This is a genomic window from Jeotgalibacillus sp. JSM ZJ347 (assembly GCF_044383825.1).
Lineage (GTDB): Bacteria > Bacillota > Bacilli > Bacillales > Jeotgalibacillaceae > Jeotgalibacillus.
Map to the genome: position 1 here is coordinate 978,741 of NZ_JBISEN010000001.1, position 57,671 is coordinate 1,036,411.

The 57,671-nt window shown below is 41.0% G+C and carries 58 protein-coding genes, 1 tRNA gene, 1 riboswitch and 1 other annotated feature (2 of these 61 cut by a window edge); of the genes, 20 read left to right on the forward strand and 39 right to left on the reverse strand.

The features are described 5' to 3' along the window. The 6 genes from ACH6CZ_RS05005 to ACH6CZ_RS05030 form a co-directional block, all read right to left on the reverse strand. On the reverse strand, positions 1-18 hold the beginning of the coding sequence (locus ACH6CZ_RS05005) for a TerC family protein (RefSeq protein WP_374096308.1). Its footprint begins 762 nt before the window's first position; the window shows 18 of its 780 coding nt (coding positions 1-18); its start codon is at positions 16-18; its stop codon lies off the left edge, out of view. Positions 19-77: 59 nt separating this feature from the next. Beyond that, positions 78-246: riboswitch (yybP-ykoY riboswitch) on the reverse strand. A gap of 54 nt (positions 247-300) precedes the next feature. Further along, complete coding sequence (locus ACH6CZ_RS05010) at positions 301-1,392, reverse strand: SDR family oxidoreductase (protein ID WP_374096309.1); 1,092 nt, start codon at positions 1,390-1,392, stop codon at positions 301-303. A gap of 81 nt (positions 1,393-1,473) precedes the next feature. Beyond that, on the reverse strand, positions 1,474-4,551 hold the full coding sequence (locus ACH6CZ_RS05015) for an efflux RND transporter permease subunit (protein ID WP_374096310.1): 3,078 nt from the start codon (positions 4,549-4,551) through the stop codon (positions 1,474-1,476). 113 nt (positions 4,552-4,664) lie between these two features. Next, positions 4,665-6,032 (reverse strand): Na+/H+ antiporter NhaC, encoded by a 1,368-nt coding sequence (gene nhaC, locus ACH6CZ_RS05020; RefSeq protein WP_374096311.1) that lies wholly within the window; start codon positions 6,030-6,032, stop codon positions 4,665-4,667. A 307-nt stretch (positions 6,033-6,339) separates the two neighbouring features. Next, positions 6,340-7,332: an EAL domain-containing protein gene (locus tag ACH6CZ_RS05025; protein WP_374096312.1), complete on the reverse strand. Its 993-nt coding sequence runs from the start codon at positions 7,330-7,332 to the stop codon at positions 6,340-6,342. Between the two features lie 232 nt (positions 7,333-7,564). Next, positions 7,565-9,130 (reverse strand): peptide chain release factor 3, encoded by a 1,566-nt coding sequence (locus ACH6CZ_RS05030; RefSeq protein ID WP_374096313.1) that lies wholly within the window; start codon positions 9,128-9,130, stop codon positions 7,565-7,567. Between the two features lie 274 nt (positions 9,131-9,404). Here ACH6CZ_RS05030 and ACH6CZ_RS05035 point away from each other — a divergent pair, with 274 nt between their 5' ends. Together ACH6CZ_RS05035 and ACH6CZ_RS05040 are read left to right on the forward strand one after the other, a co-directional pair. Then, positions 9,405-10,205 carry a DUF4397 domain-containing protein gene (locus ACH6CZ_RS05035; protein ID WP_374096314.1) on the forward strand — a complete coding sequence of 267 codons (801 nt, stop codon included), beginning with the start codon at positions 9,405-9,407 and terminating at the stop codon, positions 10,203-10,205. Between the two features lie 7 nt (positions 10,206-10,212). Continuing rightward, entirely contained in the window at positions 10,213-10,881 is a 669-nt protein-coding gene (locus ACH6CZ_RS05040) for a class F sortase (RefSeq protein WP_374096315.1), read from the forward strand. Positions 10,882-10,898: 17 nt separating this feature from the next. On the opposite strand, the gene ACH6CZ_RS05045 is transcribed toward ACH6CZ_RS05040, so the two are convergent. After that, a complete protein-coding gene (locus tag ACH6CZ_RS05045) occupies positions 10,899-11,138 on the reverse strand; it encodes a YueH family protein (protein WP_374096316.1) in 240 nt (79 codons plus the stop codon). 141 nt (positions 11,139-11,279) lie between these two features. Here ACH6CZ_RS05045 and ACH6CZ_RS05050 point away from each other — a divergent pair, with 141 nt between their 5' ends. After that, positions 11,280-12,494 (forward strand): NupC/NupG family nucleoside CNT transporter, encoded by a 1,215-nt coding sequence (locus ACH6CZ_RS05050; RefSeq protein ID WP_374096317.1) that lies wholly within the window; start codon positions 11,280-11,282, stop codon positions 12,492-12,494. A 51-nt stretch (positions 12,495-12,545) separates the two neighbouring features. Here ACH6CZ_RS05050 and ACH6CZ_RS05055 read toward each other — a convergent pair whose 3' ends face one another. Both ACH6CZ_RS05055 and ACH6CZ_RS05060 read right to left on the reverse strand, forming a co-directional pair. Beyond that, positions 12,546-14,009, reverse strand: coding sequence for a UDP-N-acetylmuramoyl-L-alanyl-D-glutamate--2,6-diaminopimelate ligase (locus tag ACH6CZ_RS05055; RefSeq protein ID WP_374096318.1), 1,464 nt, complete (start codon positions 14,007-14,009; stop codon positions 12,546-12,548). 64 nt (positions 14,010-14,073) lie between these two features. After that, entirely contained in the window at positions 14,074-15,123 is a 1,050-nt protein-coding gene (locus ACH6CZ_RS05060; RefSeq protein ID WP_374096319.1) for a M42 family metallopeptidase, read from the reverse strand. A gap of 153 nt (positions 15,124-15,276) precedes the next feature. On the opposite strand from ACH6CZ_RS05060, the gene ACH6CZ_RS05065 reads away from it, so the two are divergent. The 3 genes from ACH6CZ_RS05065 (at position 15,277) to ACH6CZ_RS05075 (ending at position 18,825) form a co-directional block, all read left to right on the forward strand. After that, complete coding sequence (locus ACH6CZ_RS05065) at positions 15,277-15,714, forward strand: SACOL1771 family peroxiredoxin (protein ID WP_374096320.1); 438 nt, start codon at positions 15,277-15,279, stop codon at positions 15,712-15,714. A gap of 69 nt (positions 15,715-15,783) precedes the next feature. Next, entirely contained in the window at positions 15,784-17,229 is a 1,446-nt protein-coding gene (gene aldA, locus ACH6CZ_RS05070) for an aldehyde dehydrogenase (RefSeq protein WP_374096321.1), read from the forward strand. Positions 17,230-17,550: 321 nt separating this feature from the next. Continuing rightward, positions 17,551-18,825 carry a lysine N(6)-hydroxylase/L-ornithine N(5)-oxygenase family protein gene (locus ACH6CZ_RS05075; RefSeq protein ID WP_374096323.1) on the forward strand — a complete coding sequence of 425 codons (1,275 nt, stop codon included), beginning with the start codon at positions 17,551-17,553 and terminating at the stop codon, positions 18,823-18,825. A 52-nt stretch (positions 18,826-18,877) separates the two neighbouring features. Here the strand turns inward: ACH6CZ_RS05075 and ACH6CZ_RS05080 are convergent, their stop codons facing one another. After that, entirely contained in the window at positions 18,878-20,677 is a 1,800-nt protein-coding gene (locus ACH6CZ_RS05080) for a sensor domain-containing phosphodiesterase (protein WP_374096516.1), read from the reverse strand. A gap of 198 nt (positions 20,678-20,875) precedes the next feature. On the opposite strand from ACH6CZ_RS05080, the gene kynA reads away from it, so the two are divergent. Beyond that, positions 20,876-21,694, forward strand: coding sequence for a tryptophan 2,3-dioxygenase (gene kynA, locus ACH6CZ_RS05085; RefSeq protein ID WP_374096324.1), 819 nt, complete (start codon positions 20,876-20,878; stop codon positions 21,692-21,694). Between the two features lie 325 nt (positions 21,695-22,019). Further along, on the forward strand, positions 22,020-23,294 hold the full coding sequence (locus tag ACH6CZ_RS05095; RefSeq protein WP_374096325.1) for an ATP-binding protein: 1,275 nt from the start codon (positions 22,020-22,022) through the stop codon (positions 23,292-23,294). Positions 23,295-23,345: 51 nt separating this feature from the next. Here ACH6CZ_RS05095 and ACH6CZ_RS05100 read toward each other — a convergent pair whose 3' ends face one another. Next, a complete protein-coding gene (locus tag ACH6CZ_RS05100) occupies positions 23,346-24,464 on the reverse strand; it encodes an NAD(P)/FAD-dependent oxidoreductase (protein WP_374096326.1) in 1,119 nt (372 codons plus the stop codon). Positions 24,465-24,559: 95 nt separating this feature from the next. Between ACH6CZ_RS05100 and ACH6CZ_RS05105 the strand changes: the two genes are divergently transcribed. Continuing rightward, positions 24,560-24,632 (forward strand) — tRNA-Val (locus tag ACH6CZ_RS05105). 361 nt (positions 24,633-24,993) lie between these two features. Here the strand turns inward: ACH6CZ_RS05105 and ACH6CZ_RS05110 are convergent. The 4 genes from ACH6CZ_RS05110 to ACH6CZ_RS05125 all read right to left on the reverse strand — a co-directional run bounded on the left by ACH6CZ_RS05110 (position 24,994) and on the right by ACH6CZ_RS05125 (position 29,314). Then, the gene (locus ACH6CZ_RS05110) at positions 24,994-26,982 is read right to left on the reverse strand and encodes a TRAP transporter permease (RefSeq protein ID WP_374096327.1); all 1,989 of its coding nucleotides are present in this window, start codon (positions 26,980-26,982) and stop codon (positions 24,994-24,996) included. Continuing rightward, complete coding sequence (locus tag ACH6CZ_RS05115) at positions 26,975-27,496, reverse strand: DUF1850 domain-containing protein (RefSeq protein WP_374096328.1); 522 nt, start codon at positions 27,494-27,496, stop codon at positions 26,975-26,977. Before ACH6CZ_RS05115 ends, ACH6CZ_RS05110 begins: the two co-directional genes overlap by 8 nt. Positions 27,497-27,577: 81 nt before the next feature. Then, on the reverse strand, positions 27,578-28,549 hold the full coding sequence (locus ACH6CZ_RS05120; RefSeq protein ID WP_374096329.1) for a TAXI family TRAP transporter solute-binding subunit: 972 nt from the start codon (positions 28,547-28,549) through the stop codon (positions 27,578-27,580). Positions 28,550-28,768: 219 nt separating this feature from the next. Then, positions 28,769-29,314: a phosphatidylglycerophosphatase A family protein gene (locus ACH6CZ_RS05125; RefSeq protein WP_374096330.1), complete on the reverse strand. Its 546-nt coding sequence runs from the start codon at positions 29,312-29,314 to the stop codon at positions 28,769-28,771. Positions 29,315-29,490: 176 nt separating this feature from the next. On the opposite strand from ACH6CZ_RS05125, the gene ACH6CZ_RS05130 reads away from it, so the two are divergent. The 3 genes from ACH6CZ_RS05130 to ACH6CZ_RS05140 all read left to right on the forward strand — a co-directional run bounded on the left by ACH6CZ_RS05130 (position 29,491) and on the right by ACH6CZ_RS05140 (position 31,247). Continuing rightward, positions 29,491-30,225: an alpha/beta hydrolase gene (locus tag ACH6CZ_RS05130; RefSeq protein WP_374096331.1), complete on the forward strand. Its 735-nt coding sequence runs from the start codon at positions 29,491-29,493 to the stop codon at positions 30,223-30,225. A gap of 84 nt (positions 30,226-30,309) precedes the next feature. Beyond that, positions 30,310-30,825: a YjcG family protein gene (locus ACH6CZ_RS05135; RefSeq protein WP_374096332.1), complete on the forward strand. Its 516-nt coding sequence runs from the start codon at positions 30,310-30,312 to the stop codon at positions 30,823-30,825. Further along, positions 30,825-31,247: a GNAT family N-acetyltransferase gene (locus tag ACH6CZ_RS05140; protein WP_374096333.1), complete on the forward strand. Its 423-nt coding sequence runs from the start codon at positions 30,825-30,827 to the stop codon at positions 31,245-31,247. The genes ACH6CZ_RS05135 and ACH6CZ_RS05140 overlap by 1 nt, the downstream gene beginning before the upstream one ends. A gap of 54 nt (positions 31,248-31,301) precedes the next feature. Here the strand turns inward: ACH6CZ_RS05140 and ACH6CZ_RS05145 are convergent, their stop codons facing one another. The 7 genes from ACH6CZ_RS05145 to ACH6CZ_RS05175 form a co-directional block, all read right to left on the reverse strand. Next, entirely contained in the window at positions 31,302-31,592 is a 291-nt protein-coding gene (locus tag ACH6CZ_RS05145; protein ID WP_374096334.1) for a hypothetical protein, read from the reverse strand. A 95-nt stretch (positions 31,593-31,687) separates the two neighbouring features. Then, a complete protein-coding gene (locus ACH6CZ_RS05150; RefSeq protein WP_374096335.1) occupies positions 31,688-31,942 on the reverse strand; it encodes a stage VI sporulation protein F in 255 nt (84 codons plus the stop codon). A gap of 56 nt (positions 31,943-31,998) precedes the next feature. Then, the gene (locus tag ACH6CZ_RS05155) at positions 31,999-32,115 is read right to left on the reverse strand and encodes a YjcZ family sporulation protein (protein ID WP_039808466.1); all 117 of its coding nucleotides are present in this window, start codon (positions 32,113-32,115) and stop codon (positions 31,999-32,001) included. A gap of 62 nt (positions 32,116-32,177) precedes the next feature. Then, positions 32,178-32,534, reverse strand: a complete 357-nt coding sequence (gene spoVAE / locus ACH6CZ_RS05160; RefSeq protein ID WP_374096336.1) for a stage V sporulation protein AE — start codon at positions 32,532-32,534, stop codon at positions 32,178-32,180. A 1-nt stretch (position 32,535) separates the two neighbouring features. Further along, positions 32,536-33,549 carry a stage V sporulation protein AD gene (spoVAD, locus tag ACH6CZ_RS05165; RefSeq protein WP_374096337.1) on the reverse strand — a complete coding sequence of 338 codons (1,014 nt, stop codon included), beginning with the start codon at positions 33,547-33,549 and terminating at the stop codon, positions 32,536-32,538. After that, entirely contained in the window at positions 33,550-34,008 is a 459-nt protein-coding gene (gene spoVAC, locus ACH6CZ_RS05170) for a stage V sporulation protein AC (RefSeq protein ID WP_374096338.1), read from the reverse strand. Positions 34,009-34,020: 12 nt separating this feature from the next. Further along, on the reverse strand, positions 34,021-34,446 hold the full coding sequence (locus tag ACH6CZ_RS05175) for a sporulation protein (protein WP_374096339.1): 426 nt from the start codon (positions 34,444-34,446) through the stop codon (positions 34,021-34,023). A 148-nt stretch (positions 34,447-34,594) separates the two neighbouring features. On the opposite strand from ACH6CZ_RS05175, the gene ACH6CZ_RS05180 reads away from it, so the two are divergent. After that, positions 34,595-35,119, forward strand: coding sequence for a CotY/CotZ family spore coat protein (locus tag ACH6CZ_RS05180; protein WP_374096340.1), 525 nt, complete (start codon positions 34,595-34,597; stop codon positions 35,117-35,119). A 74-nt stretch (positions 35,120-35,193) separates the two neighbouring features. Here ACH6CZ_RS05180 and ACH6CZ_RS05185 read toward each other — a convergent pair whose 3' ends face one another. From ACH6CZ_RS05185 to mgtE, 3 genes are all read right to left on the reverse strand, one after another. Beyond that, positions 35,194-35,655 carry a CotO family spore coat protein gene (locus ACH6CZ_RS05185; protein WP_374096341.1) on the reverse strand — a complete coding sequence of 154 codons (462 nt, stop codon included), beginning with the start codon at positions 35,653-35,655 and terminating at the stop codon, positions 35,194-35,196. Positions 35,656-35,947: 292 nt separating this feature from the next. Beyond that, positions 35,948-36,721: an enoyl-ACP reductase FabI gene (fabI, locus tag ACH6CZ_RS05190; RefSeq protein WP_374096342.1), complete on the reverse strand. Its 774-nt coding sequence runs from the start codon at positions 36,719-36,721 to the stop codon at positions 35,948-35,950. 173 nt (positions 36,722-36,894) lie between these two features. Then, positions 36,895-38,265 carry a magnesium transporter gene (gene mgtE / locus ACH6CZ_RS05195; protein WP_374096343.1) on the reverse strand — a complete coding sequence of 457 codons (1,371 nt, stop codon included), beginning with the start codon at positions 38,263-38,265 and terminating at the stop codon, positions 36,895-36,897. 166 nt (positions 38,266-38,431) lie between these two features. Here mgtE and prpE point away from each other — a divergent pair, with 166 nt between their 5' ends. Then, positions 38,432-39,175 carry a bis(5'-nucleosyl)-tetraphosphatase PrpE gene (gene prpE, locus ACH6CZ_RS05200; protein ID WP_374096344.1) on the forward strand — a complete coding sequence of 248 codons (744 nt, stop codon included), beginning with the start codon at positions 38,432-38,434 and terminating at the stop codon, positions 39,173-39,175. A gap of 3 nt (positions 39,176-39,178) precedes the next feature. Here the strand turns inward: prpE and ACH6CZ_RS05205 are convergent, their stop codons facing one another. From ACH6CZ_RS05205 to yjbM, 3 genes are read right to left on the reverse strand one after another with little or no spacing between them, the layout of a single operon-like run. Beyond that, positions 39,179-40,102, reverse strand: a complete 924-nt coding sequence (locus tag ACH6CZ_RS05205; protein ID WP_374096345.1) for an RluA family pseudouridine synthase — start codon at positions 40,100-40,102, stop codon at positions 39,179-39,181. Then, complete coding sequence (locus ACH6CZ_RS05210; RefSeq protein ID WP_039808459.1) at positions 40,080-40,874, reverse strand: NAD kinase; 795 nt, start codon at positions 40,872-40,874, stop codon at positions 40,080-40,082. Before ACH6CZ_RS05210 ends, ACH6CZ_RS05205 begins: the two co-directional genes overlap by 23 nt. A 12-nt stretch (positions 40,875-40,886) precedes the next feature. Further along, the gene (gene yjbM / locus ACH6CZ_RS05215) at positions 40,887-41,546 is read right to left on the reverse strand and encodes a GTP diphosphokinase (RefSeq protein WP_374096346.1); all 660 of its coding nucleotides are present in this window, start codon (positions 41,544-41,546) and stop codon (positions 40,887-40,889) included. Between the two features lie 153 nt (positions 41,547-41,699). Here yjbM and ACH6CZ_RS05220 point away from each other — a divergent pair, with 153 nt between their 5' ends. The 5 genes from ACH6CZ_RS05220 (at position 41,700) to ACH6CZ_RS05240 (ending at position 44,666) form a co-directional block, all read left to right on the forward strand. Continuing rightward, the gene (locus ACH6CZ_RS05220; protein ID WP_374096347.1) at positions 41,700-42,287 is read left to right on the forward strand and encodes a CYTH domain-containing protein; all 588 of its coding nucleotides are present in this window, start codon (positions 41,700-41,702) and stop codon (positions 42,285-42,287) included. Then, on the forward strand, positions 42,287-42,919 hold the full coding sequence (locus ACH6CZ_RS05225) for a lytic transglycosylase domain-containing protein (RefSeq protein WP_374096349.1): 633 nt from the start codon (positions 42,287-42,289) through the stop codon (positions 42,917-42,919). Before ACH6CZ_RS05220 ends, ACH6CZ_RS05225 begins: the two co-directional genes overlap by 1 nt. A gap of 110 nt (positions 42,920-43,029) precedes the next feature. After that, on the forward strand, positions 43,030-43,428 hold the full coding sequence (locus ACH6CZ_RS05230; protein WP_374096350.1) for a globin domain-containing protein: 399 nt from the start codon (positions 43,030-43,032) through the stop codon (positions 43,426-43,428). Then, positions 43,425-44,285, forward strand: coding sequence for a ClpXP adapter SpxH family protein (locus tag ACH6CZ_RS05235; RefSeq protein WP_374096351.1), 861 nt, complete (start codon positions 43,425-43,427; stop codon positions 44,283-44,285). The genes ACH6CZ_RS05230 and ACH6CZ_RS05235 overlap by 4 nt, the downstream gene beginning before the upstream one ends. Before the next feature lie 210 nt (positions 44,286-44,495). Continuing rightward, positions 44,496-44,666 carry a hypothetical protein gene (locus ACH6CZ_RS05240; RefSeq protein ID WP_374096352.1) on the forward strand — a complete coding sequence of 57 codons (171 nt, stop codon included), beginning with the start codon at positions 44,496-44,498 and terminating at the stop codon, positions 44,664-44,666. Positions 44,667-44,979: 313 nt separating this feature from the next. Here the strand turns inward: ACH6CZ_RS05240 and pepF are convergent, their stop codons facing one another. The 6 genes from pepF to ACH6CZ_RS05270 all read right to left on the reverse strand — a co-directional run bounded on the left by pepF (position 44,980) and on the right by ACH6CZ_RS05270 (position 51,884). Further along, on the reverse strand, positions 44,980-46,803 hold the full coding sequence (gene pepF / locus ACH6CZ_RS05245; RefSeq protein ID WP_374096354.1) for an oligoendopeptidase F: 1,824 nt from the start codon (positions 46,801-46,803) through the stop codon (positions 44,980-44,982). Positions 46,804-46,870: 67 nt separating this feature from the next. Continuing rightward, positions 46,871-48,067 (reverse strand): competence protein CoiA, encoded by a 1,197-nt coding sequence (locus ACH6CZ_RS05250; RefSeq protein ID WP_374096355.1) that lies wholly within the window; start codon positions 48,065-48,067, stop codon positions 46,871-46,873. 75 nt (positions 48,068-48,142) lie between these two features. Next, complete coding sequence (mecA, locus tag ACH6CZ_RS05255) at positions 48,143-48,799, reverse strand: adaptor protein MecA (RefSeq protein ID WP_374096356.1); 657 nt, start codon at positions 48,797-48,799, stop codon at positions 48,143-48,145. Between the two features lie 445 nt (positions 48,800-49,244). Then, complete coding sequence (gene spxA / locus ACH6CZ_RS05260; protein ID WP_039808451.1) at positions 49,245-49,640, reverse strand: transcriptional regulator SpxA; 396 nt, start codon at positions 49,638-49,640, stop codon at positions 49,245-49,247. Between the two features lie 273 nt (positions 49,641-49,913). Then, positions 49,914-50,486 (reverse strand): GNAT family N-acetyltransferase, encoded by a 573-nt coding sequence (locus tag ACH6CZ_RS05265; RefSeq protein WP_374096357.1) that lies wholly within the window; start codon positions 50,484-50,486, stop codon positions 49,914-49,916. Between the two features lie 210 nt (positions 50,487-50,696). Beyond that, positions 50,697-51,884: a putative glycoside hydrolase gene (locus tag ACH6CZ_RS05270; protein WP_374096517.1), complete on the reverse strand. Its 1,188-nt coding sequence runs from the start codon at positions 51,882-51,884 to the stop codon at positions 50,697-50,699. Positions 51,885-52,092: 208 nt separating this feature from the next. Continuing rightward, positions 52,093-52,297: a binding site (T-box leader), on the forward strand. Between the two features lie 69 nt (positions 52,298-52,366). Between ACH6CZ_RS05270 and trpS the strand changes: the two genes are divergently transcribed. Beyond that, positions 52,367-53,362 (forward strand): tryptophan--tRNA ligase, encoded by a 996-nt coding sequence (trpS, locus tag ACH6CZ_RS05275; protein ID WP_374096358.1) that lies wholly within the window; start codon positions 52,367-52,369, stop codon positions 53,360-53,362. Between the two features lie 9 nt (positions 53,363-53,371). Here the strand turns inward: trpS and ACH6CZ_RS16230 are convergent, their stop codons facing one another. The 5 genes in view from ACH6CZ_RS16230 to ACH6CZ_RS05295 are tightly spaced (at most 47 nt apart) and all read right to left on the reverse strand, a layout consistent with a single transcriptional unit that may run on beyond the window. Then, positions 53,372-53,626, reverse strand: a complete 255-nt coding sequence (locus ACH6CZ_RS16230; RefSeq protein WP_483868535.1) for a YuzI family membrane protein — start codon at positions 53,624-53,626, stop codon at positions 53,372-53,374. Positions 53,627-53,673: 47 nt separating this feature from the next. Beyond that, positions 53,674-54,579 carry an oligopeptide ABC transporter permease gene (gene opp4C / locus ACH6CZ_RS05280; protein WP_374096360.1) on the reverse strand — a complete coding sequence of 302 codons (906 nt, stop codon included), beginning with the start codon at positions 54,577-54,579 and terminating at the stop codon, positions 53,674-53,676. A gap of 18 nt (positions 54,580-54,597) precedes the next feature. Further along, positions 54,598-55,563: an oligopeptide ABC transporter permease gene (gene opp4B / locus ACH6CZ_RS05285; RefSeq protein WP_374096361.1), complete on the reverse strand. Its 966-nt coding sequence runs from the start codon at positions 55,561-55,563 to the stop codon at positions 54,598-54,600. A gap of 34 nt (positions 55,564-55,597) precedes the next feature. Next, positions 55,598-57,349, reverse strand: coding sequence for an oligopeptide ABC transporter substrate-binding protein (opp4A, locus tag ACH6CZ_RS05290; RefSeq protein ID WP_374096362.1), 1,752 nt, complete (start codon positions 57,347-57,349; stop codon positions 55,598-55,600). 28 nt (positions 57,350-57,377) lie between these two features. Continuing rightward, a protein-coding gene (locus tag ACH6CZ_RS05295) for an ABC transporter ATP-binding protein (protein WP_374096518.1) crosses the window boundary here: on the reverse strand, positions 57,378-57,671 show its final stretch. 714 nt of this gene lie beyond the right edge of the window; 294 of the gene's 1,008 nt are visible here — the last part of the coding sequence; its start codon lies beyond the right edge, outside the window; it ends in the stop codon at positions 57,378-57,380.

Here is a 57,671-nt window from a genome sequence, read left to right on the forward strand (position 1 = left end):
TAATAACGCTGCATCCATTCCTTATTTCCTCCTCTTGTCTTTCATCATTTTCTCCAATAACTGAGTAATTAATCATAAAGCCCGAAAAATTAGATCAGACAACATAAAAAGACCTTCGCCTAATAAAAGGCAAAGGTCTTGCAAAGCATTTTCATGCCATTATGACCGATGAACCGCTTCAGTTCATGTCGTGACGATCATAATTAGCTGTATTAACAGCTAAAGCTACTCCCCTTTGACAAGTTGTCAAAGCGCTATTGAATTGAATTTATTATATCACTTAAGTAAATTTTGGCAAGACTATTTTATATGAGTATGAAGTTCTTTTTCGTGCTTATGACGATTATAGAAATCGACCATCGCATCAAGGCCGTCTAAAAAGTCAGCGCACTCGATACCTGAGCCAGCCAGATCATACGCTGTATGTGACTGGTCAAACTCACCTTCCCAGAAAAAGTATTCAAGACCTTCTCTTTCAGCACCGAGATGTTTTCTGATACGTGGAACAGCCAGGGCTTTATCCATCATTTTATGTGAGACAAACCCGGAAGGTGTCCTGCCGGTCTGTTTTTGCAGTAAGAAACGGTAAATTTCTCTGGCCGGGTATGGTTTCGGATCAGTTAGATGATAGGTCTTTCCGACACTGTGTTCAGATTCGGCCAGATAACACGAAGCTTCTATTATATATTCAACAGGCACTACGTTAAGCTTCGCACGGCTTTTACTGATATAAGGAAGCCTTGAGATCTTTTTTGTTTTTTCAAATATATTCAGCAGATAATACGGACCATCAAATTTACTCGTTTCCCCGGTCACTGTATCACCTTTTACAATGCCCGGACGAAGGATCGTTACAGGTAGTTCATTTTTCAACTGGTCAACGAGCACTTCCGCTTCAAACTTCGTTTCTTCATAAAAATTTCTGAATTCGTCCGGTCTGATCAGTTCATCCTCTTTGATCAGACCCGTTCTGCGTCCTGCTACGTAAGCCGTGCTGAAATACACGTAACGATTAAGATTTGTTAACGATTTCACCCATTCATTCACGTTATATGTACCTCTTACATTCACTTTATAAGCGGTCGGAAGGTCAATTGCAAGATCATAGATTGCAGCCAGATGCCATACATAATGGATTTTATCTTTTAAATGAACCGTAACTGCAGAAGACAAACCAATTTGATCTTTTGTAATGTCTCCCTGAACAATATGGATAGTGGATGTTGTCGGAATTTCATTTCTCAGCTTCTCGATTTTTTCAGCGGCTTTTTGCTGCAGATCAGGTAATACGAGTAAATAAATATTTTTTTCGTCTTTTTCATTCAGCCATTTTCTTAAAAGTTTTTCACTTATAAACCCTGGAAATCCAGTAATAAAATATCCCTTTTTCATATGATCACTCCCCTTATTCTGATTATACAGAATAATAACGTACTAAAAAGGCAGTTCACAAATTTTGTGAACTGCCTTTTATTATTTTGCTTTTTTCTTTTTGTTCATCTTTCTCGTTTCCGGATCAAGAAAACTGTAGACAATCGGAACAATGTATAGTGTCAGGAAAGTTGAACTGATTAATCCGCCAATTACGGTGATCGCCATTGGCTGGTTAATTTCTGTTCCTTCACCGATACCGAGTGCAAGCGGCACCAATGCCAGAATCGTAGTCAATGCAGTCATTAGGATTGGACGCGCACGATCTCTGACTGAAGTATAAATTGCTTCATAACTTGCAATGCCCGCTGTTTTTCGCTGATTAATATAATCAACGAGTACAATTCCGTTATTTACGACAATCCCGGTCAGGATCAACAAACCGATAATTGACGTTACGCTGACTGGTGTCTGTGTCACAAACTGTGCAATGGCCACACCAATGACCATCAGCGGAACGGTAAACATGATTACAAATGGATACTTAAATGACTCAAACTGAGCCGCCATGACAAGGTAAACTAACACAACAGCAAGTCCTACAGCGAGTAACATATCCATGATTGAGTCTTCAAGCAGTTCTCTGTCTCCGCCGAATACGACTTCTGTTTCATCAGCCAGATTCAGATCCGCAATTGCTTCATCCACTTCCTGGGACACTGCGCCCAGGTTTGTACTTGTCGTATAAGATGCTGTAAACCCTACAGCCGCCTGCTGATCAATTCTCTGAATTGATACAGGCCCCTCATCTACTGTAATGTCTGCTACTTCGCCCAGTGATATGAATTCACCTGATGGCGCTCTTAATGCCAGATCTTCAAGCCCGTCAATCGTATTCGCGATTTCTTCATCGTACTGTATATAAACGTCATATACATCTGAATCATCGGTGATGATCTGTGTCGCTAATGCACCTCGTGTAACAGCATTTACTTCCTGGGAGATTTGAGCAGGAGACAGCCCCGCTGTTCTTGCTTCATTCCTGTTAATTTCAATCTGCACTTCTTCGACTGTATCTTCAAGGTCTGTCTCTACTTCTGTAATTGAATCAAGATCCATTAATGCCTTTCTGATCTGATCGATAGATTCATTTAACCTTGATTCATTTGTGTCTCTTACACTGAATGACAGCGTCTGTGGTGAAGTGCCCGTTGCTGTCTGCAGTGATGCTGAAACTTCGGCTGTTTCATTTACAGCAAGAGCTGCTTCTTCAATATCGGGCGTAATTTTTTCAATCAGTTCAAATACTGAAATATCACGATCATCGAGTTGCTTCATCTTCACAAAAATATTACCTGAAGAACCGTCTGGTGCGTTATCTATACCACCCTGCCCGGATGAACCTGCCTGGCTCAGATAAACATCGATCGACTCTTCTTCCCTTAATTCATCTTCGATTGCAGCAATGACTGATTCAGTTTCTTCAAGAGCAGTACCATTTTCGAGTGATACGCTGATATCAAAGAAACCTTCATCAGTCGCAGGCAGAAACTGAGTTCCAACACTCATAATTCCAAAACCGCCTGCAACAAGAAGAACAAATGTAATCAGAAGTGGTACCCATCTGTGTCTGAGTGACCACTTGACTGACCCGAGAAAACGTTTGGTGAACGGTGATTCTCTTCTTTTCTTCTCAAGATCTTGCTTCGGCTCTTTCAGCATTTTACTTGCAAGCATTGGAATCACTGTCAACGCAACAACAAGTGATGCAAATAGACTGAATGAGATCGTTAAAGCAAATTCGGTGAATAGATCTCCAATTAATCCTTCAATAAAGACAACCGGGATAAAGACAGCAATGGTAGTAAGCGTAGATGCAGTAATGGCACTTGCAACTTCTTTTGACCCTTCTCTCGCTGCTGACTTCGGATCTTTTTTCATACCGAGATGCCTGTAGATATTTTCAAGCACGACAATCGCATTATCGACTAGCATTCCAATTCCAAGTGCGAGTGCACCGAGTGTGAATATGTTAAGAGAAAAATCTGCAAAGTACATCAGCACGAAAGTTACGATCACTGAATATGGAATGGCTACACCAATGATGATCGGGCTCTTAATATTTCTTAGGAATAAGAACAATACTGCCATTGCGAAAACTCCACCGAAGATCAGTGAGCTGGCAATATTACCAATCGCAAGCTGAATGTAATCACCCTGATCAAACAGCACATCTGCTGTGACACTTTCATATTGTTCCTCATTTAAAAGCTCATCAAGCGTATCCTGAAATGCTGTTGATACATCTGCTGTGTTGGCATCTGCTTCCTGTAATACGCTGATCAATACTGCATCTTCATCGTTTGCACGAGTAATAACGGATTGCTCCGGCTCGCCAAGCTGAACATCTGCTATATCTGCAAGTAGAATATCGTCGCCGGTTTCAGGATCAACTGAAACAACAAGTTCTTCAATGTCTTCAACTGAAGTCAGCGTACTTAATATTCTGGTTGTCAGGCTCTTGCCATCTGTTTCAACTGTATCCCCAGGGAATGAAACGTTATTCGACTGGATTACATTTGAAATATCGGTCTGAGTTAGACCATATGTCTGCAAATCATCCTGGTTCAGCGAGATTCTCACTTCTTCTGATAGAGAGTTTGAAATATCTACACTTGCAACTCCCTCAGTCCTTGAAAGTTCTACTTCCAGTTCCTCAGCAAGGTTTCTGACATTTACGTCCGCATCAGATGACCTGAGACTCATTTGAATAACCGGGAACTGGGACGGATCAAATTTTAAAACACGGGGCTGATTTGCATCATCCGGCAGCTGTACCTGTTCTACCGCACGTCTGATATCTCCTTCAACCTCATCTATATCTGTTGAAAAATTGAACTCGAGCAGGACCAGATTAGAACCTTCTGTTGAAGTGGACTGCACATTTTCAAGGCCCGGAAGCTGTGCAACCTGGGACTCGATGGGTTTTGTGACTTTTTCAAGCACTTCTGTCGGCCCTGCACCAGGATAAGATGTCACAACAACTGAAACCGGTGCATTAATATTCGGTATCAATTGAAGCGGAATCCTGGTTAGTGAAATTGTACCTATTAAGAGAACAACCAGCATCGTTACGATTGTAAAGACGGGTCGTCTGATTGAAAAACGACTGATGTTCAAGTGTAACGCTCCTTCCGCCAGTCTTTTAAACCAGCTTTTTACTCTACAATTTACTATACCGACAAAGCTGTCGCTAATCAATTTTAAAATGCAGCGTTCACAATATCATCAAATCATTCGGTTTTCGTAACAGTCCACCCTGTATAGATATAAAGTAGTGTCAGAACCGGTGAGATCAGACAAAAGAAAGCAAATGGCAAGTATTCGATAACTTCTACACCTAATACACCTGTTATAAATACCCCGCAAACACCCCATGGTACAAGTGGATTGATGACAGTACCCGCGTCTTCAAGCACCCTCGACAGGTTCTTTCTTTCAATGTTCTCTTCATCTGCCTGGTGGGCGAATGTTTCACCTGTTAAAAGGATCGATAAATACTGTTCTCCGATGAGTACATTGGTTCCAATCGCAGTACCTGCTGCTTTAACGAGCGTGCCTTTTCCGCTTCTGATTTTATTAAAAAGCGCCGGAATCACTCCGGTTGTGAATAACAAACCTCCAAGACCGAGCGCAAGAAATACGAGTGAAATTGTAAACATCATCGATTCAACACCGCCCCGGTTCAGGAGTTCATTGATCTGTTCACTCTCAGATGCTGCTGAATACCCCGAGAACAATACACCGAAAAGTTCTGACACAGGCACCGTGCTATGAATGTAGGAAATCGCAATACTGAATACGACCGCTGAGATTAAAGTAAGCAGTGCCGGAATCTTCTTTGCTGCAAAAATAAATAAAAGGGCAATCGGTAACAGACTATATAAATGAATCAGTCCTGTATCATTCAGCTGTTCCCTGATCAGAATGATTCCTTCACTATGACCTCCTGCCTGATCAGAAGAAAAAAACATAAAAAATATTGCGGTTAACACAAAAGCCGGAATCGTGGTCCACGACATATGACGGATATGCGTGAACAAATCGACTCCTACAACGGATGAAGCTAAGTTTGTTGTATCCGAAAGCGGTGACATCTTATCACCAAAGAAAGCGCCTGAAACAATTGCACCTGCTGTTACTGCCAGTGAAAAATCAAGCGAGCCGGCTATACTGATAAAGACGACACCAACCGTTGCAACAGTCGTTAACGAACTCCCTATACTGATCCCTATAATTGCAGTAATCGCAAAAACAGCCGTAAAGAAAAAAGGAAATTCCGTTAAGTACAGCCCGTAATACATGAGAGTTGGAATTGTGCCTGAGAGCATGAACGCGCTAATGAGTACGCCGATAAATAAAAAGATAAATATTGCTGCCATCCCGGAGGAAGCCCCTGAAATCATCCCCTCCTGCAGTTTTGAAAATGGTGCCTTTTTGATAAGTCCGAATAAAACTAAAAGCAAAATTGATATCATGATTGGAACATGCGGAACTGAACCGAATCCAATCATACTGACACTCATAATTGCAATCACAATCAGAACGATCTTGATACTTTCAATAAAAGAAGGTGTAACTTCCTGGTGTATTTTCTTCATGTAAAATCCCCCTTGACCAAATTTTTAGACGCAAAAAACTCCGCCCCAAAACAGGGACGAAGTATACTCCGCGGTACCACCCATATTAGTATCTCACTCACTTAATTCGTACATCCATCGGACAGGTGTAATTCGATCAAAGTCTGCCTGGGATTTCAGCAGGTTTCCCAGTCTCTGTTTGCTGCAGTTCATTTCTCTACTAGAATCTGTCGGATCATCGCAATATACTCTTTTACTTAAACGCTTTTAAGCGGTAAAGCATATGATGATTCTATATTGATTTCGGCAAGTCGTCAAGTCAAAACCGTCAGGATGCGACTGATGTATTAATAATTGGTGTTTTGGCTGTAGGTTCAGGCTTACCGATTAAGTAGCCCTGACAAAGGTCAACGCCAACCTCTTTACAGATTTTTAATTCTTCCATTCTTTCTAGACCTTCCGCCAAAACTGTAATACCAAGTTCTTTGGATAAATAATTTACTTCAGATAAAAATTCCTGCTTCTTAATATCTTCATCACAGCGGTCTATATAAGAACGGTCGATTTTCACATAATTAGGCTCTAACAATTTCAGCATTTCAATTGTGGAAAAGCCTGCACCAACATCATCCAGTGCAACTTTCATTCCTTCACGTTTGTATGTTTGAAAAACTTTTTTTAAATGATCAACATCTTGTACCTTTTCAGTCTCTACTACCTCAAAAACGAGATCTGCAGGGTCAACGTTATATTTATTCACAATGTGAAAAGTGTGTTGCAGGCAATACTCAGGGTTATAAATGGTAGAAGGCAGAAAGTTAATAAAGCTTTTAATCCCGGAATCAATATGACTCTTCCTGGCACGGATCGCTTCTTCTCTTGCTCTTTGATCCAGTAATGAATGCATTTCAGCTTTGTTGGCCACCTGAAACAATTCATAAGGAGAAATCTTCTTTTCGCTGCTCTCGGCTCTAAGTAATGATTCATAGGCATATAACTCACCGGAAGTAATACTCACAATTGGCTGCAAATGACTGATCAGCTTGCCTTCCTGAATGAACTCAACTGTTTCTCTATTCTCCAGACGGATTTTAAATAAAGCAACACTCATATATTGAGCATAGTGATCTTTAGCAGAAATGCCGCATTCTATCCGATCATTAACCATCAGAATTTCATTTGTCATTTCGTCAAGCTGGTTCAAGCTTTCATAACCGGTCTTATAAAGTCCATCCAGTCCGATAACCGGAAAAGATAAAGACTTCATTTCCCTTTCAGTGATATTTTTCAGATGAAGTGTACCCTCATTTGAAAACTTCATACTCACTCCGCAATTTACACACTTTGTAACCATTTATTTGCCCCCACCTTCGTTTTCTTTTATGCTCCTATTTATCTACCCTTATGAAACATACTTTATTCCTATTACATAGTAAAAAAATAATGTTTTTTACTATGATCGGTAAAGCCCTCTTTTATTTTAAAGCAGGCCTTTTAGCAACACCTTCATCAAGATTAAAAAAGCACCCCGCCGAAGCAGGATGCTATTGTTTCTATAATAAGCTGTAAAGTTTAATATCAGGATGTTTATCAGAAAACCATCTCATGGCAAAGTCGTTTTCAAACAGGAAAACAAGCTTGTCGTACCGATCCTTTACCAGCATGCTTCTTTGAGAAGACATTGCATCTTTCACGTCTTCTTCATTTTCAATCCAGCGGGCAATTTTTGAGCCGATGTTTTCCATCATAACGTCTGTATTATACTCGTTCTTCATTCGGTGCTCGAATACCTCAAACTGAAGCTGCCCGACTGCTCCAAGGATAATCTCATCTGTTCTATATGTTTTATACAGCTGAATCGCACCTTCTTGTACCAGCTGGTTTATCCCTTTATGGAAATGCTTTTGCTTCATGACATTCTTAGCGGTAACCCTCATAAATAATTCAGGTGTGAATTGTGGAAGCTTTTCAAATGCAAAATTCTTTTTACCGCCCGTCAGTGTATCTCCAATCTGGTAGTTTCCGGTATCGTGTATACCAATAATGTCACCACTTACAGCATTATCAACCGTATTCCGGTCATCTGCCAGGAAGGAAGTAGAGGAGCTTAGCTTGATTGTTTTACCGGTTCTGCTAAGCTGCACCGGCATCCCTCTTTCGAATTGGCCGGAACAAATCCGGAGAAATGCAATTCGGTCACGGTGAGCAGGGTTCATATTCGCCTGAATTTTGAAGATAAAGCCTGAAAACTCTTCCTCTGTTGCCTCCACTTCCCCCTGATCTGTTTTTCTTGGCTGAGGTGAAGGTGCAAATTGCAGGTAAGTCTCTAAAAATGTCTGCACACCAAAGTTTGTTAGCGCACTGCCAAAAAATACAGGCGTTACTTCCCCTTTCTTCAGCCTATCATTTGTGAATTCGTTTCCAGCTTCATTTAAAAGCATTACATCTTCAAGTGCCTGGTCATAAAGGGAAGAATTTTTGATCTCATACTCCCCTTCAAGCTCCCCTTCTTCATTTAATGGAAGAAAACGCTGATCTTCTTCTACTCTGAACTGTTCAATCCGGTTGTGATGGCGGTCATAAATTCCCAAGAATTCTTTCCCCATGCCAATCGGCCAGTTCATTGCATAAGATTCAATGCCAAGTACTTCCTCAAGTTCCTCCATAATTTCAAGCGGCTCTCTTCCCTGACGGTCAAGCTTGTTTACGAATGTAAAAATCGGAATGCCTCTCATTTTACAAACTTTAAAAAGTTTTAATGTCTGTGCTTCAATCCCTTTTGCTGCATCTATGATCATAACGGCACTATCAACTGCCATCAGTGTACGATAAGTGTCTTCACTGAAATCCTGGTGTCCAGGCGTATCCAGTATATTTATTCTTTTTCCAAGATAGTCAAACTGCATAACTGAAGAAGTAACTGAAATACCACGCTGCTTCTCAATTTCCATCCAGTCAGACGTTGCAAATTTCCCTGTTTTTTTACCTTTGACTGTTCCTGCAGCTCTAATTGCACCGCCAAATAAAAGCAGCTGCTCTGTCAGTGTCGTCTTTCCGGCATCGGGGTGAGAAATAATTGCAAACGTTCTGCGTGATTGTACCTCATCTATAAGTGTCATATCCATTTCCTCTCATGTATGAATTTCTACCTTTAACATCATATTAGTTTCTATAACATAATGCAATCCACCGCAAAATGTTAAAAAGCACATTCAGAGTTGTACAAATTTTAAACTCGGTATATAAATAAGTTGTACAATGCCTGTACCGATAAAACATGCGCGTTATAAAAATTTTAACATTTAACATATTACGATGCGTTTATAAATTTTAATCGGGTATAGGTAAAGCGTACAACAATTTATACAAAACCAAAAAGGAGAGTGGTTTTTTGTGAAAAAGCTTTTTAGCTCAATTGCTGCAGCGATCATGGTAATGGCTATGATGGGCGGCGCAGCACTCGCTGACAATCATGAAGGTGGGGAAGGCTGGGTCCGAGTCATTCACGCATCTCCTGACGCACCGGCTGTTGATGTCTATGTAAACGGAGAAGCAGTAGTTGAAGGCGCGGAATTCAAGGCATTTACTGATTACTTAGCACTTCCTGCAGGAGATCATGAGGTTGAAATCTTCCCTGCTGGAGACACAGAAACAGCTGTCATTTCAGAAACACTTACAGTTGAAGAAGGTATGTACTATACTGCAGCTGCTGTAGGAACACTTGATAGCATTCAACTAAATGTAACACAAGATGACCTTTCAATTGGTGAAGGAATGACAAAAGTTCGTGCCGGTCACTTCTCTCCGGATGCACCGGCAGTTGATGTTGGTCTGATCGGTGGAGACGCAGTGTTCTCTGGAGCTGAGTTCCCTGCTGTAACAGACTTTGCAGAACTTGAAGCTGGCACATATGACTTAGAAGTACGTACGCCTGAAGGTGACCAGGTACTTGATCTGTCAGGTACTGCACTGGAAGCTGGTATGGCATACAGTGTTTATGCAGTAAATACACTTGACAGCATTGAGCCATTAGTTGTTACTGCTGCTGCATCAGAAGGTATGCCTTCTGAAATGCCTGAAACAGGTATGGGTGGCGCTGCTAACCAATCTAATGCAGGTATGATGGCAGTAGCAGCAATTGCTGCTGGAGCAGCATTACTGATTGTATTCCGCAAGCGCGTATTCCAATCATAATTAAAAAATGAAAAGACTATTGGTATTTACAGGGCTGATTTTGATGGTGGGCGGCTGCTCACCATCTGATCAGCTTTTTTCTGCAGATACGGCTGCTCCTCCTGCAGAAAATTCCGAAGATCAACCTAATTCCACAGAACCCATCGAAATTGAAAATGAAGAAGCGTCTGAAGAATCCGCTGAGACAAATGAGCCGACGATTACTTCAATTGTTCAGGATGTCTCCCTAAGACCAAGCAGAGTCACAATCCCTGCGATCGACGTAGATGCCGTGGTGAACCCCTATGGATTTGATGAGTCCGGGGGAATGGCTGTACCTGATAATGGTGATGAAGTTGCATGGTTTGAACCGGGGTTCAAGCCCGGTCAGAGAGGAAGTGCAGTACTCGCAGGACATGTTGACAGTGAAAAAGCACCTGCAGTGTTCTGGGATTTGAAAAAACTTTCTCCCGGCGATGAAATTACGGTTACAGATGAAAACGGCGAAACGCTCGTTTTTATTGTACAGGATTCAGTTGCATACGATACCGGTGAAGCACCAATTTCAGACATTTTCGGATCTTCTCCTAATAGAGGGCTTAATTTGATCACATGTACAGGATATTTTGACCGTGGTAACGGCGGATATGTTGAAAGATTAGTAGTATACACAGAATTAAAGGCTGATCAGAGCTGATCAGCCTTTAACTGCGGTTACATTTCCCCTGTCCACCCGCGGATACGTGAAGTAAGCCCCGCAGCCTCATCACTATCCGTTCTGTCAGATAGAGATTTTTTCATCCGCTTAAGAAGCTCTTCCCCTGCTTCTTCATATGTAAAAAAGCAGGACCACTCCAATGAAGGGATTGCAACGAGAATCGTTTCGTCCTTTTTATTTTCATGAATATATACAGATCTTTCACCATTTGAACCATAGCTTTTTCTGATTTTCAAGTTTTCACCTCCTCAGTCGTCAGACATCATACATTTGTTTGACGTTTCTGTGACGATTATTGAAACGCTTGCAATTGCATTGTAGAATGAGAAAAGCAATTTAGCAACACACTAATTTATCAATTGTTAGGAGCTGGCAACATGAACATTTTATGGGGATTTGCAGGGATTTTAACGATCCTTGGTATCGCCTTTATCTTCTCAGATAATAAAACACAGATTAAATGGCGTCCGGTACTTGTAGGGCTTGCAATTCAATTAACATTTGCTTTTCTTGTTCTGCAGACTGGGATTGGAAGAGCTTTTCTTGAATGGCTAACCTTCGGTGTCAACAATATTATCAGTTATGCAAATGCCGGTATAGACTTCGTGCTTGGCGGATTTGGTTACCAGGCAGAAGGTGGAATGGTATTTGCAATTAACGTATTAACCATTATTATCTTTTTCTCTTCTTTGATTTCAGTTCTTTATTATCTGAAAATCATGCAGATAGTCATCAAGTTTCTAGGTGGCGCATTATCCTGGATGCTTGGTACTAGAAAAGCTGAATCAATGTCAGCTTCAGCTAACATTTTTGTTGGGCAAACTGAAGCGCCATTAGTTGTAAAACCTTATATTTCGAACATGACAAATTCAGAGCTATTTGCTGTTATGACAGGTGGACTTGCTTCAGTAGCAGGTTCAGTACTGATTGGTTATTCGCAGCTCGGTGTACCGCTTGAGTACCTGTTAGCTGCAAGTTTCATGGCAGCGCCTGCAGGACTTGTTATGGCAAAAATGTTTGTTCCTGAAACAGACGACCGCCCGGACCCTGAGGACTTCGCAATGGAAGCAGATGAAGAAGCTTCTAACGTAGTTGATGCAGCTGCTAAAGGGGCTAGCACCGGTCTTCAGCTTGTTCTGAATGTAGGGGCAATGCTAATTGCTTTCATCGCGCTTATTGCAATGTTAAATGGGATTCTAGGCTGGATTGGCGGCTGGTTCGGTTTTGAACAGCTTTCAATTGAACTGATTCTTGGTTATGTTTTCGCACCTCTCGCCTTTGCGATTGGTATTCCATGGGATGAAGCAATCAGAGCTGGTAACTTTATCGGTCAGAAGCTTGTATTGAATGAGTTCGTTGCTTATGCAAACTTCGCGCCTGAAATGGATTCATTCTCAGACAAAACGGTTGCTATTATTACATTCGCACTTTGTGGATTTGCAAATATCTCTTCTCTTGCAATTCTGCTTGGCGGTCTTGGTAATCTGGCACCTAACAGACGTCCTGATATTGCACGCATGGGCATCCGTGCGGTTGCAGCAGGTGCGCTTGCATCTATGCTTTCTGCTTCAATTGCAGGGATGTTCTTCTAATCATCGAACAAAAAAGGTTGTCCACCCGGACAACCTTTTTTTATGAACGATTTAGAACCTCTCAGCAATTACTTCTAATGCAATTTCACTGTCGCTGTGAGGATATTTAGTATTTTCGATGATTTGGTAATCTTCATGTCCTTTACCCGCAAAAATAATAATGTCGTCAGGCTCAGCCTGTTCCATCAGATGTCTCACTGCTGCAGCTCTGTCACCGATACACGCATAGCCATCATGCAGCATTCCTTTTTCAAGATCTGATGTAATGCTGTCATAGCTTTCATAGCGCGGATCATCTGTCGTTAAAACCACATAATCTGCAAGTGAAGCCATCTGTGCCATTGCAGGCCGCTTGGACTTATCACGGTTACCGCCTGTGCCGATCAGAAAAAGGATTCTGTTTTTCTTAAAAGTCATAACAGACCTGATGGCCTTTTCGATCGCATCCGGCGTATGTGCGTAATCAATATAAATAGACAGTGGTGCACTTGTAGGAACGAGCTGCATTCTTCCTGAGACAGGCGCAATGTCTTTTAATGCTTCTACAAGGTCTGCCACCTGATAGCCCCTTGCATAAAGTGCTGCAATTGCTGCAAGCGTATTGGAAACATTGAAAGTACCGAGAAGCTGCGTTTCAAGCTGAAACTCGCCTTCAGGTGAAATCAGCTTATAAAAGGTGCGGTCCGTCGTATACTCAATGTCTTCAGCATAAAAGTCTGCAGGTTTCTCCATACTGTAGCTAATCACTTCGTGCGGCGTCATTTGAGCATAGCGATCAAACCATTCATCATCAAGGTTCAATACAGCTGCTTTTTTCTTCGTCAGATCCTGACCAAGCTGCGCAAACAGCAGCCCCTTGGCATAGCCGTAGTGCTCCATTGTATGATGGTAATCCAGATGATCATGGCTCAGGTTCGTAAAGACGGCAACATCAAAGTCAATTCCCCACAGTCTTCCCTCAACAAGACCGTGTGAAGATACTTCAAAAATCATATTACTGATCCCTTCTTCTTCAGCGGTGCGGATCATACGCTGTGTTGTTAACAGGTCACTTGTCGTATTGGCACTTTGGCGAAGATCTCCGTCCAGATCAAAACCGATCGTACCTGAAAGCGCAGATCTTCCGTTTAACTTTCTGATCAGTTCATGTATCAAATTTGATACAGAGGTTTTGCCATTTGTCCCGGTGACGCCAAACACATTCATCCTGTCAGAAGGAGAACCGTAAAAGCTGTCAGCTAACACTGCAAGTGCACGTGATGAATTCTTTACAACTAATTGTGCAGCCTCTTCAACAGGCAGGTCCAATTCCTTCTCTGTTACAATCAGTCTTGCCCCCTGCTTGACTGCCTGTCCTGCGTAATCGTGCCCGTCAACCGTATAGCCTTTCTGACAGATAAAAGCCGCTCCTTGTAAAACCGCTCTTGAATCAATCTCAAGTGCAGTGATCTCTTCAGGAAGTGTACCTATTTGTTTAATAATGGATAAGTTCTTTATACATTCATTTGTTTTCATCTTAAAATTCCTCACTCATTAGATGATTTGTTCATTTGATATTTTACTCTTTTTTTCTATTTCTTCAATCCTGACTTAACGGTGACTGAAGATATTTAAGAATGAGAGATTCTGTGTGATAAAGTGACTTCTCATGTGTGCGCTCATTAGCATGCGATGCATCAACACCTGCGCCGATTAACCCGTGTCTGATATCAGCACCTGCTCTGACAGCGGCGGACGCATCAGATCCGTAATAATTATAAATATCGACTTTGTAGTCAATGTCATTTTTTTTTGCCAGCTGAACCAAATGTTTTCTCAGTCCGTAATGGTAAGGACCTGAACTGTCTTTGGCGCAGATTGACACTGTAAATTCATCTGAGGTCTGTCCGTCACCAAGCGCCCCCATATCTACAGCGATATACTCAACTGTTTCAAATGGAATATTTGAATTCCCACCGAATCCAATCTCTTCATTATTTGCAATAATAAAGTGAGTCGTATAGGGAAGTGTAAGTCCTTCGTCTGCGATTTGCTCAACAGCCTTCATTAACATCGCGACACTAGCTTTATCATCAATATGGCGCGATTTAAAAAAGCCGCTTGTTGTAATGTCCGGACGCGGATCAAATGAAATGAAATCCCCAACTGAAATGCCAAGTGCTTCAGCATCTTCTCTAGACTTTACAACTTCATCAAGCCTTACTTCCATATTCTGTTCACTGCGATCTGCAGATCCTGCGTCTTTATATGTATGAACTGAAGCCTGGTGCAGCAGGATTGTACCAGTATATTTCGTTCCTTCTGATGTCTCAACGGTGCAATATTCGCCTTCTACAGCGTTCCAGCGAAATCCGCCAATCATCGTCATACTCAGTCTGCCATCAGGCTTAATTGCTTTCACCATTGCGCCAAGCGTATCAACGTGTGCAGTCAGAATTCTGTGCTGATTATTATCTTCTCCATGTAAAGTGACGATCAGGCCGCCTTTATTTGTAATTCTTGATGTTATGTTTCTTTCTGCAAACCAATTTTTAATATATGTAATGATTTCAGATGTATGCCCTGAAGGACTCGGGATTGACACTAATTCTTTTAAAACATTCATTGTTTCAAGTGTATTCGGCTTCATTGCAAATTCCTCCTGTAAAATTCATCTAAGTATCAGTTTACTATACACTGATAAAAAGACAAAGTTGTGGCATTACTGCAAACAGCTAAAAACAGTACAGGATTTATTCCGTGATACAATAATGATGAATGTTCATTTAGAAAGGAAGATTTGATGGCTGAACACTCTTTTCATTTAAATGCCAAGTGGCCTGGCGGACGTAATACAGTCGGAACAATTGAAGCCGGAAATTTAAAAACTGAGATCTCGATTCCGCCTGAAATGAACGGCCCAGGAATTGGGACAAACCCCGATGAAATGCTGCTGGGTGCTGCTGCAACATGTTATATCATTACACTTGCTGCTAAGCTTGAGCGTGCCAATATTGAACCTGAAGAAATGTCCCTCTCGTCAGAAGGAATTGTTGAAGTGGATAACATGGGTGTGATCACGTATAAAACGATTATTCACCGTCCAACTGTGAAAGCTGAAGCAAAGCTCAAGGAGAAAGTTGAACGTTATATGGATCAGTCAGAACAGAGCTGTATGATTTCACGCGCCTTGAAAGGGAATGTTGACATTAAACTCGAAAAACATTTTGTAGCTCTTTAGCGCATCTATATGTTTCTATCCTTCTAAATGTGGAAAACATACATTATTCCACATTTAGGAGGATTTTTTATGAACCAGCATAAACTATACATTAATGGGCAATACACAGAATCAACAGGCGATGAGTGGATTGACATTATTAATCCTGCGACTGAAGAAGTGATCTCAAGAACACCTAAAGGAACTGAAGAAGATGTGAATAAAGCCATTGATGCGGCTTTTGTAGCGCAGAAGCAGTGGGAAAAAGTCCCGTCAAATGAACGTGGGCAGATTGTCAGAAAGCTTGGAGATAAAATTCAGGAAAAGCGTGAAACATTTATTGAATTGCTGATTGAAGAACAGGGTAAACCGAAAGATCAGGCAAGTGACGAAGTCGATACAGCAATTAAGTACTTTCATTACATGTCTGAGTGGGCACGCAGAATTGAAGGAGAAATCCTCCCAAGTGACCGTCCGAATGAAAACATACTAATCTATAAAAAGCCGATTGGCGTAGTTGCAGGAATCGTACCTTGGAACTTTCCGGTGTTTATTCTTGCACGTAAAGTTGCAACCGCATTAATTGCAGGCTGTTCAATTGTACTTAAACCAAGCCAGCAGACACCAAATACTGCTGCTGAATTCACTAAAATTGTCGATGGCATGGATGAGATTCCAAAAGGTGTCTATAACTATGTAACAGGTACTGGTTCTACAATCGGAAACGTCATGGCTTCACACCCTAAAGTCGGGATCATTACGATGACAGGCAGTATAGGTGCCGGAACAAAAGTAATGGAAGCCGCTGCGAAGAATATCACAAAAGTGAATCTGGAACTCGGAGGGAAAGCACCTGCAATTGTGACTGAAAATGCTGATCTCGATCTTGCTGTTAAGCACATTGTAACCTCCCGTCTGACTAACTCTGGTCAGGCATGTACAAATGCTGAGCGTGTCTACGTGCATGAGTCAGTGGCAGATTCATTTACAAAAAAACTGACTGAAGCAATGAAAAATGCTCAAACAGGAAATCCTAACGAAGAATCAGGTCTGGACTTCGGACCGCTTGTTAGTAAAGACAGGCTTGATACTGTGCACGAGATGGTACAAAAAGCAGTCGAAGAAGGCGCTGAAGTGCTAACCGGTGGAAAACCACTCGACCGTAGTAAAGGATATTTCTACGCTCCGACCGTTTTAACAAATGTTACTCATAACAGCTCAATTATTAAAGAAGAGGTATTTGGTCCAGTACTTCCAGTTGTCACTTACAAAACGCTCGATGAAGCGATTGAAATGAGTAATGATACAGAATACGGATTGTCTTCTTCTGTGTACACTGAGAATTATCATGAAGCTATGAGGGTAGTCAATGGACTTAAGTTCGGTGAAACGTTCGTTAACCGTGAAAACTTTGAAGCGCTCCAGGGCTATCATGCCGGCGTCAGAAAATCCGGACTTGGTGGTGCGGATGGAAAACACGGTCTTGATGATTTCCTTGTAACTCACGTTGCTTATATGCAATATAAAACTGAATAGCATGGAAAAAGACTCACACTGATTAAATGTGTGGGTCTTTTTTCTTCTTTCGAACATATTCTGTTTAATCATTTGACTTCCGGGAATAGACTAATATCACTAAAAACATAACGTTTAGCATAGGAGGACATTATCATGAGAGAAGAAAACGTTTCATATACAAAGTCGGATATACTTACAGGATTTGCCGGAACCGGGGTAATTACAGCTATTCTACTCTTTCTTACAAGTATTTAATCCATTACAATAAAATCAGCTAAAAATGGCTTCTGCTCATTCAGCGGAAGTCATTTTTTATATGAGGAATCAGGAGTTGATACAATGAAGGTTTATGATTTAATCGGAATTGGTCTTGGGCCCTATCATCTGGGTATGGCAGCGCTGATCCAGGAATCTGAAGCTTTTGACGCTCTTTTTCTTGAAAAAGAAGCTGAATTTGCCTGGCATCCGGGCATGTTAATAGATGGAACTGACCTACAGGTGGCTTTTCTTGCAGATCTTGTGACATTTGCGAATCCGAAAAGCCGCTTTTCTTACCTGAACTACCTTCATGAGCATGACAGGCTTTATCAATTTTTTTCTTTTAAAGAGTTTAAAATGCCGCGTGAAGAATATAATCACTATGCAAAATGGACAGCTTCTCTTTTAAGCAATTGTTTATACTCTCGCGAAGTAACAGCTGTCTATGATAAACAAAATAATGGACACTATGAAATTAATGTAACATCAGCTAGCGGCGAACAGGAAACTTATTATGCCAAGAATATTAGTCTTGGCACAGGCAGTACCCCGTTTTTACCGGAACCCATAAAAAACATTTCAGGGCTAACCCACTCTGCTGATTATGCACAAATTAAAGAAGACTATAAAACAGCTAATTCAATCGCAGTGATCGGGTCAGGTCAGAGTGCAGCAGAAATATTTCTTGATTTGCTTGAATCGCAGCCGTATCACCATTATCACCTTTCCTGGTACACACGTTCACCAGGCATTCTACAGCTGGAATCATCAAAATTCGGTCAAGAATTTTTCACCCCTGATTTTACAGATACCTTTCATCAGTTGCCGTTAACAAAAAGGGAACATGCATTATCCATGCTTGATTATGTCAGAAATGGTATTGATTCGGATACGCTCAATTCGATTTACCGGTGGATGTATCACCGCTCATCAGGCGGCAGAAAACTTGATGTGACAATTCAGCCTAATGCTGAATTGATTGATGTTAAAGAAAACGGCGGAAGGCTTGAATGTACGTTTGAGCACCGGTTGACCAATCAGTCATTTCAGCGTTCATATCATAACATCATTGCCGCAACCGGTTATCAGCCTAATCTCCCTTCTTTTTTTGAGAAAGCTTTTGAACATGCAAAAAAAGAGAATGAACATTTTGCCGTATCAAGGAATTATCATCTTCTCTTTGATGACGACCGGAAAAACCATGTCTACATGCTGACTTCAATTGAGAAAACACACGGTGCAGAAGCAACAAACATGGGCATGGCTGTAAACAGAAACATCCAAATTATTAATCATATTGCGGATAAACAAGTGTACAGGAACCCCAGAAACCTAACGTTCCAATCTTTTGAATAGGCTTTAAAAACCCTGTGGAGTCAGTGTTCCACAGGGCTTTTAACAACTATAATCAGTTCAATTTGAATGCTTCTAACCACTCATCCAGTTCGCCTGCAGGCAGTGGTTTGCTGATCAGGTAGCCCTGAAAATAATCGCATCCAAGTTTCCTGAGAAGGGTCATCTGATCATAGGATTCAACACCTTCAGCAATGACTGTCAATTCGAGGTTCGCAGCAAGATCAATAATCGTTTTCACTAACGCCTCACTTTTTTTGTTTTTAGTCAGGACCTTCACGAACTCTCTGTCTACTTTAATTTCATTTACAGGATAGTTCTGCAAATATACAAAGGCTGAAAACCCTGTTCCAAAGTCATCAACTGAAAGCCTGATCCCTATTTTATGAAAGAAACGTAATCGCTCGATGACTAACTTGTTTTCCTCCATAGCGACTGATTCTGTAATTTCGAGACATATTTTATCCGGGGATACCTGATGTTGAGCGAGCGTCCTACGAATAGTTTGAGGCAGATTATCATGGATAAACTGCCTGGGAGAAATATTAATTGAAATCATAATCTCTTCCATCCCTGATTGCTGCAGCTGTTTTAATTTTTTAATTGATTCCTCTATGATCCATTCCCCAAGCGGGACGATAAAACCGGTGGATTCGGCTAACGGAATAAAGACGTCAGGTGCGACAAGTCCAATCTCAGGGTGTTCCCATCTGACCAGCGCTTCAACCCCAATCACTTTCCCACTCGATGCCTGTATCTGGGGCTGATAAAATAGCCAGAACTGATTAAGCTCCAACCCTTTTTTTAGATTCATTTCAATTTCAAAGTGATCCCTGCTTGAATCCTGCATTTCATCTACAAAAAAAGTGAGACTGTTTCTCGACGACTTTTCTTTGCCCTTATTAAGTGCAATCTGAGCTTTCTGCAGAAGTTCTTTGGCAGTTTCACCTGACTGGCTGACCCCAAAACTGAATGAGGCAGCCACATCAAAGTTATTTACTTTAAAGGGTGTCGTTAATAAAAATCGTATCTGGTGTATTCTTTCTTCAATGTTTTTCTGGTCAGTGAAAAGAATAAAATGTGCCTGATCAGCTTTCGCCAGAAATTCACTTTCTTTTAACATCCTGCTGAACCTTTCAGCGATTTTCTTTATGATCAGGTCGCCTGAATCATAACCGAGTGCATCGATCATCTGATATAACTGGTCAATCTCAATATAGCAGACAGAGACTTCCTGTGTCTTCCCCAGTCTGCGATCAGCTTCCCTATAAAACATGTTCAGGTTCGGCAATAATGTAAGCTGATCATAATAAGCCAGGTGCTCAAGCTTTTGTTCTAGCTCCTGCTGCTGAATACTGTCAAATAAAAATGCAATTAAATCAGCAAAGCTTCCTGCAAGAGATTCATCAAGCTTTCCCCACTCCACTTGTTTAGACGTCTCACAGCATATTACACCCATCACACCATTTGCCATGACGATTGGTGCATCGATTAGAGAACGGATATTACCCGCTTTTTCAAAATAATGGGGATATAGCTCTTCTACTCTTGTATCGGTCGTAACATCTGATATGGACAGCACCCTTGTACCCTGAAGCAGGCTGAAATAATTCGGAAACTCCTCTTTATGTAAAATCTGACCTTTTGTATGCTCACCATTATAAATATTTAAAGCAAATAATGCAGGCCGCTCCTGATCAAATACCCATACACTGATTCTTTCACATTGAATCATTTCGGACATTGCTTCACAAAGCTGTTCAACCGTGTCCTGTAGCTCAAGAGCAGAAATTCTTTTTGCTTTAGCTAACTGAAACAGCCGCTGCTGCTGTATTCTAAAAAGGGAGTGATTCATATTAGACACCGCTTTACACCTTCTTTAAACTTTATCTGATTGGTTAAACATAAAGACCTATTTTCCACACAGTTCATTGATTCAATATTACCACAAACCTTATATAAGTTTTATATTATTTTTGATTTTCCCTTTTCCACCAGTCGTTTTGATAAAATGATACACGACCAACATAATTCTAAAGAGGAGTAGATAAAAATGAGCGATCAACATGTCTATACGGACTTTAAAGATGAAATGACTTATGCGGATTATTTATCACTGGATCAATTACTGGCAGCACAAAACCGGTTATCCGGTCACCATGATGAAATGCTGTTTATTGTTATTCACCAGGTCAGTGAACTATGGATGAAACTGATTATTCATGAAATACAGGCAGCCTGTCATTCCCTTCAGCACAACCAGTTTGAACCCGCGTTTAAACAGCTTGCACGTGTCTCAAAAATTCAGGAGCAGATTATTAAGGCCTGGGACGTCCTGGCTACAATGACGCCTTCTGAATATATCGAGTTTCGCGATTCTCTTGGCAAAGCTTCCGGTTTTCAATCTTATCAGTATCGCTTGATTGAGTTCTCGCTTGGCTATAAAATTCCACACATTCTGAAAATTTATCAGCAGGATCAGGAAATCTTCAAAGTGCTTGAAAAGGCTTACCAGGAAAAAGGGCTTTATGACATTGCGATCGATAAACTGACAGAGGCCGGTTTTGGAATCCCTGAAGGTATTCTGAACAGAGATTTTTCTAAACCCTACGAGAAAAGTGAAGAGGTCAAAGCAGCATGGAGTGAAGTATATAAAGACAGTCAGACGTACTGGACGCTGTATCAGCTTGCAGAAAAACTGGTGGATCTTGAGGACTGGCACCAGCAGTGGCGATTCAGACATATGAAGACCGTTGAGCGGATAATCGGATTTAAAAAAGGCACGGGTGGTTCTTCCGGAGTCAATTATTTAAAAAGCGTGCTCGATTCTTATTTCTTTCCAGAGCTATGGGATTTAAGAACGGAGCTTTAAATCTTTTCATAAAACGCAAAAAAACCGGGGAGTCCCCGGTTTTATAGCCGCCTTTGCCGTAGTTTAATTAAGAAAGTTTTTAAACCACCACTCCTCAAAGTGGGTGTTCGCAAAAGCGTTCATGCACGTCCTCATACGCTGATGAGGCATGGCAATCCGACTTTTATTTAAAACTCCCGTTAACAGATCAAAGGTTAAAACTTACTTAGAACATACGGACAACGCAGCCTGAATTAGAATCATAGCGCACCTTCAGCTATTTTTCAATCTAAATGCTTCAAACTATGTTATGATACGTATTGACTAAACGTATGGAGATTGATATATGGACGTTTTAACAAAAGACCTGCTCGTGAATTTTCTTTTAATGATTCTTCCTTTATTATTTATACAAATTGTTTATTTTTATTCTTACCGGAACAGGCTGCAGAAAAGTGAAGGTAAATTTGCAGCGATTTTTCCGGCTATTTCAATTCTGCTGTGTCTCTCCTTCCCATTTACAATTAATGAAGGCTTTTTGTGGGATTTGAGAGGAGTTCCAATTGTTCTAGGTACGTTGTATGGCGGTTACCGCATGGGTATTTTCCTGACTGTCGTTACGATGATCAGCAGAGGCCTTCTAGGTGGAGATGGCGTCGTCATATCTACAATTACACTATGTCTGATATGGGTATTTTACCTGCTATTAATGCAGCGGTTTCAGCGATCAAAAATTCCGGGAAAAATCATCATTGCCACCTTCCTTGTTTCTTTCCTGGTCATATGTAACCTGACATTATCTTATTTGATTTTCGATGTCCTTATGCCTCTTGATGTATGGATTACATTCACCATTATTAACGTCATTGGATTAGTGATTGCGCTAATCTTATGGGAGATCATCAGAGCCAACTTTCTGATCTTAAATGATCTCATCAGAGCAGAAAAGCTGACGGTTGTCAGTCACCTCGCAGCCAGCATTTCTCACGAGGTAAGAAATCCCCTGACTGTCAGCAGAGGCTTTATTCAGATGGCGATACAGGACCGCGATCAGACTCAGGGTGAAAAAGAACGATACTACTTAGATATAGCATTAAAGGAAATCGATCAGGCGACTGATATTATTAATGATTACCTTACTTTTGCAAAACCAGCATCTGATCAGCAGGATCAAATCAATATGAAAGTAGAGCTTAATCATTCAGTGAATGTGATTCAGCCTTTGGCAAATATGAATAATGTTGATATTCACCTGAAAGACCAGTTGCCTGAAAGTGCATATCTGATTGCAGATAAAAAGCAGTTCCAGCAAAGTTTGATCAATATTTTTAAAAATGGAATTGAAGCGATGCCGGATGGTGGCGTTCTGACGATTGACGTATCCCAACAGTCCAAAGGATATATACTGACTGTGGCAGACCAGGGACATGGAATGAGCGAAGAAGAAATCAACAGACTCGGTGAACCTTACTTTTCAACTAAAGAAAAAGGTACCGGCCTCGGTTTAATGGTGTCTTACAGTATTATCAGAGCGATCGGTGGCAGTGTAAAAGTATCGAGCGAAAAAAATCATGGAACAACTTTTGAGATTTCTCTTCCAGTGTATAGAAAAGATCAGTAGCCTGAGGCAATGTCCCGGCTACTTATTTTTTGAATGTATCATTTAGTTTTATTATATGTTTTTAATTATATTCTCTAGCGGATAATCTTCAGGGTTGATCATGGACTGTTGATCCAAAGCCATTTTGGCAATTTCCCGCCCGATAAAAGGACCTGAAGTTAAGCCTGATGAACCGAGCCCATTCACAAAGAAAAGCCGGTCAATACCCGGGAAAGGACCTGCAACCGGGAGAAAGCCTGGTGTAAACGGCCTGTACCCTACTCTCGTTTCAAGTAAGGTAGCATGTGCCAGATCTCCTGCTATATCCAACGTTTTATTCAGCACTTCATACATCCCGCCAGCCGTAACTTTATCATCCATTGGTACATCATTTTCATGTGTTGTTCCTGCAACGATCCGTTGATCATCAAATGCAAGTAAATACTGGTCTCCAGGCGGCATGACAACAGGTAATTGTTCTGTTGATCCTTCAACACCTAAATGGACAATTTGTGCTTTCTGATACGACACGTCTACCTCTACGCCCACCGTTTTTAAAACTTCCTTTGCCCATGCGCCTGCAGCAAGTATGATACGATCAGCTGTAAGCTCTTTCCCGTCTACATGGACACTTGTCACCTGACGATCTGTAATTGCTAGGGATGCATCACCAGTTATCAATCTGCCGCCGTTTTTTTTGATCCCGTTAATCAGCGACTGTCTGAGCTTTTTACCATCTACCCTTGCAGCACCTGAGACGTGCAGTCCATAGAAATCTTCAGTAAGAAACGGGAAACTGTTTTTTACGTCTTCAGCATTTAGTGGAGTAAGCTCACCGATTTCAGGCGCATCTTCTTTCTTTTTCAATGCACGTTCAATCATTTTGTCTCTTTTTATCTCATCTTTGTGAAGTACGAGTCCACCTGTTTGTTTGTATCCGGTATCCGTCTCTCCGTCTTCTTTCAGATGATTGATCAGCTCAGGATAATAAGCTGCACCTTCTTTCACAAGAAAATACCACTTTTTATTTCGTCTTTGCGATAGCCACGGGCAAATAATACCAGCAGCGGCACCTGTTGCCTGCCCTTTGTCTTCACGGTCAATCAGAATGACTTCACAATCCTGCTTTGATAAGTAGTAGGCAGCGGTAGCGCCTGCTATGCCACCACCTATGACAATGATTCTTTTCATATTAACACCTCATTTAATCTCTTATTTTAAAACAATAACTGATTGACAACTAATTGTCTAAAAGGTATGATAATACTTGTCTTCATACATATCATGATTCCGTAGCTCAGTTGGGAGAGCGCCACCTTGACAGGGTGGAGGTCGCTGGTTCGAGACCAGTCGGAATCATACGTGAGAACGCTTGTCCTTTAAGGGATTGAGCGTTTTTCTTTTTGTGCTTGGCTCTGTTAAAGGTGGCTGGTGATTTCCGCTCCAGGGGGAACGCCTTCCGCAGGTGCGCCGTTTTATGGCGCCATCCTTGCCTCCTCGTCGCTGCGCGCCTGCGGGGTCTCACCTGTCACGCTTCTCCTGCTGGAGTCGTCCCCCTTCCGCTGCAATCACCAGCTGTGCTAAAACAACGTTGGGCTTTAATATATATCCTTAAATAAATTTTCACTCTTAACCTTCAATACTTCTGCAAACCCTGTGACCTGATTTAATCAAAAAACATCCCGGCTGCGGATCAATATCCGGAACCGGGATGCTTTAGTTATGCTTTAGCCGTTTGCAGGTTGTTTTTATCTCTTCTCTTCCATACAAACTGAAGGACTAGCAGTGCGACAAACAGCCCTGCACCAAGTAAATCTGAGATTCCTTCAGGATAGATCAGCATCAGACCTGCAGTCAATGCAAGAATCCGTTCAACCGGATGAACCGGTCTGTACCAGTATCCAATTACTGCTGCACCGATTGCTGTCATTCCCGCAAGTGCAGTAACGACTGAGAGAGTGATTTCTCCTGCATTCGTATCAATCAATAGCAGCTGAGGAGAAAGTACGAACATATACGGAATGATAAAGGCCCCTATGGCAAGCTTGGCGGCATTGATCCCGGTTCGTATCGGTTCCCCGCCTGATACCCCTGCGGCGGCAAACGCTGCGAGCGCTACCGGTGGTGTTATATCAGCCACGATACCAAAGTAGAATACAAACAGGTGAGCAGCAAGTGGCGGTACATCAAGCAGGATCAGCGCCGGTGCTGCAATTGTTGCAGTAATAACATAGTTTGCAGTTGTTGGTGATCCCATACCAAGAATAATCGCTGCAAACATTGTAAAGAATAAAGTCAGTAGTAAGATACCGCCTGAAAGGTCTACCAGACCATTTGCAAGCTTCAGACCAAGTCCTGTACGTGTTACAACCCCTACAATAATACCCGCACAGGCTGTTGCTACAGCAACAGATAAGGCTGTTCTTGCCCCATCTGCCAATCCATCGAAAAACTTTCTAATATTAATTCGTGTATCTTTACGAATTAAGCTCACAAGAATAGTAATGACGATTGAGTACAGTGCTGCCCTGATAATTGAATTACCATCAAGCAGTAAGAAGATAACCGCAAAAATTGGTGTTAATAAGTAAATCTTTTTAAGTACTTCTGACTTTTTAGGAATTTCTGAGTCAGGTAATCCTGTTAGACCAATTCTTTTCGCTTCAAAGTGTGTAATAATCCAGATTCCCGCAAAATAGAGTAAGGCAGGAATTGTAGCGGCTTTGGCAATTTCCCAATACGTGACACCGCCGATGAATTCAACCATCAGGAAAGCTGCTGCACCCATGATTGGCGGCATCAGCTGTCCACCGGTAGAAGCGGCTGCTTCTACACCGCCGGCGAATTCTTTTCTGTAGCCAAGGCGTTTCATCATCGGAATTGTAAATGAACCCGACGTTACAACGTTCGCAACAGAACTACCGCTGATCGTTCCCTGCATCGCACTTGAGAAAATCGCCACTTTTGCAGGTCCACCGATTGCTTTACCGGCAAACGCAACGGCCAGATCATTAAAGTACTGACCAATACCTGTTTTCACAAGGAAAGCCCCGAATAACAGGAATAAGAATATAAATGTAGCTGATACATATAATGGTGTTCCGAATATACCTTCTGATGAAATAAACATTGTATTAACCAGCGCTTCAAGGTCAAGCCCTCTGTGACGCAGGAAGCCAGGCATTTGAGGCCCGAAATATGCATAAGCCATAAAGGTTACTGCAATAATCATAATCGGAAGACCAACTGCACGTCTTGTTGCTTCAAGTACTAACAAAATCGCAATCAAGCCCGTCCAGAAATCCATCGGTGAAATTGAACCGATTGTATTTACAATCCGGTCTTCATTCAATGGGTAATAAGCACCTACCCAAATCGATAACAGTGCCAGTATGCTGTCATACCATGTGAGCTTGTTGTGCCCAACCTTCTTTTTTGTAACCGGAAAAAGAAGAAATACTAATGTAAGTGCAAAACCTAAGTGAATAGATAATAGCGTCTGCCTTGGAATAGACTGTGTAACGGCAGCGTAGATCTGGAAAACAGAGAATGCGATCAGTCCGATGAAGACGACCCAGTTCAGGATCCCTTCATATTGCTTTGTTCTAGCATCGGGATCATATTTTGCCAGCAGATCCTTCTGTTCTTTTTCGCCAAACTGGTCTTCATCCTTGTGCTCCAGTTCAGCTTTATTCTTATCCTCAGTCATCCATCCCAACTCCTCTCAAAAGCTCTGATAAAGTTAATTGTTTAATAGAGATTGTAATAAATGTTCCAGGTTCAATATAGTCATGCAGGGCATAATCCTTGTCACGATAGTGAAATACATGACTGACTACAACCTGACTTGTATGCAGATTAATGGATGGAAACACACGATTCATATTTTCTATCCTGTACTTCCCATCTTTTTCAACAAACTCTTCGCCTTCATACATGGCATTTGATGGCATACCAATTGCCAGATCTTCATATTCAAGTGCCACTTGCCTGACGTCGTTTTCCTGTGTGATTTCGTAATAATCAATCACTTCTGATTGATGAATTGAATGCGTATAGCTTAATTGAAAATTTAAATCGTCTGATACGGGGATATAGCTGATCAGTTCTTCTGATTGCTGATGGTGAAATGTGATCGCTTGTCTGAATGGCAGAAATACAGCAGCAAAAAATACTCCTGTAATTACGATAATCACAATAGGAATCATTTTTTTCTTCTGCATTTCATTTACAACTCCATAAGAATGGGCAAACAGGCCCTTTAAGGACCTGTTTGCCGCATCAAGTTTCATTTTAGTTCTGGATTACTGCTCGTCAAAGTAACGCTGAGCACCAGGATGTACATCGATTCCAATTCCATCTAGTGCAGTATCAACAGTAATAAATTCACCTTTAGGGTGTGTGATTGAGTCAGTGTTTTCAAAGATTGCAGCTGTAATGTCGTAAACAACATCCTCTGACAGTTCAGAAGATACAGCAAGCATTGCCTGAACAGCTACAGTCGGAACGGCTTCTTCAAGACCATAAGTACCTGAAGCAACTTCGTCCACAGCATAGAATGGGTATTCATCCATCAGTGCCTGAGCCATGTCAGCTTCAATTGGAACAATGACAACATCAACCTGAGCAGCAAGTCCTTCTACAGCTCCAGTTGGTGTACCACCAGTGATAAATGCAGCATCAATTGATCCATCCTGGATTCCAGTTGTTGAATCATCGAATGAAAGATTCTGAACGTCCATGTCGTCAAATGTCATACCGTGAACTTCAAGAATCTGTTCAGCATTCAGGCGTGTACCTGAACCTGACTCACCTACTGATACAGTCATACCAGCAAGGTCTTCAACTGATTCAATACCAGAATCAGCGCTTGTTACGATTTGAATTGTTTCAGGGTAAAGTGTTGCAAGCCCCTGGATTGTTTCGATTGGTGCATCAAACATCTGTGAACCTTCAACAGCGTAAGAAGCGATATCAGTCTGAACGAATGCGATTTCAACTTCTTCGTTGTCGATCATCGCCATGTTTTCAGCGGAAGCGTTTGAAGTATTAGCAGTTGTCGTAATACCTGTTTCATCTTCAATCAGCTGTGCGAATGTTCCACCAAGCGGATAGTATGTACCGCCAGTACCGCCTGTAGCGATATTAATAAATTCAGGCTGGTCTGAACCGCCTTCACCATCACCGCTGCCACTTTCTTCTCCGCCGCAGGCAGCAAGGATCATTGATACTGCAAGAAGCAATATCATGCTTAAACTAAACTTTTTGTTTTTCAAAGTAGTTTCCCCTCCTTATAAAATTGCATAACTACGTATACCATTTTATCACGCAATATTACATTTGTGTCAAACTTAAATCAATTCGCATATGTTTCTTTTCATCACAAATATTGATATAACAATAATGAAAACGCTATCTATATTATCATGAAAATGACACTTCATGTAAAGATTATTACGATTTCATAGGAGGGTTTGTATAAAATTTGAATACAATTATTCGTCTTCAATAATTCGTCTTTCATTTTCCGGCAAGTTCTCTTCAATATCTCTCAGCCTGTGCGCAAGTCTTGATGAAGCATTAGCCGCAATCGCTGCAACCATGTCATCCAGAAAAGTATGAACGCCTCCACCTCTTTTCGTATCCAGCTTTTCAATAATACCGATCTTGTTTTTATCCAGGTGACCAAATGTCGTAACAGCTATACTGCCATAACCAAGAGATGCACCAAGCGCAATCGTTTCATCAACGCCGAACAGCCCTTCATCCGTTTCAACCAGCGTCTGCAGCGGCTCTGACAGCTTTTTCTCCTCAGCCAGACGGTCAAGCTCCACTGCGACAAGAATTGCATGCTGCATTTCTCTTTTTAACAGCACTTTTTCAACACTTTCAACACATTCATCAAGCTTCAGTTTTTCATTATAAGGACCTTGCATTTCGTATACGATCTCTGCAATATCATCAATTGTGACACCGCGCTCAAGCAACACGTTATAAGCCGCCTGAGTCACATCATGTGAATGTACTCGTTCATTTTTCATATTTAAAGTCTCCTTTTATTCAAGATGGCACTACCATTCAATCTATTCATTTAACCCGAACCCATATTTGTAAATGGATGACGTGAAAAAATTGAATGTAAGAACTCTATAGACTGATATGATACAATCTATTTGTAAACGCTTCAAACTTTTTTTGTGACAGGGAGGATTTTTTGATGCCTAAGACAGGGACAGTAAAAGAACACCGGATATACAGTGAGGCGCTGCAGGAAGAGATGGATCTGCTTGTTTACCTTCCTCATAACTATTCGCCTTTATATAAATACACGGTGCTGATCGCACAGGATGGAAAGGATTATTTTCAACTTGGCAGAATGCCGAGACTGCTGGATCAGCTGAATGAAGATGAAAAAATTGAGAACCTGATTTTTGTCGGAGTACCATATAAAAATGTTAAAGACCGCTATGACAAATATCACCCGGGTGGTGGCCAGCATGATGCTTATGTCAGGTTTATCGCGAGGGAACTGGTACCATTTATTGATGAAGAGTACCCGACTTATCATATCGGAATCGGACGGGCTTTAATTGGTGATTCTCTGGCAGGAACGGTTTCCTTTCAGACTGCATTAAAATACCCGAACACATTTGGACGGGTGATTATGCAGTCTCCACTCGTTAATGATGATGTGATCGGGCAGGCAAAACAGTTCAAAGATACACAATTGATTAACTTTTACCATATTATTGGAACTGGAGAAACATCAGTAAAAACAACAAGCGGATCTGAAGCAAACTTTCTTGAGCCGAACAGAGAGCTGCATAAGGTCATGGAAGATAAGAATTTCAGCGTTTTCTATGATGAGTTTGATGGTGACCATTCATGGAAATACTGGCAGCCGGACTTAACGCGTGTGATGGAGAAAATGTTTAGAAAAACTTCTTATTAATTCAGACAATAATTCCATCGTTGTCTGATATAATTATATGAGAAAGTGACTATTTTATGATGTGAAAAGAGGAGGCTGACTAATATGAAATTTGGTATCGCAGTATTTCCTTCAAAAAAATTGCAGGATCTTGCTAACTCATACCGTAAGCGTTATGATCCACACTACTCGCTTATTCCGCCTCATTTGACTTTAAAAGAGCCATTTGATGCAACGGATGATGAAATTAATAAAATTGCAAAAAAACTGGGCGAAGTCGCTAAGAATGCTGAACCTTTTACATTAAGAGCTTATAAAATCAGTTCATTCCAGCCTGTGAACAATGTGATTTATATGAAGGTGGATACAGTACCTGAACTGTTAAACCTTTATGAGACACTAAATAAAAGTGACTTTGGAAAAGAGTCACAATACTCATTTGTTCCGCATATTACCATTGCACAGAAGCTTTCTAATGATGAACATTCTGACGTATATGGGTCACTTCGCATGGCTGGTGTGGATCATGAAGAAACAGTTGACCGGTTCCATCTGCTGTATCAGCTTGAAAATGGGTCATGGACCGTATACGAAACTTATCGTTTAGGTGGCGACAGCTGATGTATGTGAAGAAAGTTGAAACAGATCAGGAATTACAAGATGCTTTCGAAGTGCGTAAAGAAGTTTTTGTAAATGAACAGAGGGTGCCTGAAGAATTAGAACTTGACGCGTTCGATCAAACAGCTACTCACTTCGTATTGTATGCTGAAGAGCAAGCTTCAGGTGCGGGAAGATTCAGAATCAAGGATGGTAAAGGAAAGGTCGAAAGGGTTTGCGTCATGAAAACGCTTCGCGGGCAGCAAGCAGGCGTTCTGCTAATGACAGAAATTGAAAAGTATGCCCAAGACACAGGGCTCCCTGCACTTATTCTGAATGCACAGACTCATGCGCTTGGATTTTATGAAAAGCTCGGATACCGTGTGATCTCAGACGAATTTATGGATGCGGGGATCCCTCACTTTACCATGCAAAAAGAGCTTTAATCTTAATCAAAAAAAGCAGCTGCTTGAAATGTGCAGCTGCTTTTTTCTTTCTATTTAGATTGAAGCATTAAAGTTTTGACCTTTACCTGTCACTTTCGGTATCAGATGCGGCGGGATCGTCTGGATGTGAAAGATCGGTGCATCACCGCTCCTGAAAGAAGTTTCACGTTTCTTATCATCTTTGCTCATTTCCTGTTCGAGTTCCTCTTCAAAGTCTCTATCAGATCTGCGCAGCGGACTGACTCTTTGAACAGGCGTTAAATAGTACGGATCGTAATCTTTCATGGTTACCCTTTCGGCATACTGCTGATACTGCAGTTGGTTAACTGGCGCGATATAGCCCATTCTTATCACCTCCGAATTGTATTTATTATTACCTTTTTTACATGAAATTAAACCTTTTCATATACTTTACGAACACATTCAAATTTATTTGGGGGTTATTTTTTGTTGATCATATTAGACAATGTCTGATAATCAATTTTTTCCCCTTTTGAGGAAACGGTTTTTGCTATTTTTTCTTCCATTTCTTTTGTGATTGGTTTACCTGCTGCAGCTGCTACCTGACGTACCAGCTTTTTTACGGTCTGTTCGTCATTAAAATCTGCATGCTGAAAGGCATTAGCAAGTGCAAAAAGCTGATCCATACTAACCCCGGTTTTATTCTCTATCTTCTTAAAAAAAGCATCATTCATATTTAAACCTCCCTTTGATTGTCAAAAGCCACCCCATACCGGAGTGGCTTTCGCGCTTAATAGTAGAAGCTCGCGCCAACAATAACTAACAGAATGAAAAGCACAACAATCAGCACAAACGTAGAGCCGCCATTGTACCCGCCATAATTGCCATATCCGCAGTTGCCGTACATACCTTCACCCCCTGACTTCTATATTCTATGTAGGAGGTAAAAAGAAAGAGTGGGCTTAACGTTCAGGCTTTAGGTTTAAATATTAATGCGCCTATAAATCCAAAAATAATGGCTGCTGAAATGCCAGAGCTCGTAACTTCAAACATACCAGTCATCACGCCAATCACACCGTGTTTCTCGGCTTCCTGCATAGCTCCGTGCAGCAGTGCATTGCCAAATGAAGTGATGGGCACCGTTGCACCCGCTCCGGCAAAATCAATCAGCGGTTCATATAAACCGAAGGCTTCAAGCAGAGCTCCGCTGACAACCAGCGCACTCAGCGTATGTGCTGGAGTCAATTTCAATACATCCATCATTAATTGTCCGATCACACAGATCAGCCCACCAACAACGAATGCCCAGAAAAACATCGGAATCATTCTATTGCCCCCCTTTCCCGGGACTGACCAGTGAAACCGCGTGAGCAATGCAAGGAATCGTTTCTTTTTGCTGGAAAGTGAGCGGTGATAGAAGTGCTCCTGTTGCAACAACCAAGATCCGTTCAACAGTCCCTGCAGCTAACTGATCTAGAAAATAACTGTAGATCATTGCAGCAGAACAGGCAGGACCGCTTCCTCCCGCCTGCACTTCCTCAAGCCCCTTATAAATTAACTTTCCACAGTCAAGGAACTGATTATCTGTCAGATAAATATTCTTTTTCTGTAATATATCCTTCACTGTTGCATGACCAATCTCAGCTAGATCCCCTGTAATAATTAAGTCATAGTCATCAGGTGTTTCCCCGCACTGGGTCAGATGTCTTTCAATGACATCAGCTGCGGCCAGTGACATGGCAGCACCCATATTAAAAGGATCTGTAACCTGTATATCCTGCACTCTGCCGATTGTGGCTTTTTCGATAGATGCGAGCGAATTTTCACGATTGGTACTGACGATCACAGCACCTGCAGCTGTCACCGTCCACTGTGCTGTCGGTGGCTTTTGCCCGCCATATTCGGTCGGATATCTGAATTGCTTTTCTGTTGCTGCATTGTGACTTGATACGCCTGTTAGTACACGGTCTGTGAATCCGCCATCTACAAGGGCCCCCGCTAATGCCAGTCCTTCCATTGAACTGGCACATGCACTAAAGATCCCGAGATATGGTATTTCCAGTGTTCTGGCCGTCATGCTGCTTGGTGTCATCTGATTAATAAGATCTCCTGATATCAGGCAATCAATGTCATCTCTCGTCAGACCTGCTTTTTCCAATACTTTATCTGAAGCAGTCTCCATTAATTTTCTCTGAGCCTTTTCGAATGTTCTCTCACCCATATATAAATCTTCAAAAAATATATCAAATGAAGATGAATATGGACTGTTTTTTTCAAAAGGACCCGCCGCTACTGCAGAAGATATAATAGAAGGGAGTGAAGTAAAATGCCAGGTTTTCATTCAGATGACTCCTATCTGAATCAGAATGGTTTTAATCAGTGCAATAAAAAAAGCTGAAATCACACCAAATACAATGACAGATCCCGCAAGCTTAAAAATATTTCCTCCTACCCCAAGTACCAGCCCTTCACTTCTATGTTCGATTGCAGCACTGACCACAGCATTACCAAACCCAGTCACCGGTACTGCACTCCCCGCACCTGCAAACTGCCCAAGTTTTTGATAAAGCCCAAATCCTGTAAGCAGCATAGAGAAAAAAACCATGACTGCTACAGTTGGATTCCCCGCAGTCTGCTCGGTAAATGGAAAGTAGCTGATTAATAAGAGCGTCACGAGCTGCCCAATCATACAGATAAACCCGCCCACTAAAAATGCTTTCAGACAGTTTTTCAAAACGGGTCTTTTGATTTCATGCTGATCTGCTGCGTCCTTAGATTGTCTGACCCATTCATTTGCCACGTTGATCACCTCTTAGGTCATTTCTTTTTTTAAATTAATAATTTTCGCGATCTCATCCATCGCTTCTTTCTCATTCATCGAGTCAGCTGCCCACTTGTCCGAAAAGTCATAGAGCTCGAGAAAGATTTTATAATCACTTGATAGCACTATTTCTTTGTCAGGGTACTTTTCTTCAAGAAAGATTTTCATTTTTTTTTCGATCTCTTTCATTTGAAAACGGTGAAGATGCTTTACTTTATAACTGACAACAAGTGTTGAGTCTGCGGCAACCACGACTGAATCATACAATTCTTTCGTATCTTCAATGTGCTCGGCTACCTCTTTAATTGTCCCATCTTCAGAATCATGAATTTTGACATGGACAGGACCTATCTGTTCAACCATTGCACATCCAACTAACATCACTGAACAAACCGTGAGCAAAATCATCTTCTTCATCTCATCGCCTCTTTGTTGTAATGAATACAGATAGTTTGTTCTTACCTGAAAGGTTTTATGCCTAATTTTAAAAAACACGGCGAATGACCACTCTTTGGAATCGTGATTTGAATAAAGTATATAGAATTCAAGAAAAGGAGGAGAAAAAATGAGTTGTGGCAAAAGAAATGATGTCGGCGGAGTAGAAGATCATCACCACCGTAATTGTGTATGTGAGGTTGTCCGCGCTATAAAAGATATTCAGGACAATGCTGTAGATGTAGACTGCCAGCCTTGTTTGACAGACTGCTTTTTAGAGCCGCTTGGGGACCTTGTTGCGCCTTCAAGAAGACGTCGTGCAGACACACGCGTATTTACACTGAAGACAAAAGACGGTTCACCTTTCCATGCTTTTTATAAAGATACTGACCTTAAAGACCATGATTGCGTCTCAGTATTTTTCAGAGTTGAATCAATTTTTGACGGATGCTGTGCTACACTTCGCGTACTTGAGCCGAGAGATCATCACGGTAAAGAAGTGGACCTTCTTAACGAATGTGGTACAAAAATCAAGTTGAGCAAGCTTTGCAAAGTGGTTGACTTTGATTCTACAGACAGCTGTGTAACGGTTGATTTGAGCTGCTTCTGTGCGGTTCAGTGTATTAAAGACGTATACCTTGGGGTTTGTGACTAATTAGGGAGTTCTCCCTGATCTTTCTCTGCAAAAAGACATCCTTTAATCAGGATGTCTTTTTAGCATATTGGAAATTAATAAATATAAATCTCGCTTAGTTCACCTCTGATAACTGTGACGTCTTCACCTTTGAGTGTTTTAATTGTCAGCTCATGAGAATCGTGTTTTGACAGGACCCCATGAATTTCAATTCCATCTTCTTTTAGAAAACGGCATTGAAACGGCGCTCTCCGCCCTTCAAATGCACTAAGATAGTCGACTTTTTCGTGAAGTGTCATTTTTCTGAAAGGCTTCAGCTCTTTAAAAGTGAACGTTTCTTTCTTAGGCTCTTTGTCAGCTTTTTTTTCTGGATCTTTCTCATATGGAGACATTTCAGCGGCTGTTTCTTCTACATAACCAAGCGGAGGTACTTTTGTTTTTTTAACCGGCGTTTTTTCATGAGTTGAAGGAGCCTGATAATATTGCTGCATGACTGGCTTTATTTCAGGAAACTCAGGCTGGTTGACATAAAGAAGCGGACGCCCCTTTTTATGCAAAACTTCACTCCCTTTAACTGTTAGTGGTTCAGTATATGTATGATATTGAAGTTGTATTCAAGATAATGAGCTGTTGTGGTGTTTGGCAGTTCGGCGGGAAATAATGGGTGTTCAACGGGAAATGACCGGGGTTCGACGTTTAGCGTCCGGGGTTCGCGACTTAGACGTTCATGTTCGACGCAAAACCCGCCATGTTCGCCACTTAGGGCCTTTTTACCTATCCCACCGCCCGACTAAACCACCCGACACATCAGAAAAAAGACTTATCAGCAAATGCCGATAAGCCTTTTCGTTAACCTACGATATGATAGCCTGAATCTACGTGCAGGTTTTCACCTGTCAGTCCGCGTGAGTAGTCACTGAATAGGAATGCTGCTGTGTCTCCTACTTCTTCAGGTGTTGTATTTCTTCTCAGCGGTGCTTTTTCTTCAATCTCTTTCAGAATAGAGTTGAAATCATTGATTCCTTTAGCTGAAAGTGTTCTGATTGGTCCTGCTGAAATTGAGTTTACACGGATATGATCTTTCCCAAGATCTCCTGCAAGGTAGCGTACGCTTGCTTCAAGTGAAGCTTTTGCTACACCCATCACGTTATAGTTAGGCAGAACACGCTCACCGCCAAGGTACGTCAGTGTCACAATACTTCCGCCCTCAGTCATAAGTGGACGTGCTTCTTTCGCAACGGCAGTCAGTGAGTAAGAACTGATATTATGTGCCAGAAGGAAATTATCACGGTTTGTATTTGTATACTCGCCCTGAAGGTCCTCTTTAGCAGCAAATGCAATACAGTGTGCAAAACCGTGGATCGTGCCAACATTTTCTTTAATTGTGTTAAAGCATGATTTAATTTCATCGTCATTTGTAATATCGCATGGCAGTATTAATTCGTGATTTCCTTTTAATGTGCTGACAAGGTCACGCACCGGCTTCTCAAAGCGTTCTCCTGCATATGTAAAAACGAGGTTCGCGCCTGCTTCATCAAGTGATCTTGCAATTCCCCAGGCAATACTTCTTTTATTCGCGACGCCCATTACAACAATTGTTTTTCCTTTAAGTGATAAGCTCATTTTGTCCTCCTTGTTTAGAACAAGTTATTAGTACCTGATACTAACTTAACACATTTTAATGAACGTAGGCAATATATATTTGTGACCGGGACGCTTTCCGGACGAAAGTTGCTTAGCCTCACCTCAAAGGGGTCTTAGCTTCCCTCTATTCGTCCGGGCGCCGCTGCCTTACGCTATAAATAACTCATAAACGATGTCGCAATCCCAAAGTAAATCAGAATACTGATAATATCATTAATCGTAGTAATAAATGGTCCGGATGCGACGGCGGGGTCTATATTAAACTTGTGCATGACAAGCGGCACTAAAGATCCGGCAAGTGTTGCAACGATCAGTGAAGCAAAAATTGAAAATCCGACGAGCAGTCCAAGAAAAAATTGTCCCTGCCAGACGTAAACAATTCCTGTGACCAGAATCCCGCAAACAGTACCAGTAATCAGGCCGGTCCCCGCTTCTCTCATAATCAATTTCATTTTACTTTCATCTTTAATATCACCTGTCGCAATGCTTCTTACAGCAACAGCCAATGCCTGCGTTCCTGTATTCCCTGCCATCCCCGCAATCAGTGGAATAAAAACAGCTAATATAGCTACCTGCTCAAGGGTATCTTCAAAGCTTCCGATCAGATTCGCTGTGAGCATTCCCAGAAATAATAATGCAATCAGCCATGGCAGACGTTTTCTCGCTGCTCTGATCGGTGTCCGGTCACGGGAATCCATATCTGAGACCCCGGCAAGTTTGGAGTAGTCATCAGACGCCTCTTCATCAAGGACATCAATGATATCATCGACAGTAATAATCCCGAGTAAATGCTGCTGAAAATCCACAACAGGTAAGGCAAGAAAGTCGTAGTCCTTCATCATTCTTGCAACGTTTTCCTGGTCTTCACTTACAGAGACAGAAACCACTCTGTCTGACATGATTTCCTTAATAAGCCTGTCTTCTTCTGACGTAATCAAATCTCTGAGGGAGACGACCCCAACGAGCTGTCTGTCCTCATTAATCACGAATGTATAGTAAATGGTTTCTGCATCCGGCGCTTTATTTCTTAAGATCGCCATTGCAGACCGGACAGTTGAATGTTCCGGTATCGAAATAAATTCTGTCGTCATAATGGAGCCGGCAGTATACTCTTCATAATGAAGAAGGTTTTTAATTTCTTTCGCTGACTCCTGATCCATGATGGTCAGATAACTTGCTGCCTGGTCTTTGTTCAATTCATTTAATACATCAACCGCATCATCTGTGTACATATGACTCAGCGTATCTGCTGCATACTGTGCATTCATCTCAGCAAAAAGCGGTTCATAATCCTCATCGTCCGCATCAATGTTTTCAATGATTTCTCCCATTTCCTCAGGAGATAAGTACTCATAGATTTTTACACGCTGATCCGGTTCTAATTTGAAATAAAACTGCGCACGGTCATAAGGGTGCAGATTAAAGTATTCATCCCTGAAAACGTCAAATTCATTGTTTTCGAGTGATTGTATTAGATCGTCTTCATTTAATTCTGTTTCTCTTTCGCGTTCCTGTTCAGCCATTTAATCCACACTCCTTTCATTTTGTTTATGCAGCCCTTCAGTGATATTTTATCCTGTTTGGTGGTACACTGAGAAATAATACGACAGAACTGCTAAAAAGCACACTTAATATAAATATCGCTTTTTGAGGGAAAAATCAATGGTTCATACCAATTAGGAGGCTGTTATGAAAATTGATATCATTGGTGATATACACGGTTGTCATCAAGAATGGGTTGCGCTAACGAAAAAGCTTGGTTACTCCTGGAAAACCGGACTGCCTATTCACCCCGGCGGCAGACAGCTTGCTTTTGTCGGAGACCTGACAGACAGAGGACCTGATTCTGTACAGGTGATCAAAGATGTTTTCGGTCTGGTGAAAGACCATCATGCTTATTATGTACCCGGGAACCACTGTAATAAGCTTTATCGTTATTTAAAAGGAAATAATGTTAAGCTGATTCACGGACTTGAGACCACTGCAGCAGAATTTGAACGCCTGTCAGAGAAGGAAAGACAGGAAGTAAAGAAACAGTTTTTAATCCTCTATGAAGAGGCACCTCTTTATCACGTTCTTGATCACAAACGTCTGGTCATTGCACATGCAGGAATCAGAGAAGAAGACATCGGGCAGTTCAACAAACGCGTCGCTGTATTTGTCCTATACGGTGATATTACCGGAGAAAAAAATGAAAAAGGCCTGCCTGTCAGAAAAGACTGGGCGAGGCACTATAAAGGGAAGCCATGGATTGTATACGGTCATACACCTGTGCATGAGGCCAGGTTTAAAAACCGTACAGTTAATATTGATACGGGTGCTGTATTTGGAAACAAATTAACTGCAATACGGTATCCTGAGATGGAAATCGTATCGGTCCCTTCTACGATGAATTATAACCCTGAAAAGTTCAGAGACAGCGAACTGGCATGAATGTTAACCATTCATGCCAGTTTTTTTCATACACGCTATCATATCCGCAGGTAAAGGTGATTCAACTTCAATCCAGTCATGCGTGACCGGATGCGGCAGTGAAAGCTTTCTGCAGTGTAGCGCCTGTCTTGAAATGAAATCAAGCTTTCCGCCATAAAGGTCATCACCTGCCAGTGGATGACCCAGCCATGCAGCGTGGACCCTGATCTGATGCGTCCTGCCTGTTTCCAGTGTGAATGAGAGCATTGTATGCCGATCGCCTGCAGCTAATTTCTTATAATGTGTGACTGCCCGCTGACCATCAGGGTCAACCATCCTTGTGATGATACTCCCTGGCTCACGCGAAATCGGCTGATCAATCGTGCCCTCGTCGTTTACAACCGCCCCTTCAGCGATTGCATGATACTCTCTATTCACCAGATTTGATTGCTGCATCTCACTGAGAAGGTGGTGAATATGCGCATACTTTGCAGCCAGAACAACACCTGAAGTATCTTTATCCAGCCTTGTTGCAATATGAATACCAGCTGCAATCTCCTTTTTATCAAAGTATCCTGCAAGCGCATTTGCAAGTGAACCGGTCTGTGCATCTCTTGAAGGGATTGTATTCATGCCAGCCGGCTTATGAACTGCAAGCAGCCAGTTGTCTTCATACAATACTTCAAGACCAAGATCCTCAGAGATCAGCGAGTCACTTCTTGTTTCAGGAGGAAAATAAACTCTTATTCGGTCCCCTGTATGGCACTCTCTTCTGACCGTTACTTCTTCATGATTCAGATAAAGTCCGCCACCACCATACTTTATCGCTGTCAGCCCTCTTTTAGAGATCCCCTTCAATCCGACGAACTCACGAAGCAGAAGCCCATGTTCTTCTGAAGTGACGTTCCATTCCATTTTCAAGCGTTTATCCATCGATAAATGAGTCATGTACTCTTTTCCAAAATGGGAACGGCCTGAACCTTGCAAATCTGATTTTCTCGTCAGCCACACGGTACTGAATGGATTTTACATCTTTATGAACCAGGGTTAAATGGTCAATGGTAATCATAAAATCTGAACGGTTCACAGGCTTTAACATACATGTGTGATGTGCAGGCATAATGAGCGGTGATCCCACTGTCCTGAACACTCTGTTGTTAATTGAAGCCATTTCCGCTAATTGGATTGATGGGAGTGAAGGGTGAATGATTGCTCCCCCAAGGGCTTTATTATAGGCAGTAGATCCTGATGGGGTTGACAGACATAATCCGTCTCCCCTGAACACTTCAAAGTGCTGTCCTCTAATTTCCACATCCATTACCAGAGTGCCATCTACACTTTTAACAGTTGATTCATTCAATGCTAAATAGCGGGTTTCACGTCCTCCGTTTTTATAACGGATAATTGCTTCCATCAATGGATATTCAATAATCTGATAGGGTGTTTTAGCAATGGCAATCACAAGTTTTTCAATTTCATCAGGTACCCAGTCAGCATAAAAACCGAGGTGACCAGTATGTACGCCGACAAACGCCGTTTTTGATAAGCGGGAGCTGTATCTGTGGAAAGCATAAAGTAAAGTTCCGTCCCCACCGACCGAGATGACAATCTCAGGTTCTTTTTCATCATATTCAAGATTAAAATCTTTTAAGTATGTGCGCATTTTATGCATAAGTGCGTTTGATTTTGCGTCACCTTTTGATGTAATAGCAAATTTCATCGTGTCCCTCCTCTATTCGTTTTTTCGGTTACCCTTATCCGGATTTCCTTTTTCCTTCTTTTTCTGAAAGAAGGCCTGCGCTTCCTGAATTTCCTCCCTGATCTCAGACATTTCCTCATCAAGTCTGAAGGCTGCTTCTGCAGCGCGTTGCAGCCTGTTTTGGATATCCTCCGGGAACTGACCCTGATATTTATAATTTAGTGAATGTTCAATTGTCGCCCAGAAATTCATTGCAAGCGTCCTGATCTGAATCTCAGCAAGAATTTTCCGTTCTCCATTAATCGTTTGCACAGGGTATTCAATCACTACGTGGTAGGATCTGTATCCGCTTGATTTCTTATGAGAGATATAATCCTTTTCTTCAACGATGATAAAATCTTTACGCTGTCTCAAAAGTTTAACCACTTTTTCAATATCATCTACAAACTGGCACATCATTCTGACCCCTGCAATGTCCTGTATCTGATAAGCTAGCTGATTGAACTGACGCTCAGAAATCTCTTTTTCCCTTGCTTTATCCAAAATGCTTGCAATGGGCTTTACCCTTCCTGTAACAAATTCAATCGGGGAATGAGTCTGTTCAAGTTGAAATTGTGTACGCATACCTTTTAATTTGATTTTCAATTCATCTACAGCCTGTTTATAAGGCTCCAGAAATGTTTCCCATTTCATCAGCATCACCCCGTCAGTTTGTCTAACTCAGGTTTATCTAGTCCATTCGTTGCCTTTACATTTTATCACAGAGCCCTGCCGCTTTCACCTTTCCATTGAAGTTTCAGCTCAAACACTCCATAATATGAGTATTAACGAAAAGGGGCGCTAACCGTGCAGGAGCTAGAGATAGAATTTAAGAATTTGCTTACAAAAAGTGAATACAAAAAGCTTTACCAGGACTTTGAGATGGATCAGCCAATGCAGCAGGTTAACCATTACTTTGACACACCACTTTTTCATCTGAAAGACGCTCATTCCGCTTTGCGTATAAGAGAAAAAGGCGGAAAGCTTACTTTAACGCTAAAGCAGCCGGTGGAAGAAGGGATATTGGAAACGCATCAGACTCTTACACGACTGGACGTTGAAGATATGCTTTCAGGCGGTGGACTGATTGGTGGAGAAATCGCTGATATGATGGAGCTGATGAATATTTCAACTCAGGATATCGTTCACTTCGGTTCACTTGAAACGAATCGGACTGAGAAAACATACAAAGGCGGACTATTGGTGCTTGATCACAGTTCTTACCTTGGTCATGAGGATTATGAACTTGAATACGAAGTTTCCTCCCACCAAGAAGGAAAAGAAAATTTCCTCTCACTACTTACGTCCTACAAAATTCCTGTCAGAGAAACCGATAATAAGATTAAACGGTTCTATAAAGCCCGCTTCATGCAAAATCGTGAAGGAGGAAAATGATGAATATCAACTCAGTAAATAAGCTGATGGAAATGCAGGCAATGCGTACATTAGGATCAGCTAATCCTGAAAGCAGCAACATGGATTTCTTTCAGCTGATGCAGCAAAGCTTGCAGGCAAATCCTAACCAGCTTGGCTCTGTCGCAAGTCTTGTGGAACAGCACAAGCTCCAAAACGCTATGAACATGCAGCGACCTGTCATCCAGTCACCGCTGGAATCAACAGCACAAACATTTGAGAAAAAAACCAATCAAGCTGAACCGCTTGACCGGATCATCAGTCAGGCTGCTGCAAAGTATCAGGTTTCTGAAAAACTGGTCAGATCCGTTATTCAGCACGAATCTAACTATAACCCTGATGCAGTCAGTCATGCCGGCGCTTCAGGACTAATGCAGCTGATGCCGGGCACAGCGAAGTGGCTTGGTGTTCAAGATATCTTTGACCCTTCTGAGAATGTAAATGCAGGTGTAAAGTATCTGCGGGATATGCTGAATAAGTATAATCAGGACCCGAAGCTTGCACTTGCAGCGTATAATGCAGGACCTGGTAATGTAGATAAGTACAATGGTATTCCCCCATTTAAAGAAACAACCAACTATGTGCGAAAAGTAATGGATACTTATATGAGCTGAAACGTCTGCCTGCAGGCGTTTTTTTATACGCAAGCGAAGTATTTGAGAAAAGAAAGGGTGGTTGCTACAATAGTTATACATTCGAACTACGGGCGTAAAGGGGTTTTTTTATGACTGAACAGAATAGAACACCATATGAGTATATTGGTGAAGCTAAACTAACTGAACTCATTAACGCTTTTTATACCAGAGTTGGCAATCACCCTGAATTACAATCGATCTTCCCGGATAACCTGACTGAAACTGCCAGAAAGCAAAAGCAGTTTTTAACGCAGTATCTTGGAGGACCACAGCTTTATACAGAAGAACATGGTCATCCGATGTTAAGAGCGAGACATCTGCCTCATGAAATTACACCCTCACGCGCTGATGCATGGCTGAGCTGTATGAACGAGGCAATGAACGAAACCGGTGTTGAAGGTGAATTCAGAGATGCATTATATTATCGCCTGACTCTGACGGCAAAGCATATGGTCAACACGCCGGAACATGAAGGTGATCCATTGTGAGTGCAAAGAAATGGACAGATGCCAGCTGGTATAGTCAGGATCAGAAGCCGCTTGAGATTTATCTTTTTATTGATCCACTCAGTGCAGATTGCTGGGCACTTGAGCCTAAAATCAAAAAGTTATTACTGGAATATGAACCATATGTCAGAATCAAGCACATCTTAAGCAGCAGTCTGGATACGCTGAACTGCCAGACTGAAAAAAAGCGCAAAGAAATCGCGAAGTCCTGGAATGAAACGGCTATGAAATCCGGTATGCCATGCGACGGCAGTCAATGGTTAAGTAACCCTGTGAAATCTCCATTTCTTGCATCAATCGCTGTAAAGGCTGCTGAAATGCAGGGTAAAAAAGCAGGAAGCAGATTTTTACGGTCTATCCAGGAACAGCTTTTTGTAGAACAAAAAAATATCTCCGATTATGATGTCCTGCTGCAGTGTGCTGAAAAATCACGTCTGGATCTTGAAGAATTCATTCATGATATGAATTCAGCTACTGCATCAAAAGCATTTCAATGTGACGTAAAAATAGCCAGTGAAATGGAAGTTAATAGTACACCAACTTTAGTTTTCTTTAACGAGAACATTGAAGATGAAGGAATTAAAGTTGATGGGTTATATCCATATGAAATTTATTCTCAGATCGTTGAACAGATGCTCGAGGATACACCGGAGAAAAATCAGCTGCCTTCAATTGAAGAATTTTTAATGAGATTTAAGATTGCAGCTACCATTGAAGTCGCAGAAGTCTATAGTATTTCTGTTAAAGAAGCTGAAAAGAAGCTCAAGAAATTAATGTTTAATAAAAAGGTTGAAAAAGTTGAAGCAGGAAATGGGACGTTTTGGCGTTATATCTTTTGATTTTTCATAGTGAAAAGGCCCTCACAAATGTGAGGGCCTTTTCTTACGAACAAAGGGGATGGGAGAAATTTTTCACGGTCAAACAAAGGGGTATATGTTTGTATGTGATCAATTTCACACCTTTATTTTATCATGTATTTACAAGTGTGACAAGTCAATAGGTTTTAAATTTTAGTGAACTTCATATATTTATTAGCGGGAGGCATTTTTATGAAGTTATTCAGAATGTTGATGCTGATTATGATTATCCCATCAGCTTTTATTTATCATTTGTTTGCTTTAATGGAGATCTATTCTGTTACGTTGTCTTCTGTACTGTTGTTTACCTCGATCACAGTATTTTTATGGACGTTTTATCAGCCCAGGAGATTTAGAAGGTAGCATGTAAAAAAGCTCTGCTTAAGTGGGCTGGTGATTTCCGCTCCAGGGGGAACGCTTTCCGCATGGGTGGACCGTTTTTTGGTCCCATTTGAGCCTCCTCATTGCTGCGCGCCTGCGGGGTCTAACCTGACACGCTTCTCCTGCTGGAGTCGTCCCCCTTAAGCTCCAATCACCAGCTGCGTTAAAGCAATCATTCACTTTAATAAAGCAAATAAAATAATAGAACCCGAAACAAATTTGTTTCGGGCTCTGGTAATCGTTTCACTATGCTTCACTAACATACTATTTTAAAACGAATGATACTGGTTAACCCTTAGTTCATACGGTCAAGGAGGGCTTCCATTTCGTTCAGCTTTTCTTCAAAGACTTTGCAGGCTTCTTCGATTGGTTGAGCAGTTGTCATATCCACTCCGGCTTTTTTCAGTACTTCAATCGGGTAATCAGAACTTCCCGCTTTTAAGAATTCGTTAATATAGTTCTCTACTGCTGGCTGCCCTTCATCAAGAATTTTTTTGCTGAGTGCAGTGGCTGCGCTGTAGCCTGTCGCATACTGGTATACATAATAATTGTAGTAGAAATGAGGAATTCTTGCCCATTCAAGGCCGATTTCCTCATCTACGATCAGCTCGTCACCAAAATACTTTTTATTCAGCTCATAATACTCTTTAGTGAGTGAATCTGCAGTAAGGGCTTCCCCGTCCTGAGCCATCTGATGAATTTTGTGTTCAAACTCAGCAAACATCGTTTGTCTGAATACAGTGCCTCTGAAGCCTTCAAGGAAGTGATTCAGAATATAAAGGCGCTTTTTCTCATCTTCAATCGTTGCAAGTAGGTGATCATTCAGTAATGCTTCATTACATGTAGATGCAACTTCCGCGACAAAAATGGAATACCCGCTGTCATGATATGGCTGATTTGCTCTTGAATAATAGCTGTGTACACTGTGTCCGAATTCATGAGCAAGTGTAAACAGGTTATTTACATTATCCTGCCAGTTCATCAAAATATAAGGGTTTGTTCCAAAGGCACCTGAAGAATAAGCACCACTTCTCTTCCCTTTATTCTCTTCAACATCCACCCATCTGTTCGCAAGTCCTTCTTTAACGACACTCAGGTATTCTTCTCCAAGCGGTTTTAATCCTTCTGTCATCATTTCCTTCGCCTCATCATAAGGGACCTTCATCGCAGCATCTTTTACAAGAGGCGTATACAGATCATACATATGAAGCTCTTCAAGACCTAGCACTTTTTTACGCAGCTTCACATAACGGTGAAGCAGGTGAAGATTCTTGTTGATCGTACCTGTAAGGTTTTCATATACATCTTCAGGAATGCTGTTATTTGATAAAGCAGCATGTCTTGCAGAACGGTATTTTCTGATTCTTGCGTTGAAGTTATCTTTTTTCACCTGTCCGCCAAGTGTTGATGCAAACGTATTGCGGAATTTCCCATACGTTTTGTATACTGCCTTAAATGCATCACGTCTGACACGTTGGTCTCCACTTTCAAGGAAGTTGATAAATCTGCCGTGTGTGACCTCTACTTCTTCCCCATTTTCATCCTTAATCGTAGGGAAAGTAAGGTCTGCATTATTTAAAGTACCAAACGTATTGGCAGATCCATTCAGTACTTCAGAAGCTTCAGCAAGTAAGCCTTCCATTTCAGCTGTCAGGACATGAGGTCGCTGTGCATTTAATACTTCAAGAGAGTGTCTATAAGTTTCAAGTTCAGGCTTTTCCTGAAGAAATTGATGAATTTTTTCTTCTTCAATTGATAAAATCTCAGGAAGCATGAATGCAAAAGCACTGCTGACCTGTGAAACCAGGTTTTTAGCGCGATCATCCATTCCCTGATAAGTTGAATTACCGGTATCCTGATCATGACGCATGTGAGAATATGTATATAGTCTTTCAAGACGTTCCATCACAGCATCCTGGAACTTCAATGCATCATAAAATGTATCAGCACTGTTACTTAAAGTTCCCTGAATTTGATCAGCTTTCTTTGATTCCGCTAATACTTCTTTATATTCACTATGCCAATCCTCGTCTGTTGCAAAAATAGCCTCAAGATTCCAAGTTAACTCTTCTGGCACTTCATTTCTTTCTTTCAATTTCTTTACTGCTTGACTAGACATTTTGCTCCTCCTATCATTTCATTACTCGAACTTTCTTTATTTTCTCTTTTTTTAAAACAAGTTGCAACTATCTTCTATTATATTCCTTTATAATGAGATTTTTCTTCTCATCATGAAACTTTTTTATCATTTCAGAACGGTTATGCGCACAAATTCCGTTCGATTCTAATGGAGTGAGCGTATATCCATTTTGGTGTTTATTAATAAGTTTACACTCGAGAAGCAGTTGGAGCAGCTCTTCTACTGCGACCTCTAAAAAGTCTGAAGGCAATGGTTCCATGTAGCTTCTCGCATTTAATACTCTTTTATGCATCAGCTGCTTCAGTTCTCCTATTAAATGAGTATTATAAAAAACATGACTGCTCCTGATCTTCAGATAAAGATAAAACTGCCATTCCATCGGTGAGCATGAGAAATAGACATTACTTTTCAACAAGACCCCAACCCATGGTGGTGTTTCAAATAGGGAGACAGCATTTTCATATAGTTTTCTCATTAAAGGGTCCCTGACACTTTTACGGTATTTAAAAATATTGATCAGCCATTTCTCGTTCATTTTTAGGTGTGACTCATACATTTTTTCTGTTATTTGATATATAGAGATTGGATATGATGGAAAGCGTATTTCATTTTGTGGGAGTGTTGTATAGCTTGTAGCAAAAAGGGTTTTACTGAGCGGGATAAGGTGATGATAGATCGTGAAGGATTGTTCTTCAAAAGAATAAGTGAGGAGATAATACTGATCGGTTAGATGAGAATATCGGATAAACTGCTGGTGAAAGGAAGACAGCTTAATAATAGAAGCTTTCTGGATGAATTCAGCTGGCAAAATCCAAAATGGAATGACGCCGATTTGCCGGTAATCTGAAGATCTGATCCGCTGCAGTTCAGCTGAAAGCGGTGAGCACTGAAATTCAACTGCAAATTCTGCATGTGACGTTTTGATAGCCAGGTCTGCTCTTCTATTGATTTCATGATACGTTTTTTCAAGTTCCGGATGTAGGGACTGTTGCGTAAACCATTGATATAATGATGTTTTTGCCTGCAGGTGAAAAATAGATTCATTTTCTGAAAATCCGGTGCAGGACGCTTTTGACTGATGGGCAAAATGAGGGATCACTTTTTTTCCGGCCTTAACAAGGACAGTAGTTTTACAAGAGGGACATCTGAGCTGCTGGCTTCGCAGCGCATTGATGCGGGGATTGTTATGTTTTTCCTGATATAACGATACCTGTTCTCCAAGTAATGTTTCTGCAATGAGCATTAGTTTCCTCCTTTATATCATTAAAAAAACTGTACTGCTGCTTAAAAAGGTGAAAGCAGACAGTACAGTTAATTGTTAACCGAAGTGTTCAGTAATCTGGTTAAATACCTGATCCTTCATAATGACTTTCCCGTACTCTTCAAGACGGTGAACAGTCACGTTTGAGTCATTTCCATACTCAGCCAGCAGGCTTGAGATGTTTTCGAAATCATCTTCTTCAAACTGATTTTCAGGGAACTCAATATACATAAAATAATGATTTTCGTAAGAGAAAAGTTTCGTAATTAAGCGCTCTTCATGAGCAAATCTCTTTGAAAGGGCGATGACATCTTCAAAGTCCTGAAAACGCATGACGAGTTTCATTTCCATTTCTTCCTGCTGGTCATCTTCCATATCAAAATGCTGATCAAGATAATCTTCAATCTGGTTGGATATTCCGGCTCCATTTTTATCATCCTGCATAGGCAATTCAAACTTCTGTCCATCCTTTGTCACTTGTGCTTTTGTAACGAGGATTTCAAGACCTTTTTCTAAAGCCTGCACCTGAATCCAAAGCGGACCTTCTACGGTAAAGTCTTCTTCCTGATGAACCTCATCCATCATTTCCCAGAAGAGTTCTTCACTTTTATCACGGTTATACCAGATTTCTTCTCTGTCAAACCCTCTGTCTTCTATATCTCCATAAGAAATATAAAACTTTACAGTATGATCATTAATACGTTCAATTTCCATCTTTCAACTCTCCCTTCCTATGTGTTGGATGAAGGGAATCTCCCCCCTAGTCATAGGTAGTACAATCGGACTCAAAGAATAGGGTGATCTTTCTACTCTTATATTGTATGATAATTCTGCCATAAAGGGAAATTATATGGCGTCTAATTATTTTAAGGATTGTCATTTGAGTGTAGACTATTCCGTCATTTATTTCAAGCAGTGAAGCTTATTGAATTGTAAACTTTATTAAGTGGAAAACGGTGATCATGACCTGCTGAATATGCCCACTTTTTTAACCAGCTGCCGAACAATCTGATAGACCTTACGAAGCGTATCGATCCATTCCTCAAATAACTGCAGGCATGTTTTAGAACTGATCAACTTAAGGATTTGTTCACTTATACAAAAAGACTTGTCCTATCGCTAAAATGGGACAAGTCTTCGCTATTTGATATTACTAAAATTAATTTACCATTTTTTGCGCTTCAAGAAGCTGGAATGTACGTACTTTTCTCGGCAGGAATCTACGGATTTCATCTTCATTGTAACCTACCTGAAGACGCTTTTCATCCATGATAATTGGACGTCTCAATAGTCCCGGGTTTTCCTGAATCAATTCGAATAGATCCTGCAGCGGCAGTGATTCTAAATCAACATTCAGTTTTTGAAAGATTTTAGATCTTGTAGAAATGATCTCATCTGTTCCATCTTCAGTCATTCGAAGCACTTCTTTGATTTCCTCAATACTTAACGGTTCAGAGAAGATGTTTCTTTCTGTATATGGAATCTCATGTTCTTCCAACCAGGCTTTTGCTTTCCTGCATGATGTACAGCTAGGTGAAGTGAACAAAGTTACCATGAACCATTCACACTCCCTCAATTTAAAAAGTTTTATACTTCAATATCTTCTACGATCAGTTCCTAGATTAAAATCGTTTTAAAAAGATATCTTAAATTCATTATACACAAATAAGTTTGTTTTGAATAGGCTCTTAACGAAATTGTCATATAAATGAGAAGAAGCCTTATCTAATTCAACCTTAATGTAGTTATTCCCGATTATAGTATAGTTAAACATTAATGAAACAATTTGTTCTATTCATTCTCATTTATAATAATTTAATTGAAAATATTATATTTCTTTTAATACGTCTTCTGCATTTTCACGATCTTTTTTAAGTACTTTTTCTACAGGTTCATACTCATCACCATAAAAGGTTTTGTCTTTATACGTGTGAATATCCTCATATGTTTTTTTCATCGCTTCGTAAATAACTTCTTCACTTTCATCACCAGGTGCCCAATATAGAATTTCCATTGAATTAATCTCATTTGTAGCTAAAGATCTGCGATTGTAACCGATAGAAGTTGCATGTTGAAATCCGGCTCTCTTATAAAAACGGAGACGCTTTTCAGTATCGGTATCTTCATAATCAACCGGTTCAACTTCCAGTATAATCGGTTTATTTTTATCTTTTAATTTCTGGATCAGTTTTCCGCCCAGACCTTCCCCTCTGGCACTGCTGGAAACAAAAAGGTAATCGATAAATAGAAAGTCTTTTGTTTCAACATACATCAGCACATGCTTTGGACCTTCATCTTTATGGTAAATGTCGCTTCTTTCTTTTAGAAGCGTTTCCATATGTTCGCGGGATTTCATTTCTTCAACCGGAAAATAGTCGCGCAGTTTTTCATACCAGTGCATAGTAGATCCCCTTTCAGCTTTCGAAGTTATTAGTTGAGTAGTGATGAGGTTATAGTGAGGGTGTGTCTAACCTTTATACTATTCCCTTTATATTCATTTTAAAACCTGTTCATTTGTATTTATTTCGCAACAGCTTATCCTCCCACAGACGCAATATAAAAAGCCGGCACAAAAAAAGGTGCCGGCTTCTGTGATGATCGTCTCTGTTGTTTATGGCAAATAGTCTACTCCACCTGTGTAAGTATTTCCTGCATTCCATAGAAGGAACTCATTAATGTCATTATCATAAAGCGCATCGATTTGCGCTTTCACTTCATTTGGCCCATATACAAGGTAGTTTCCTGCTCCTAAGTAAGAAGCAGTGAAATCCTGAATCCATGGTCTTGAAGTTGGCGGGTCCTCAAGTTCGCTTAGTTTTGCATTTTCTACTTTTGCATATTCTGAAATTAAGTTATACGGTTCAAGATCCGGTTTATCAATCCCAAAATACGAGGTCCAGTGACTTGGATAGATCATTGAAGAGATGACGTCAACATGCTCTGAGATACGGTTAAAGTTCTGACCAATACCAGGTGCTTCAGGCAGCGTCGCCGAGTAACCAAAAATATCAACTGATACATCTACATCATATGGCTCCAGCTGGCTGGAAGCGTATTCAACGAAATCAGTTACAGCGTCAACTCTTTCATTTGTATCTTCACTGCCATCATCTGTATAATCGCCTGTCCCATATTCAAGGACATCATCACGGGTTTCAAAGCCTTCCGGAAATCTTACATAATCAAACTGAATTTCTTTAAAGCCCATTTTAGCAGCTTCAATTGCGATTTCTACGTTATAGTCCCAGACTTCTTTCATAAACGGGTTAACAAAAGACTCATTGCGCCCATTTGCCCATACCTGACCGTTTTCCTGGAAAGATAATTCAGGTCTCTTTTCAGCAAGAACAGAGTCCTTAAAAACTACAACTCGTGCAATTGGATAAACTTCATGTTTTTCAAGCGTTTCAAGCATTTCACGCATATCTTTTATGTATGGTTGTCCAATATCGTAAAATGGTGATTCCTCATCAGGTACATATGTCAAATATCCGTGATCTTCTTTTACGTCAATCACCATTGAATTCAGGTCTGTCGTATCCATCAGGTCAAGAAGCGTTTCAAACCTTGCTCCACCTGCAGAGTGTCCTGTCACATAAATTCCTCTGACAGCATCCGGATATTTGAATGATAATCCTGAGTCATAAACAAATCTTGGCATTGATTCCGGTAAACCTTTTTGCAGTTCAATAAATTCTCTGATTTGATGTTCTTCATGTTGTGCTTCTGCATTTGCATCAGTGCTGAAAACTGTAAAAGCTAAAATTGCAGCGCTTGCAGAAGTTGCGATGTATTTCAATGACACGTTTTACCTCTCCTACCCACTCATTTTTATGTACCTATTAATTCTAACAAGTAATATTAGTAAAAGAAACGTCAGATTGAATTATTTTGTTAATAATTTCTGAAATCATTAATATTTACTAACTGCATTTAATTTTAACTGCTTTTAAATATTGATTGATTCCTTTTCACCAACTAGCTTATAATAACAGTATCAAATTTATAAGAAGGCTTTGATAAAGAGTAGTAGCTGTTGTAGTGTTTAACAGAGAGTCTGCGGTTGGTGCAAGCAGAAAAACACATTCAGTGAATGGACTTTGGAGCCCCTGTAGTGAAACAAGTAGTTACAGGCGTTTCGCTCTGCGTTATGAGCTTAAAGTGGCAGTATAACTGCAATAAGGGTGGCACCGCGGAAAATCCGTCCCTTCCTATTAACTCGTTTAATAGGAAGGGACGGATTTTTTGTATTGCCGCACAAATTTAGAGGAGGAAATATTAATGAAGACAATTTTTTCAGGTATTCAGCCCAGTGGCACGATTACATTGGGGAATTATATAGGTGCAATGAGGCAGTTTGTGGACCTGCAGGAGGATTATAATTGTTACTTCTGCGTAGTTGATCAGCATGCGATTACAATGCCACAGGACCGTCTTGAATTAAGAAAGAACATCAGAAGTCTTGCTGCAATGTATATTGCTGTAGGACTTGATCCGGAGAAAGTCACTCTATTCATCCAGTCAGAAGTACCGGCTCATGCTCAGGCGGGATGGATGTTACAATGTGTTTCTTATATTGGCGAACTGGAAAGAATGACTCAGTTTAAAGATAAATCGTCCGGTAAAGATGGCGTTTCAGCCGGTTTATTAACATACCCGCCTTTGATGGCTGCAGATATTCTACTTTATAAAACGGATCTAGTACCTGTGGGTGAAGATCAGAAGCAGCATCTAGAGCTGACAAGAGATCTTGCTGAGCGTTTTAACAGAAAATACAATGACATTTTCATAATTCCGGAAGTAAGAATTCCTAAAACAGGGGCCAGAATCATGTCTCTTCAGGACCCAACGAAGAAAATGAGTAAATCTGATGCGAACAAAAAAGGCTTTATTTCTATGCTGGATGAACCGTCACAGATTATCAAAAAAATTAAAAGTGCAGTAACCGACTCAGAGGGAATTGTGAAATACGATAAAGAAAATAAACCAGGTATATCTAACCTCATTTCTATTTACTCTATACTGACTGGTAAAGCAATTGAAGAAATTGAAGAAGCCTATGCAGGTAAAGGCTACGGTGATTTCAAAGCTGAACTCGCTGAAGTCGTTGCAGCACATATCAAGCCGATTCAGGATCGTTATTATGAGCTGATGGAATCGGATGAACTGGACAATATTCTTGATATGGGAGCAGAAAAAGCAAACTTTGCTGCAGACAAGATGGTCAGGAAAATGGAAACTGCGATGGGACTTGGCAGAAAACGCAAGAAGAAATAAACGATTCCCTTAAACCCGGCCTTTGCCGGGTTTTTTTATTGTGGATAAATGAATTAACAACGCTCCTGCAGGAATACCATAAGTCTCAGTGTGGCTGAACAAATATGTTATGTATTCAATTGCGGAATTCCCTGAAGGAATCAAATTTAAAAAAATCATACTGTGAATGAAGCTGGTACTCATAAGCGTAAACCCTGCTATGTAGATGATTAATCTGAACATATTAACACCCCGTATAAGCTTATGCAGGAAGCAATAGAACATTTCCCGGGAAATGAAAAAAGCCCCTCAAGATAGAGGAGCTTTTACAATTAACGGTTCGACTTAGGATTAAATGCATCCTTCAGTCCTTCACCGATAAAGTTGATAGATAGAATTGTCACCGTCAGAATAATTGCCGGCGGCATCCAGATCCATGGTTTATTTGCAAGTACGTCTGATTCCTGTGAAGCAGAAAGCATATTGCCCCAGCTAGGAATTGTTGCAGGTACACCGAAGCCTAAGTAACTCAGGCCGGACTCTGCCACAATCAGTGTTGCAAATAAAATCGTTGACTGAACGATAATTGTTGATAATACGTTAGGAAGTAAATGTTTAATGATTACCTTAGACGGTTTACATCCAATTGACACTGCTGCCAGAATATATTCGTTTTCCTTCTCAGCAAGAATTTTACTTCTTACGATACGGGCCACGCCTCCCCAGCTAAGTATACTAATAACAACGATCAAAATTGTCAGACCGTCTACATAACCACGCAGGATTGCGCCAAGCACGATTACGAATACAAGGAATGGGAAGTTAAGAACGAAATCAGTAAATCGCATTAACGCTGAATCTACCATTCCTCCGTAAAATCCAGCAATTGAACCGACAATTGTCCCGAACAAAACAACCAGTAATGTACATGACATACCAACGATCAGGGATACGCGTCCACCGTAAAGCAAGCGTGTAAATACATCACGCCCGGACTTATCAGTACCAAGCCAGTGCTCAGTGCTTGGCTCTAAAGTCATTTGCATAATATTAACCTTTGAAATATCAGCTGTTGTGATATAAGGCGCTAAAAATGAAACAATAATTACTGTCAACAGGAAAAAACTGCTTGTCATTGCAAGTTTGTTCCTTAAAAACTTACGTCTGGCGATTGCCCAAGGAGACATATTAATGGTTTTTTCCTGTGACTTGTTTGGATCTGCTGTTACATTGACCATTGAATAATTCCTCCTTTATCAATCCAGACGGATTCTTGGATCAACCACACCATACAAAATATCAGCAATCAGATTCCCTATTAATGTTAAAGCTGAAAGCATCATTGTAATAACCATCAATGTTGGATAGTCACGATTTGTTACTGAGTTAAGGAACAGTTGTCCAATACCCGGGTAAGTGAAAATCGTTTCTGTAATTATAGCGCCACTGATGAGTGTTGCAATATCAAAGCCAAGAAATGTAATTAGCGGGATAATCGAGTTACGCATGATATGAACATTATAAATCTTCGATGTTGGTGTTCCCTTTGCACGTGCTGTACGTACAAAATCTTTTCTGCTGTTTTCAATAATGTCATTTCGTAAAAACTGCGTATAACTTGCAGTCGCTAATGCTCCTAAAACAATTGCCGGCATGATTACGTGATGAAGACGGCTTAACCAGTAATCAAAAGTTCCCGGCTGCAGGGTTGGATCTACTGAGCCTGTGTAAGGAATCCAGCCGAGGTTAAAGGAGAAGAAATAAATAGCAAATACTGCAGCAATAAACGATGGTATCGCGAGTCCGAGATAGTTCAGACCGCCGATCAGATTATCACCAAATGTATAAGGTTTTCTTCCTGCATATATCCCCATTGCAAAGGCTAAAATATACGTAATTACAAGTGATGAAACACCTAAGAATATCGTGTTAGGAAGTCTTTCTGCTACTAAGTCGGCTACAGGTACTTTATATCGTGTTGATTTTCCAAAATCACCTTCTAAAAATCCGCCAACCCATCTGAAATACTGAACGACAATCGGGTCATTATAACCGAGTCTTTCACGCATTTCTTCTATGTACTCAGGGTCTGTGTTTGTCGGATCAATCTCCCCGCTTAGCGAATCTCCTGGCATTGCTTTCGCCAGGAGAAACACTACGAAGGAGATAAGGAGAAGCATTGGAATCATGCCGAGAATACGGCGAATTATATACTTTAACATAGATACTCTCCTTATCAAGCTTTACTGCAAATTATTATTGAGCGATAGACCACTCGTGTGGGCTGTTTTGTCCAGAAACGTCATATTCAACGTTCTGTACGCGATCGCTAAGTGCAACAATTTCCTGAAGTTCAGCGATGAAAATCATCGGTACATCTTCAGCAACCATTTGCTGCCATTGTACATAAAGGTCTTTACGAGCTTGCTGATCATCTCCAACAACTTCAATATCTAGAGCATCAGCAAGAAGCTTATCAGACTCTTCATTTTTGTAACGTGGGTAATTCCAAAGCTGGTCAGATCCCCAAAGTGCAGTTGGATCCGGGTCAGCGCCAGTTCCCCAGCCACCGAAGAATGTTTCAATCGATTCAGCATCTTTTTCGATGTCATCATAATAAAGGTTAACTTCTGACATTTCTAGTTCTGTCTTGATTCCAACAGCTTCCCAGAATTGAACGATTGCCTGAGCACGCGTTTCAAATGTCGGGTTACCTGTATCGTAGTGAGAGAACTTAGCAGTAAATTCTTCTCCATTTGGATCTTCAACAAATCCGTCGCCGTTTGTATCTTCGTATCCAGCTTCAGCAAGAAGTTCTTTTGCTTTTTCAGGATCATATTCATAAGTTGCAAGTTCTGATGGGTCTGCAGCGATCCAGTGGTTTGATGGAACCGGACCGTTTACAGGTGAACCATAACCGAAGAAGAATGCATCGATCCAAGATTCACGGTCAATTGCGTGTGCCATAGCTTTACGCAGATTTACATCAGCATACTTATCTTTGTCTTCAACAATTTCATTTGTTTCAGGATTGAATGTTCCAAGCTTAAATCCAATGTAGTAATAAGAAAGACCTGGGTATGTTACTACTTCAACATTATCAAGTTCTTCTACTTCTGCAGCGTTTACCGGCTGCAGTGACATCATGTCGATATCGCCATTTCCGAGTGCACCTACTGTAGTTGTGTTATCAATAACCTGAACGTTGATTCCGTCAAGCATTGGCTCACCTTTCCAGTAGTCTTCAAACTTCGTCATGATTACAGCCTCACCAGGAGTGATGCTGTCAACTTTAAATGGTCCAAGACCAACTGGCTTCGTACGAACCTGCTCAGAAGCTGACATTTCAGCTACAGGAATTCCTTCGAATTGCGCCTTGCTCATTGGGTAAGTCCAAAGGTTAACAAGGTTGTTAACACGTGCCTGATCGAAAGTAATTTCGATTGTGTAATCATCAATTACGTTAATACCTGAAATGCTGTCTGCTTCACCATCACGGAATGCAGGAGCACCTTCGATTGTCTGAACGTTAGCATAACGAGGACCATCATAGTCAGGGTGTGCAATTGTTTCTAGTGCGAATACCCAGTCATTTACTGTAAGTTCAACACCATCGTGCCACATTACACCCTGCTCGAATGTGAATGTGAAAGTTTTGTTATCTTCTGTTTCCCAGCTAGCGATGTTTGGCTGTGGTGCTAGGTTTTCGTCAAATTCGATCAGGTTCTCATCGAATAGACCAAGAATATCAGCATCAGTTACGATACCGTAGAATGCCCAGTTGAATAGGCCTTCCGGTGGAGAGTCTACACCATATGTAAGCGTTCCTCCAGGTTGTGCTTCACCTGTTGCTTCTTCTTCAGTACCTTCTTCTTCTGAACCTTCTTCAGCTGTTTCTGATTCGTTTTCTGCCGGCTCGCTTGAACCCTCATCTGAACTACATGCTGCTAAAAATGCAGATAGTACTAGAAGTAGAGTAAGCATCAGCAATAGCGACTTCTTTTTCATTTTGTTCCCCCCAAATTGGTTTAAAGTTTTAGTAAAGAATACAAGCTACTTGATGACCAGGTTTCACCTCCTTTAAAGTAGGCTTAATTTCAGCACACTCCGCTTTTGCCATTGGACAGCGCGTATGGAACGGGCAGCCTGATGGCGGATTTGCAGGAGATGGCACATCACCCTGTAATACGATACGTTCTTTACGTTTCTTAGGATCTGTTTCCGGAATTGCTGAAATCAGCGCCTGAGTATATGGATGAAGCGGTTCTGCATAAAGACTCTTGTTATCAGCCACTTCTACCATATTGCCAAGATACATAACCCCGATTCT

Bases quoted from the DNA above. Each gene is read 5' to 3' on its own strand.
- nhaC (WP_374096311.1), bottom strand. From the start codon at position 6,032: ATGAAGAAAATACACCAGGAAGTTACACCTTCTTTTATTGAAAGTATC.
- ACH6CZ_RS16230 (WP_483868535.1), bottom strand. From the start codon at position 53,626: ATGTTCTATTGCTTCCTGCATAAGCTTATACGGGGTGTTAATATGTTC.
- pepF (WP_374096354.1), bottom strand. From the start codon at position 46,803: ATGTCTAGTCAAGCAGTAAAGAAATTGAAAGAAAGAAATGAAGTGCCA.
- ACH6CZ_RS05175 (WP_374096339.1), bottom strand. From the start codon at position 34,446: ATGAAGAAGATGATTTTGCTCACGGTTTGTTCAGTGATGTTAGTTGGA.
- ACH6CZ_RS05075 (WP_374096323.1), top strand. From the start codon at position 17,551: ATGAAGGTTTATGATTTAATCGGAATTGGTCTTGGGCCCTATCATCTG.
- yjbM (WP_374096346.1), bottom strand. From the start codon at position 41,546: ATGAAATGGGAAACATTTCTGGAGCCTTATAAACAGGCTGTAGATGAA.
- ACH6CZ_RS05230 (WP_374096350.1), top strand. From the start codon at position 43,030: ATGACTGAACAGAATAGAACACCATATGAGTATATTGGTGAAGCTAAA.
- ACH6CZ_RS05135 (WP_374096332.1), top strand. From the start codon at position 30,310: ATGAAATTTGGTATCGCAGTATTTCCTTCAAAAAAATTGCAGGATCTT.
- ACH6CZ_RS05050 (WP_374096317.1), top strand. From the start codon at position 11,280: ATGAACATTTTATGGGGATTTGCAGGGATTTTAACGATCCTTGGTATC.
- ACH6CZ_RS05150 (WP_374096335.1), bottom strand. From the start codon at position 31,942: ATGAATGATGCTTTTTTTAAGAAGATAGAGAATAAAACCGGGGTTAGT.
- ACH6CZ_RS05210 (WP_039808459.1), bottom strand. From the start codon at position 40,874: ATGAAATTTGCTATTACATCAAAAGGTGACGCAAAATCAAACGCACTT.
- ACH6CZ_RS05095 (WP_374096325.1), top strand. From the start codon at position 22,020: ATGGACGTTTTAACAAAAGACCTGCTCGTGAATTTTCTTTTAATGATT.
- ACH6CZ_RS05250 (WP_374096355.1), bottom strand. From the start codon at position 48,067: ATGCTCATTGCAGAAACATTACTTGGAGAACAGGTATCGTTATATCAG.
- fabI (WP_374096342.1), bottom strand. From the start codon at position 36,721: ATGAGCTTATCACTTAAAGGAAAAACAATTGTTGTAATGGGCGTCGCG.
- ACH6CZ_RS05145 (WP_374096334.1), bottom strand. From the start codon at position 31,592: ATGGGCTATATCGCGCCAGTTAACCAACTGCAGTATCAGCAGTATGCC.
- ACH6CZ_RS05265 (WP_374096357.1), bottom strand. From the start codon at position 50,486: ATGCACTGGTATGAAAAACTGCGCGACTATTTTCCGGTTGAAGAAATG.
- ACH6CZ_RS05240 (WP_374096352.1), top strand. From the start codon at position 44,496: ATGAAGTTATTCAGAATGTTGATGCTGATTATGATTATCCCATCAGCT.
- ACH6CZ_RS05025 (WP_374096312.1), bottom strand. From the start codon at position 7,332: ATGAAGTTTTCAAATGAGGGTACACTTCATCTGAAAAATATCACTGAA.
- spoVAD (WP_374096337.1), bottom strand. From the start codon at position 33,549: ATGAAAACCTGGCATTTTACTTCACTCCCTTCTATTATATCTTCTGCA.
- opp4A (WP_374096362.1), bottom strand. From the start codon at position 57,349: ATGAAAAAGAAGTCGCTATTGCTGATGCTTACTCTACTTCTAGTACTA.
- aldA (WP_374096321.1), top strand. From the start codon at position 15,784: ATGAACCAGCATAAACTATACATTAATGGGCAATACACAGAATCAACA.
- ACH6CZ_RS05040 (WP_374096315.1), top strand. From the start codon at position 10,213: ATGAAAAGACTATTGGTATTTACAGGGCTGATTTTGATGGTGGGCGGC.
- ACH6CZ_RS05130 (WP_374096331.1), top strand. From the start codon at position 29,491: ATGCCTAAGACAGGGACAGTAAAAGAACACCGGATATACAGTGAGGCG.
- ACH6CZ_RS05140 (WP_374096333.1), top strand. From the start codon at position 30,825: ATGTATGTGAAGAAAGTTGAAACAGATCAGGAATTACAAGATGCTTTC.
- ACH6CZ_RS05030 (WP_374096313.1), bottom strand. From the start codon at position 9,130: ATGACACTTATAGATGAGGTACAATCACGCAGAACGTTTGCAATTATT.
- opp4C (WP_374096360.1), bottom strand. From the start codon at position 54,579: ATGGTCAATGTAACAGCAGATCCAAACAAGTCACAGGAAAAAACCATT.
- ACH6CZ_RS05055 (WP_374096318.1), bottom strand. From the start codon at position 14,009: ATGAAAACAAATGAATGTATAAAGAACTTATCCATTATTAAACAAATA.
- spoVAE (WP_374096336.1), bottom strand. From the start codon at position 32,534: ATGATTCCGATGTTTTTCTGGGCATTCGTTGTTGGTGGGCTGATCTGT.
- ACH6CZ_RS05180 (WP_374096340.1), top strand. From the start codon at position 34,595: ATGAGTTGTGGCAAAAGAAATGATGTCGGCGGAGTAGAAGATCATCAC.
- ACH6CZ_RS05080 (WP_374096516.1), bottom strand. From the start codon at position 20,677: ATGAATCACTCCCTTTTTAGAATACAGCAGCAGCGGCTGTTTCAGTTA.
- trpS (WP_374096358.1), top strand. From the start codon at position 52,367: ATGAAGACAATTTTTTCAGGTATTCAGCCCAGTGGCACGATTACATTG.
- ACH6CZ_RS05100 (WP_374096326.1), bottom strand. From the start codon at position 24,464: ATGAAAAGAATCATTGTCATAGGTGGTGGCATAGCAGGCGCTACCGCT.
- ACH6CZ_RS05115 (WP_374096328.1), bottom strand. From the start codon at position 27,496: ATGCAGAAGAAAAAAATGATTCCTATTGTGATTATCGTAATTACAGGA.
- ACH6CZ_RS05155 (WP_039808466.1), bottom strand. From the start codon at position 32,115: ATGTACGGCAACTGCGGATATGGCAATTATGGCGGGTACAATGGCGGC.
- ACH6CZ_RS05225 (WP_374096349.1), top strand. From the start codon at position 42,287: ATGAATATCAACTCAGTAAATAAGCTGATGGAAATGCAGGCAATGCGT.
- spxA (WP_039808451.1), bottom strand. From the start codon at position 49,640: ATGGTAACTTTGTTCACTTCACCTAGCTGTACATCATGCAGGAAAGCA.
- mecA (WP_374096356.1), bottom strand. From the start codon at position 48,799: ATGGAAATTGAACGTATTAATGATCATACTGTAAAGTTTTATATTTCT.
- ACH6CZ_RS05125 (WP_374096330.1), bottom strand. From the start codon at position 29,314: ATGAAAAATGAACGAGTACATTCACATGATGTGACTCAGGCGGCTTAT.
- opp4B (WP_374096361.1), bottom strand. From the start codon at position 55,563: ATGTTAAAGTATATAATTCGCCGTATTCTCGGCATGATTCCAATGCTT.
- ACH6CZ_RS05205 (WP_374096345.1), bottom strand. From the start codon at position 40,102: ATGACTCATTTATCGATGGATAAACGCTTGAAAATGGAATGGAACGTC.
- prpE (WP_374096344.1), top strand. From the start codon at position 38,432: ATGAAAATTGATATCATTGGTGATATACACGGTTGTCATCAAGAATGG.
- ACH6CZ_RS05060 (WP_374096319.1), bottom strand. From the start codon at position 15,123: ATGAAGCCGAATACACTTGAAACAATGAATGTTTTAAAAGAATTAGTG.
- kynA (WP_374096324.1), top strand. From the start codon at position 20,876: ATGAGCGATCAACATGTCTATACGGACTTTAAAGATGAAATGACTTAT.
- ACH6CZ_RS05110 (WP_374096327.1), bottom strand. From the start codon at position 26,982: ATGACTGAGGATAAGAATAAAGCTGAACTGGAGCACAAGGATGAAGAC.
- ACH6CZ_RS05065 (WP_374096320.1), top strand. From the start codon at position 15,277: ATGGCTGAACACTCTTTTCATTTAAATGCCAAGTGGCCTGGCGGACGT.
- mgtE (WP_374096343.1), bottom strand. From the start codon at position 38,265: ATGGCTGAACAGGAACGCGAAAGAGAAACAGAATTAAATGAAGACGAT.
- ACH6CZ_RS05010 (WP_374096309.1), bottom strand. From the start codon at position 1,392: ATGAAAAAGGGATATTTTATTACTGGATTTCCAGGGTTTATAAGTGAA.